The following is a 55,910-nucleotide window of genomic DNA, read 5'->3' as shown; positions in this document are numbered from 1 at the left end:
ACGACCTGACGCTCGCTGCACGTCCGCGCTGGCCGCTGGACACAACATCCGCCCCGATGCTGGGTGCGGGCAAGAAAGGAGCCAAGGCATGAGCGTGGCAATCTTGGGCGCGGGCGCGTTCGGCACCGCACTGGCCTGCGCTCTGGGTCATGCACAGCTCTGGGCGCGCGATGCCGACCACGCCGCCGACATGACCCGTACCGGCCAGAACGCGCGGCGCTTGCCCGGCGTGGACCTGCCCGATACCGTGGCCATCACGGGCGATCTGGCAGAGATTGACGCCGACACGCTGCTGCTGGCGATGCCCATGCAGCAGATGCGCGGATTTTTGCAAGAGCACGCGGCCTGGCTGGCCCCGCGGATTTTGGTTGCCTGCTCCAAGGGCGTCGATCTGGACCTATTGATCGGGCCGGTCGGTGTGATCGAGCAAGCCCTTCCCGGCGCACGCGGCGCGCTGCTGACCGGCCCCAGCTTTGCCGCCGATATCGCGCGCGGGCTGCCAACCGCGCTCACGCTGGCGGCGCGCGACGACGCCTTGGGCACCGATCTGCAAGCACGGCTGTCGACCGAGAACCTGCGCCTGTACCGCAATACCGACGTGACCGGCGCAGAGCTGGGCGGGGCGCTGAAAAACGTCATCGCCATCGCGGCGGGCATGGTCATTGGCGCGGGGCTTGGCGAATCTGCGCGCGCGGCACTGATGGCGCGCGGCTATGCCGAAATGCAGCGTTTGGCGCTGGCTTTGGGCGCAGAGTCGGAAACCCTTGCAGGCCTGTCCGGTCTGGGCGATCTGGTGCTGACCTGCGGTTCGGAGAAGTCGCGCAACTTTCGGTATGGCATGGCCTTGGGCGCGCAAACCGGCTTTGATGCGGCGACGACCGTCGAGGGCGCGGCAACCGCCCGCGCCGTGACCCGCCTGGCCAGAGAGCATGATATAGACATGCCGATCACCCGCATGGTCGCCGCCGTCATCGACGGCGTTCTGACCCCGACCGAAGCCAAGGGCGCGCTGCTCGCCCGCCCCCTGACACTGGAGTAAGACATGCCGCTTTTCATGATGGTCTGCACCGACAAACCCGGTGCGCTGGAGACCCGCAAAGCCAACCGCGCCGCGCATCTGGACTATATCCGCGACACCGGCTGTGTGGTTCAGGCAGGGCCGTTGCTGGATAATGCGGGCGACATGGCCGGATCGCTGATCGTGCTGGACCTGCCGGACATGGCCGCCGCCACCGCTTGGGGCATGAATGATCCTTACGCCATGGCCGGGCTGTTCGCGGATGTGCGTTTGCAGGAATGGAAAAAGGTTGTCGGCTGATGCGCTACTGGCTGATGAAATCCGAACCTGACGCGTTTTCATGGGACGACCTTGTCGCGAAAGGTGATGCGGGCGAAGAGTGGGACGGCGTACGCAACTACCAAGCCCGCAACATGATGCGCGACATGGCGCTTGGTGATCGCGCCTTTGTCTATCATTCGCAAAGCGACAAGGCCGTGATCGGAATAGCCGAGGTGATCGCCACCGCCCACCCCGACAGCACGACCGACGACCCACGTTGGGAATGTGTCGATATTCGCGCAGTTTCAAAGCTGAAACAGCCAGTCACATTGGAAATGTGCAAGAATGACCCACGCCTGTCAGAGATGGCGTTGCTGAAACAGGCACGCCTTTCGGTGCAGCCGGTGCGCGCCGACGAATGGGCGGTAATTTGCGAACTCGGCGGTGGTGTCTAGGTTCCGCAAAAGGTAACGACAGAGGGCGCGTCCTGCGGTGCGGGGCTGGCGAATGCCGCGCCGTCCGCGCGCGGGGTAAACGGTGTCTGAACATGTTGCAGAAGTGACAGGAACGGGTCCATGTCACCCAAGTCGCTCGCAGCCTCCAAAGCGTGTTCGACCAAGTGGTTGCGCGGAATATAGATCGGATTGACCGCGCGCATACGGGCGGCAGCGGTATCGGGATTGTCCAATCCGGCGCGCAACCGGTCAAGCCAAGGGGACAGGCCCGACGGGTCGTTGAATTCCGCTGCAAGCGTCGCGGTGTCCCCCGTCAAAGCGTCGGGCAACATCCGGAAGAAATTTGTAAAATCAACCCCCTGCCCCTCTAGCAGGCGATGCAGGTCATCGACCAGAACCTCGGGGCAGGCCCGCTCGAACCCCAGTTTGCGCGCAAAGACCGCCAGCCATTCGGCGCGATACTGGTCCTGAACCGCCTCGACCGCGGCCGTCGCAAGCGAGACCGCGCGGTCCTCATCCGGGTCGATCAGCGGCAACATGGCCTCTGCCAGACGTGCCATGTTCCACATGATAATTCCCGGTTGGTTGCCATAGGCATAGCGCCCGCCATGGTCGATCGAGCTGAAGACAGTGGCGGGATCGTAGCGCTCCATGAAGGCGCAAGGGCCATAGTCGATGGTTTCGCCCGACAAGGTGCAATTGTCGGTATTCATGACGCCATGCACAAACCCGACCCCCATCCATTGCGCCACCAACCGCGCCTGCCGTGCACCCACGCGGGACAGGAAGGCGAGATACCGCCCCTCTGTGCCCGCCAGATCGGGATCATGCCGCGCAATAGCATAGTCGGCAACCCGCGCGACCATGTCGGGCTGGCCCCGCGCGGCAAAAAATTGCAGCGTGCCGACGCGCAAATGGCTGGCGCCTGTGCGCGCCAGCACCGCACCCGGCTCCAGCCCGTTTTGGCGCAGCACCCGGTCGCCTGTGGTGCACGCCGCCAGCGCGCGCGTGGTCGGGATGCCCAAGCCCGCCATCGCCTCTGACACCAGATATTCGCGCAGGACAGGCCCCAGCACCGCGCGCCCGTCGCCGCCGCGCGCGAAAGGCGTGCGCCCCGCGCCCTTCAGGTGGATGTCATGGCGCGCGCCATCGGGGGCCAGAACCTCGCCCAGCAAATAGGCGCGCCCGTCGCCAAGTTGCGGGTTGAACCCACCGAACTGGTGGCCAGCGTAAGCTTGGGCAATGGGTTGCGCCGCTTCAGGGGCCGCATGACCCGACAGCATCGCCACACCATCCGGGGTTTGCAAAAACCCCGTGTCCAGACCAAGCGTTTCGGCCCAAGCGGTGTTCAAAAGCGCCAGTTGCGGGTCGGGCCAGCCCTGCGGCATGGCGGCCACATAAGCGCCGGTCAGGTCGCGGGCATAGCTGTTGTCGAAGGCGATAGACATGGATGATCCTTGGCTGCTTTAACGGACAGGTAAGCCGCCTGTGGCATAACGGCCAGAGTGGGACCGGCCATTACGGAGGATCAGACGCCCAGACAATAGCGCATCACCGCTTTTTGTGCATGCAGCCGGTTCTCGGCCTCGTCAAACACCACGGATTGCGGACCGTCCATGACGGCATTCGTCACCTCTTCCTCGCGGTGTGCAGGCAGGCAATGCATGAACAGCGCATCGGGCTTGGCATGCGCCATCAGCGCGTCATTGACCTGATAGGGGCGCAGCAGGTTGTGCCGGCGTTCGCGGTTCGACTGGCTGTCATGCATGCTGACCCATGTGTCGGTCACGACCAGATCGGCACCGGCCACGGCGCGGGCCGCATCGCGCATGATCTCGACATGCACGCCACGATCACGGGCGAACGCCACCGCCTGCGGATCGGGGTCAAGCGCATCAGGACCGGCAAATACCATGTCAAAGCCGAATTGCCCCGCAGCGTGCAGGAATGACGCGCAGACGTTGTTGCCATCGCCAAGCCAGACCACGCGGCGGCCGCGAATGGGGCCGCGATGTTCCTCGTAGGTCTGGATATCGGCCATGATCTGGCAAGGATGGGTCGCATTGGTCAGCCCGTTGATGACCGGCACTGACGCATATTCGGCCAGTTCGTGCAGCACCGTTTCCTCATAGGTGCGGATCATGATCATGTCGACATAGCGCGACAGCACGCGGGCGGTGTCGGCAATGGTTTCGCCATGGCCAAGCTGCATTTCAGAGCCGGACAGCACCATGCTCTGACCGCCCATCTGGCGCACTCCCATGTCGAAACTGACGCGTGTGCGGGTCGAGGGCTTCTCGAAAATCAGCGCAACCATGCGGCCCTGAAGCGGTTTGTCGTCATCGGGCATACCCTTGGGGCGGCCGGCACGGGCATCTTTCATTTTGCAGGCACTATCAATCATGGCGCGCAAAGCCGCCTTGTCAGTGCTGTGGATGTCCAGAAAATGTGGCATGGTGTCGAGCCTTTTGGCTAAGAGAGGATGCGAGGGCGCTGCCCTCGCGCTCCCGGGATATTTGGGCAAGGATGAAATCAGGCAAGGGTCCGGGCAGCAGCGTCCAGGCGGACGACGGCCTCTGCCAATTCCTCCTCGGTGATGGTCAGCGGCGGCAGCAGACGCACGACATTATCGGCTGCAGGCACCGTCAGAAGGTGCTGGGCTTGCGCTGCTTTGACCAGATCGATGGCCGGGGCGCGGCATTTCAGTCCAAGCATGAGGCCCTGCCCGCGCACGCCCTCGAATATTTCGGGATGGGCGGCGACAAGCCCCTCAAGGCTCTGGCGGAAATTGGCGGATTTGCGACGGACGTCTTCCAGAAAACCCGGCGCGGTGATGATCTCGACAACCTTGGCACCCACGGCGCAGGCCAGAGGGTTGCCCCCGTAGGTAGAGCCGTGCGTACCCGCTGTCATGCCGCTTGCCGCGCGGGCATTCGCCAGCACCGCACCGAGCGGAAAGCCGCCGCCGATACCCTTGGCGACCATCATGATATCGGGCGCAATACCTGCCCACTCATGCGCAAACAGGCGTCCGGTGCGCCCCATGCCGCACTGCACCTCGTCCAGCACCAGCAGCGCCCCGGTCCGGTCGCAGGCGTCGCGCAGACCCTTCAGACAGGCATCCGGCAGGGGCCGGATCCCGCCTTCGCCCTGTACGGGTTCGAGCATGACGGCGGCGACACTATCATCCAGCGCCGCTGTCAGGGCGTCGTGATCGCCCCATGGCAACACCTTGAAACCGGGCATGAGTGGCCCGAACCCCTTGGTCATCTTGTCCGACCCGGCGGCGGCGATGGCGCCGGTGGAGCGGCCGTGAAACGCGCCCTCGAAGGTCAGGATGGTGGGGCGCTCTTCACCCGCCTCATACCAGTATTTGCGCACCATTTTCAGCGCCAGTTCCGCAGCCTCTGTCCCCGAATTGGTGAAAAAGACGGTATCGGCGAAGGTTGCGTCCACCAGCGCCTGCGCAAGCTGTTCCTGTGCCGGGATGGTGTAGAGGTTCGAGACATGCCACAAAGCCTGCGCCTGCCGGGTCAGCACCGCCACAAGTTCCGGGTGCGCATGGCCCAGAGCATTCACGGCGATCCCCGATGTCAGGTCCAGATATCGCGCGCCCGACGCCTCCGTCAGCCACGCGCCTTCGCCCGCGACAAAGGACAGGGACGTGCGGTTATAGGTCGGCAGTACCGGCGGAAAGGGGGCGTTCATGGGCAATATCCCGTCAAAAGAAGCCCTTGACCTGCCAAAGCGGCGCGGCCAAGTCAACATAGGTTATGGTGTAAAGGGCGCGCAGGCCTGCGCAGGACAGATCACGCGCCGGGGCGGCGTCGCACTGCAATAGCGAAAGAGACATGCACGGTCATGCAGATCGCGATACTCTAGGTCGCTCGCGCTGTAAACGGTCAGTCCACCACGCGCAGCGATTTGCGCTCGATAACCCTGAGCACCTGCGCCAGATCATGCCCGCGTTTCAGGATCTGGCCATCCATGTTGATCACCATATACATGCCTTGGCGATTTCGCAGCGCGGGATGTTTTTCGATCCGGTAGAGCGGATGCTCGGCGGTGCGGCGGAACACCGAAAACACCGCACATTGGCTCAGGCAGGAAATCCCGTAATCGCGCCATTCGCCGGCCGCGACCATGCGCCCGTATAACGACAGGATAACGCCAAGTTCGCGCCGGTCAAAACTGACCTGAGACACCATTGACCGGGACGAGGCTTGCATGTTCATGAATTGAGAGTGTGACGCTTGCTGCCGGAAATCAACCCCCGATACCTGCGCAGGCCCACCCGCTGGAACATGGGGCGCATTTCAGCAGCAAACTGGCGCGGACAGACTTGCACGCGACCCGGCGGCTGGGCCATGCTGCGCGCCAAGACAAATTCACAGGAAGGATTCCCCATGCGCACGCGCGCCGCAGTTGCCCTAGAGGCCGGAAAGCCGTTGGAAATCATGGAGGTGAACCTTGACGGGCCCAAGGCCGGCGAGGTGTTGGTCGAGATCAAGGCCACGGGCATTTGTCACACGGATGAGTTCGCGCGCTCTGGCGCGGACCCCGAGGGGCTGTTTCCAAGCATTCTGGGCCATGAGGGGGCGGGCATTGTGTTGGAGGTGGGCGCCGGTGTGACCACGCTGAAACCGGGCGACCATGTCATCCCGCTTTACACGCCCGAATGCCGCGAGTGCTATTCCTGCCGGTCGGGAAAGACGAACCTGTGCACTGCCATTCGCGGCACCCAGGGCAAGGGGCTGATGCCCGATGGCACGACGCGGTTTTCCATGCTCGATGGCACGCCGATTTACCATTACATGGGCTGCTCGACCTTTGCCAACCACACGGTCCTGCCCGAAATCGCGCTGGCGAAAGTTCGCGACGACGCGCCCTTCGACAAGATTTGCTACATTGGCTGCGGCGTGACCACGGGGATCGGCGCGGTCATCAACACGGCAGGCGTGGAAATCGGGTCGACGGCGGCGGTGTTCGGGCTGGGCGGCATTGGCCTGAACGTCATTCAGGGGCTGCGCATGGCGGGCGCGGACATGATCATCGGGGTCGACCTGAACGACGGCAAGGAAGAAATGGCGCGCAAATTCGGGATGACGCATTTCGTCAACCCGTCCAAGGTCGAGAGCGTGACCGCCGAGATCACGCGGCTGACGCAGCGCGGCGACGACGCGATCGGCGGCGTGGATTACAGCTTCGACGCGACTGGCAATGTCGGTGTGATGCGCGACGCGCTGGAATGTTCGCACCGCGGCTGGGGCGTGTCGGTCATCATCGGGGTGGCCCCCGCGGGCGCCGAAATCAGCACCCGCCCCTTCCAGCTTGTCACGGGCCGCGTCTGGAAAGGCACGGCGTTCGGCGGGGCCAAGGGGCGATCGGATGTGCCGAAATTCGTCGACTGGTACATGTCGGGCAAGATTGAGATTGACCCGATGATCACGCATAAACTGAGCCTCGACCAGATCAACGAGGGGTTCGAGCTGATGCACCAAGGCAAATCCATCCGCGCGGTGGTGGAGTTTTGAGCGCAAAAGGCCGGGTCCACATACGACCCGCCACCGAAGCTGACAGCATCGCGGTGTGGGCGATGCTTGAGCCGGTCTTTCGCAGCGGCGAGACTTACGCGGTGGACCCGGCCATCACCCGCAAGGAGGCGCTAGCGCTCTGGTGCAGTGGCACCCATAGCGCGTTTCTGGCGACATCGGATGGCGTTGCGGTTGGCAGCTATTACCTGTGCCCGAACCAGCAGGGCGGCGGCGCGCATGTAGCCAATTGCGGGTTTGTGACAGCACCGGATGCGCAGGGCAAAGGCGTCGCCCGCGCCATGCTGGAAGATGCGCTGGACCGCGCCCGGGCCGCCGGATTTCGGGCGATGCAGTTCAATTTCGTGATCGAAACCAACATCCGGGCCGTAGCACTCTGGCAGCAATACGGCTTCGACGTGGTGGGACGCCTGCCGGGCGCATTCCGGCACCCGAAAGAGGGTTACGTCGACGCGCTGGTCATGTATCGGGGGCTGTGACGGGGCTTCGCCCCCGCCGCGCGATGCCGCGCGGCTCCCCCAGAGTATTTGGGGCAAGATGAAGGGACAAGCATATGGCACGCGCGGGAATACCGCTTCTGGCGGTTCTGATTGACGCCGACAATTCTTCGCCCAAATGGGTCGAGGCGATTTTCGAGGAAATCGCGGCCTTGGGCGAAGCGAGCGTGCGGCGGATTTACGGCGATTTCTCGCGCAGCCAGATGTCGGGCTGGCAGGACAAGTTGCCGAGCCTGGCACTGGTGCCGCACCATCAGCCCGCCAATACCGTGGGTAAAAATTCCTCTGACATTGCGCTGGTGATCGACGCGATGGACCTGTTGCATTCAGGGCGGTTCGACGGGTTCGTGCTGGTCAGCTCCGACAGCGATTTCACGCGGCTGGCTTCGCGCATTCGCGAACAGGGGCTGGATGTGTACGGCATCGGCCAGCAGAAAACGCCGGAAGCGTTTCGCAAGGCGTGCAAGCGTTTCATATTCGTCGAGAATATCCTGCCAGAGGCCGCGCCCGATGCTGCGAAATCCACTGGGAAGGCGCAGCCCGCGCAAGCGATTCCGCTGATCAAGGCGGCGATGCAGGCGATCGACAAGGATGAAGAGTGGTTCTCGCTTGGCCCGCTGGGACAATTTATCGTCGCTGCAAATCCCGATTTCGACAGCCGCAACTATGGCTGTGCGAAACTGAGCGAATTGGTGCAACGCGCGGGCGTGTTCGAGCTGCGTAAAACCACCGGCAACGCGATGCAGGTGCGGCTGAAGCCCTAGACATGGCGGGGTTGCGGCCTTATCTGCGGTCGCATGGCCAAGATATCCGACCCGAATTACAAGATCATCGCCGAGAACCGCCGCGCGCGGTATGATTACGCGATCGAGGAAGACCTGGAATGCGGGATCATGCTGACAGGCTCTGAGGTGAAATCGCTGCGCAGTGGCAAGGCCAATATTGCCGAAAGTTATGCGGCAGTGGAAGACGGCGAACTATGGTTGGTGAACAGCTACATTGCCCCCTATCTGCAAGCCAAGACCTTTGGCCATGACGAGCGGCGGCGGCGCAAGATGCTGGCATCGCGCAAGGAGCTGGCCAAACTATGGGCCGCCACCGCCAAGCAGGGCATGACGCTCGTGCCCTTGGTGATGTATTTCAACCATCGCGGGTTGGTGAAGATCAAGATTGCCGTCGGCAAGGGCAAGAAAGTTGCGGACAAGCGCGCGACAGAGGCCAAGCGCGACTGGGACAAGCAAAAACGCCGTCTGCTGAAAGAGCACGGCTAGAGGAACAGCGCCAGCAACCACGGGGCAAGCAGCGCCGTGACGATCGCGTTCAGCGCCATGCCAATGCCCGCGAACGCGCCGGCCTGCGGGTTGACCTGAAGCGCCCGCGCCGTGCCGATCCCATGCGCGGCGACCCCCACGGCCAGCCCGCGCGCCCGCCAATCGGTGATACGCAGCGCATTCATCATCGGCGTGATCACCACGGCGCCGACCATGCCAGTCAACACCACCAGCACCGCCGTCAGCGTCGGCGAGCCGCCGAGCGACTGGCTGATCCCCAGCGCGACGGGCGCAGTGGTGCTTTTGGGCGCAAGCGTTGCCAGCATCTCGGGCGACAGTCCGAATGCCCGGCCCAAGGCCAACGCCACGGCAACGGCGGTCAACGACCCGGCCAAGAGCGCTGCGACAATTGGAAGGGCGGCGCGGCGCACGGTGGCACGATGCGCCCAAAGCGGCACGGCAAGGCAGACCGTTGCCGGACCGAGCAGAAAATGGACAAATTGCGCGCCCTCGAAATACGTGTCGTAGCTGGTGCCGGTGGCCCATAGCAGCAAGGCCAGCAACACCACCGCTCCCGCCACGGGGTTTGCCACCGGCGCGCGGCCCAGACGGGCGGCAAGCGCATCTGCCAGCAGATAGGCGACCAGAGTGGCGGTGAGCCAAACCAGCGGACCCGCTGCCAGATAGGACCAGATTTCGGTGAAATCACGCATCGGGCTTGGCTTCGGTCAGTCGCGCCACGGCCCGAAACACCAGCGCACCGACTGCAATTGCCAGCACGGTAGAGGCGATAAGCGCCACGCCGATTGCCAAAGCGTTTTCGCCCAAAAGACGCAAGTGACCGACGATGCCCACGCCAGCAGGCACGAACAACAAGGACAAGTGGCGCAATATCCCGTCGCCCACGGGGCGCACGGCCTGCGCCACGCGCGGGCTGGCCAGCATAAGGACGAACAGGCCCGCCATCCCCAGAACCGGGCCGGGCACGGGCAAGGCCAGACTGCGCGCCGCGGCCTCACCCGCCAGTTGGCAGCACAGGATCAGGGCAAAGACCCGGATCATGTCAGATTACTTCGGCGGCCAAAGAGTTCGTGACACTCTCGGTCACACGCACCCGCGCAATCTGGCCGATCTGGTCGGCAGGCGCGCGCACATGCACCGCGTGCAGGTATTCAGATTTCCCGATCAACTGCCCTGGCAGACGGCCGGGTTTTTCGAACAGAACCGACAGTTCGCGCCCGACCATGCCGGTTTGCGTGGCGCGTTGTTGCTCTGTCAAAAGCGATTGCAGCCGGTGCAGCCGGTCGGTCGCCACATCGTCAGCGACGGTTTCGCGTTCCGCCGCAGGCGTGCCGGGTCGCGCGGAATATTTGAAACTGTAGGCCTGACCGTAATGCACCGCGCGCACCAGCGCCATCGTATCCTCGAAATCGGCCTCGGTTTCGCCCGGAAAGCCGACGATGAAATCGCCCGACAGCAGAAGGTCGGGGCGCGCCGCGCGCAAACGCTCGATCAGCCGCAGGTAGCTTTCGGCGGTGTGTTTGCGGTTCATCGCCTTGAGGATGCGGTCGCTGCCCGATTGCACGGGCAGGTGCAGATAGGGCATGAGCTTCGGCTCATCGCCATGCGCGGCGATCAGGTCATCCTCCATGTCATTGGGGTGCGAGGTGGTGAAGCGGATGCGCTCCAACCCGTCAACCTTGGCCAGGGCGCGGATCAGGCGCGCCAATGTCCAGTCGCCCCCGTCGCCCTGCCCGTGATAGGCGTTCACATTCTGGCCCAACAAGGTAATCTCGCGCACGCCGCGCGCGACCAGGTCGCGCGCCTCGGTCATGATGCGGTCGACCGGGCGCGACACTTCCGCCCCGCGCGTATAGGGCACGACGCAAAAGGCACAGAATTTGTCGCAGCCTTCCTGCACGGTCAGAAACGCGGTCGGGCCACGGGTGGCACGCGGGCCACGGGGCAGGTGGTCGAATTTATCCTCTTCGGGAAAATCGGTATCGACCGCGCGCGCCCCGTTTTGCACCGCCGCCTCCATCGCGGGTAGGCGGTGATAAGTTTGCGGGCCGACAACCAGATCAACCAGCGGCTGGCGGCGCATGATCTCTTCTCCCTCGGCCTGCGCCACGCAGCCCGCGACGCCAATTTTCAACGCCGGGTTGGCCGCCTTCAAGGGTTTGAACCGGCCCAGTTCGGAATACACCTTCTCCGCCGCCTTTTCGCGGATATGGCAGGTGTTCAGCAGGATCATATCGGCATCTTCGGCGCGCTCTGTTGTGACATAGCCGGATGTGCCGAGCGCCTCGGCCATGCGCTCGCTGTCATAGACATTCATCTGGCAGCCATAGGTCTTGATGAAGAGCTTCTTCGCCTCGGCCATGCCCGGCCCCTTTTTGCTGTCGTGGTTGCTGGCCGGTCACATAACCGCGCTTTGGGTCCGGGGCAAGCGAAGCACCGCGCGCAAGGGCAAATGGTCAGACGCACGGCGCGCAAGCGGGCTGTTATGCGCGCGCAGGTCATGCAGGTCCAGTTGCGGGCTGGCCATGATCCGGTCCAACGGCAAAACTGGCATCCGCGCGGGAAAGCTGGGCCGCGTGTTGGCAGATCGTTTGACCGTGCGCAATTCACGGCGCAACGGCATCAACCCGCAATCCGCGCCAAGACGCCACTCGTTGAAATCGCCCATCACCAGCGTCGGTCGTCCATCCGGTGCGCCGACATGGCGGGCCAGAAACCGTGCCTGCACCAGGCGCGACTGCCGCAACAGGCCCAGATGGGCCGCAATCAGCCGCAAGGGTTGGCCGTGCAAAAGGATATCTGCCACGATGGCACCGCGCGGCTCTAGCCCCGGCAGCGTCACTGCCTCGGCCTGTTCCACATCTGCCCCGCGCAACAGCAGCAGGTTGCCATGCCAACCATGCGCTGCCCTTCCCAGCCGGTGGGTCAGGACCACCGGCGTCAGCCCTGTTTCTTGCGCCAAGCGGGAAGGGTCCAGCACCCCGCGCCGGTCGCCAAAGCGCCGATCAACCTCTTGCAAAGCGACAATATCGGCCCCAAGTTCCGCGATTACCTGTACCACGCGGCCCGGATCACGCCGCATATCGGCCCCGACCGCTTTATGTATGTTGTAAGAACCGACAATCGTCATGGATGCAGCCTTGGCACTCTCCTTCTTCCAGACTATGCGAGGTTGTGCACAATCCCACAATAGCGCGCGCAGGTGAAAAAACCGTTACCAAGAGGCAGTCCGTGACGCAGTCAGACACATGCGATGCGCTGGTCATCGGCGCCGGGCCGGCTGGTCTGATGGCGGCAGAGGTTTTGGCCCGCGCAGGCCGCCGCGTCACGATATGCGAGGCCAAGCCGTCGCCGGCGCGCAAATTCCTGATGGCCGGAAAAACAGGGCTGAACCTGCTCAACGCCGCCCCCCTGCCCGACCAGATCGCGACCTTCGCGGATGCAGGCGACTGGCTTGCCCCCATGCTCCACGCCTTTGGTCCCGATGATATCCGTCGCTGGGCAGAGAGTTTGGGCCAGCCAGTGTTCACCGGCTCGTCCGGGCGGATATTTCCGCGTGCGATGAAGGCCTCGCCACTGCTGCGGGCGTGGCTGGCGCGGCTCGAAGCCCATGGCGTCACTCTGCGGCGCGGCTGGCGCTGGACCGGCGGTGACTTCGATTTCGCCACGCCGGAAGGGCCGCGCCAACTTGCCCCACGCGTGGCCGTGCTCGCGCTCGGCGGCGCAAGCTGGCCGCGTCTTGGATCGGACGGCGGCTGGCGCCCCCATCTCGCGGCGCGCGGCATCATCTGCACGCCGTTCCAGCCCGCAAATATGGGCTTTTCGGTCGCATGGTCCGACTATATGCACCCTCATTTCGGCCAGCCGGTCAAGGGTGTGGGGCTCAGCGCGGGGGACCAGAGCCTGCGCGCAGAATTCGTGCTCAGCGCGCGCGGGGTCGAAGGCGGCGGCATATACGCCCTCTCGCGCCGCTTGCGGGAGGGGGCGCCCCTCGTGCTCGACCTCTTCCCCGATCTTGACGCTGCGACGCTCGACACCCGTCTGGCCCGCCGTCCCGCCAAGGAATCGCGCGGCAACCGCCTGCGCAAAGCGCTTGGCTTGACCGGCGCGCGACTGGCGCTTGTCAACGAATGCACCCGCACGCCGGACGGCGCCGCGCTCAAGGCATTGCCATTGCCCCTTGGTGCGCCCCACCCGATTGCAGAGGCGATTTCGACTGCGGGCGGCATCGCCCGCCCCGAACTTGACCATGGCCTGATGCTGCACAAATGGCCCGGCACCTTTGCGGCGGGTGAAATGCTCGACTGGGAGGCTCCGACAGGCGGTTACTTGCTCACCGCATGCCTTGCGACCGGACATTGGGCGGGCATCCACGCCGCGCAAATCTAGCCCATTCATCCTTGCAAAAATATCCTGGGGGAATCGCCCGAAGGGCGATGGGGGCAACGCCCCCTAAATTGGCCGCGCGTTCAACGCCCGCTCGCGCACGGGCAAATGCACGATGGCTGAAAACAGCCCCACGCCCACGCCGATCCACCATACCAAAGTGTAGTCGCCATACAGGTCATACAATTCTCCGCCCAGCCAAACGCCCATAAAGCTGCCAAGCTGATGGCTGAAAAACACGATCCCGTATAGCGTGCCCATGTAGCGCAACCCGTAGATATGCGCGATCAGTCCCGATGTCAGCGGCACGGTTGCCAGCCACAGCGCCCCCATGATCAGCGAGAAGAGCAACACCGATCCCGGCGTGATGGGCGACAGGATAAACGCCGCCGCAACCACGGTGCGCGCCATGTAGATGCTCGCCAAAAGGTATTTCTTGGAATACCGGTTGCCCAGCCATGCCGCGAAAATCGTGCCTGCGATATTCGCCAGCCCGATCAACGAAATCGCCACCGCGCCCAAGGCGGATGTGGTGGTTATGCCAAACCCCGCCAGCATGCCGTTCGGGTCGATAGGTCCGCACATCTCTGTCACCATGGCGGGGAAATGCGCCGTCACGAAGGCCAGTTGGTAACCGCAGGAAAAAAAGCCCAGAAAGATCAGCGCAAAACTCGGGTCGCGCGCGGCTTGCCGCAGTGCAGCCCCCATGCTTTGCTCCAGTTCTGCACGGCTGGCCGGGGTGGGCGCGCGCATCATCGGCAGTGCCAGAAGGACCAGCAAAATGGCCGCCGCGAAAATCACGAACACCATTTGCCAGCTGTAAAAGCCCAGCAATATCTCGGCCACAGGCGCGCCGAAAACCTGTCCCGCGCTGCCCGCGGCGGTCGCAATGCCCAGCGCCACGCTGCGGTTTTCATCCGACGCGGCGCGCCCGACAACGGCAAGGATAACCCCGAACCCGGTGCCGGCTACGCCAAAGCCGACCAGTATTTCCAACATCTGATGCGCGCCCGGCGTGACCGCGAAAGACGACAGCACCAGTCCCAACGCATAGACGAGGGCCCCAAGGACAATGGCGCGACGGTCGCCGAAGCGTTCGGCCAGTGCCCCGAACAACGGCTGGCCCACACCCCAAGCCAGATTCTGGACCGCAATCGCGAGCGAGAATTCGGCACGCAGCCAGCCGAATTCTTCTGCAATCGGGATCTGGAACACCCCAAAGCTTGCCCGGATGGCAAAGCTGATCATGATGATGATGCAACCGCCAATCAGGACCGGCGTTATCAGCGGCGCATGAGAGCGGTCTTGCATGGCGGCACCTTGCGAAAAGATGCGCTTAACATGTTCAAAACAAACACGGTGGTCAAGCGACCATATCCTCGGCCTGTGTCAGATCCACGCTGACCAACTGGCTGACGCCGCGTTCGCCCATCGTCACACCGAACAACCGGTCCATACGCGCCATCGAAATGGCATTGTGGGTGATGACCAGATACCTTGTGTCGGCGCGGCGCGTCATCTCGTCCAGCAGGTCGCAAAAGCGCGCGACATTGGCATCGTCCAAAGGCGCATCCACTTCGTCAAGCACGCAGATTGGCGCGGGGTTGGCCAGAAACACCGCGAAGATCAGCGCGAGCGCGGTCAGCGTCTGCTCTCCGCCGGACAAAAGCGACAGCGTCGAGAGTTTCTTGCCCGGCGGCTGGCACATGATCTCCAGCCCCGCGTCCAACGGGTCATCGGATTCGACCAGTACCAGCCGCGCCTCCCCGCCTGTGAACAGATGCTGGAACAGGTTGGAGAAATTGGCATTCACCTTGTCAAACGCGTCGAGCAGGCGCTCGCGCCCCTCGCGGTTCAGGGCGGCGATCCCGGCGCGCAGTTTTGCAATGGCCGCCTCTAGGTCCGCGCTTTCCTGCACCAATTTGTCATGTTCCTGCTGCACCTCGCGCGCGTCCTCTTCGGCGCGCAGGTTCACCGCGCCCAGCGCGTCGCGCGCGCGCCGCAATCGGGTCAAGCTGTCTTCCAGCCCACGCGGGTCAGGCAAATCGTCGGGGTCAATCGCCAGATCGTCCAACAACGCTTGCGGGGTGCTTTCCAGTTCCTCTGCAATACGGGTCGCAGCCCGCGCGGCAGCCTCTTGTGCGGCCTCATGGCGGGCTTCTGCCGTGGCACGGCCTTCGCGCGCGTCGGCGGCGGCACGTTCGGCGGCGCGCTCTGTGTCAGCCGCGGCGCGCGCGGCACCCTCGCCCGCCTTTAGCGCATCCTCGGCAGCGGCGGCGCGCGCCTCGGCGCGGGACATTTCATGATGCAGCGCGGCACGCTTTTCGGCCAGTTCGGCAGGCGCTTGGCGGGCATCTGCCAAGCGGCGCTCGGCGTCGGCGCGCCGCGCGCTCAGATCGGCAACACGATCACTGGCCGTTTCCAAGCGCGCGCGCCATCCTGACAATGATGTGGCGACCTCTTGCGCGCGCCGGGCACGCGATGCACTGTCGCGGCGCAACCTGTCAGCCTCGCTCTGTGCAGCAAGTGAGGCGCGGCGCGCTTCTGCCATGCGGGCGGCAAGTGCATCTACACCCGCGCGGGCGTCAGTCAAATCCGGCAAGGCCGCGTGCGCTTCGCGCAGCCCGTCCAGACGGTCGCTCACTTCGGCCAGTTCCAAGCGCGCGCGCTCGGACTGGGCATGCGCCGAATCGCGCCGCGACTGCGCCATATCCCGCGCTGCCGCCGCTTTCGAGCGCGCGCGCATGGCCTCTGCCTGCCGGGCTTCGGCGGATTTGCGGGCCTCTCTGGCCTGACGCTCGGCGGCAACCAGCGCATCCAGCCGCGCCTTGCGGGCGGCGTGGTCATCGCGCAATTCTTGCGCGGACTGCTCCGCAACCGCCAACTCGGGGCGCAACGCGTCCAGACGGTTGCGCTGTTCCAGCCGCAACGCAGTGGTACTCGTGGCATCCCGTTCGGCAACATGCAGCCCATCCCAGCGCCACAGATCGCCCGCCCGCGTGACAAGTCGCTGACCCGGCGCAAGCGCCGCCTGAAGCGTGGCCCCCTGTTCCGGTGACACGATGCCCACCTGCGACAGTCGGCGCAGCAGCACATCGCTGCCGGTAACATGTGGGGCCAACGGGTCGGCCAGTGCCGGCAAAGGCGCTGGCGCGGGATACGCGGGCAAGGCGGCCCAACCGGACCCGCCATCCGCAACCGGAGCACGCAGATCGTCGGCCAGCGCCGCGCCCAGCGCCTGCTCATACCCCGGTGCCACCCGCAGCCGGTCGATAAGCTGCGCTGTCCCATCCGTGTCACGCGCGACCAGCTTGGCAAGCGCGGCCTCTTCAGAACGCAGGCTGCGGGCGGTGCCCTCTGCCTCTGAGAGTGCGGCACGCGCCTCTGATTCTGTCGTTTGGGCCGCAGCGCGAGCGGCTTCGGTCTGGCCAAGCGCCGCATCGGCGCGGGTGGCAAGGTCTTCGCCTGCGGTCGCCTCATCCTCGGCATGCGCGAGCGCGGCGACCGCGCGCTCTAGCTCTGTCACAGCTTCATCCTGCGCGGTCTGTGCCGTTGCCGCCTGATCCTGTGCGCGGGCGGCCTGACGTTCGGCCTCTTCCAGCGCGCGGGCGACGCTTTGCGCTTCGGCCACAAGTCCTGCAACCTGTTGGGTTGCAGCGCTATGCGCGGCCTCTGCTTCGGCCAGACGGGCCGCGCAGGCCTCCATATCCGCGTCGGCGGCGTGCTGGCGGGCCTCTTCGCCGCTGGCGGCCTCTTCCAGTGCCGACGCCTCTGCCTCTAGCTGTGCGAGCGTGTCATGGGCGTCGGTGTTCAGCGCCTCTTCGCGGGTGATGTCTTGGTCCAACTGGGCAATGCGCGCGCGCAGGCTGCGCAGCCGCGCATCGGCGCGTTCGGTGTCGGCATCCAGCGTCTGCCGCTCGACCGCCAACCGTTGCAGCACCGCGCCCGCAACTGCCGATTCCTCGCGCAACGGGTCCAGCTTGCCATCGGCCTCTGTCCGGGCAAGCGCGGCCTGTCGCGCGGCGGTCTCTGCCTGAGCCAATGTTGTGAGTGCCGCGCGCAGTGTCGCGTCGGCCTCTGTGCGGGCATGGTCGGCTTCGCGCCAGCGCGCATACAGCAAAAGCCCTTCAATGTGGCGCAACTCCGCCCCGATCTTGCGGTAGCGCTCGGCCTGTTTTGCCTGCCGTGCAAGGCCGGCAAGCTGCCCCGCCAGTTGCTCGACCACGTCGCCGATGCGCTCCAGATTGGTTTCGGTCGCCCGCAGCCGCAATTCGGCTTCGTGACGGCGCTGATACAGGCCGGAAATGCCCGCCGCTTCTTCCAGAATGCGGCGGCGGGCCTTGGGTTTGGCGGAAATCAGTTCGGATATTTGCCCCTGCCGCACCAGCGCCGGGCTATGCGCGCCGGTCGAGGCATCGGCGAACAGCATTTGAACATCGCGCGCGCGCACCTCTTTGCCGTTGATGCGATAGGCGCTGCCCGCGTCGCGGGTGATGCGGCGGACCACCTCCAACGTGTCGGCATGGTTAAACGCCGCCGGGGCAAGACGCGCGGAATTGTCGAGCTGAAGCGTGACTTCGGCGAAATGACGTGCGCCGCGACTGTCGGTCCCCGCGAAGATCACATCTTCCATGCCCGCGCCACGCACCGCGCTGGCGCGATTTTCGCCCATGACCCAGCGCAGGGCTTCCAGCAGGTTGGATTTTCCGCAGCCGTTCGGCCCGACCACGCCGGTCAGGCCCGGATGGATTATCAAATCCGTCGGGTCGACAAAACTCTTGAAACCGTTCAGGCGCAGGCGGGTGAATTGCATGGGCGACCACGTTGTAACAGCGGTTAGCTTGGCAAGGGACGAAGCGCAGAGTCAAGCAACTTGACTGCATGCTGTGCATAAATATAACTTATCCACAACATATGGTCCAATACGCGCCGCCCGACAACGCCAGTCGGCCGGGTGTCACGCCAACGCGATCCAGTCGCGCGCGGCGTCGAGGTCTTCCATTCCGAAAAACCGCACCTGCGAGTGGATAACCGCGCCTGCGGCTTTTGACATCGGGCCGATCCAGCCAAGATCCGACACAACCGCGACATGGCTGATCTTTGGAATGTTCTGCCAGTCGAACTTGATGCCGGGCCACAACATGGACGGATCGAAACCCTGAAAGCTTTCGATCACCTCGATGAACTTGACCTTGCCGTGCCGGTCAATGAAGGCCTGCATCGGCTCTACGGCTGCGGTGTAGTCATCCATCGTGATTTTGCCATGCACGATGATTTCGGCCACGCGGGTTGCGTCATCTTCTCGATATTCGATCGTCATGTGCCACACTCCTTTCGCTGAAAGAAGAGTGTAGCATTGCCCCGTGCATCCGGAATTGACCCAGATCAGCGCGCGCGCTTAGGTTTGCGGTTCGGCCTGCGGGTCCGGCCCGCGCCATTCGCCCTGCTCTTTCAGCGCTTCCATCACTTCGCGTGGCATATAGGTCTCGTCATGCTTGGCGAGGATTTCGCTGGCCACGAACACACCGTCGACCAGCCGCCCGGTGCCAACCATGCCTTCGTTTTCCGAAAACAGGTCCGGCAAGATCCCTCGGAAATGCACTTCGACAGATGCAGGGCCGTCAGTCACGCGGAAGATGACTGTATCGGACTGGCCGCGCACGATGGACCCCGGTTCTACCAGGCCACCGATGCGGAAAACTTCGGTCGGTTCGGGCGGGGTTTCGACCACCTGGCTGGGTGAGCGGAAGAAATTGATCCCGTCGCGCATCGCATACCCGATCAGCGCGGTCGATAGGGCCAGCGCTACCGCCGCAACGGCGATAATCTGGATACGGCGGGTTTTCTTCAGGCTTTTCATCTCATCCTCACGTTATGGAAAGACGGGCGCACCCATCAAGCCAGTCGTCTCGGGCAGACCGAGCATAAGGTTTGCGTTCTGCACCGCCTGCCCGCTGGACCCTTTGCACAGGTTGTCCAGCACAGCCACCACCAGAGCGCGCCCCGGTATACGGTCGCCCACAATGCCAATATGCACGAAATTCGATCCCCGCACATCATGAGTTGACGGGGTTGTGCCAAAAGGTAGCACTTTCACGAAAGGTTCATCGGCGTAGCGCGCTTGCAAGACGTTGTGAATGCGGTCGGCATCGCCATCCAGCCACGCGGTCGCAAGGATACCACGGTTCATTGGCAGCAGATGCGGTGTGAACTGGATCCGGACCTCGCGCCCGGCAATGGCCGAGAATTCCTGATCGAATTCGCCCAAATGCCGGTGTGTGCCGCCCACGGCATAAGCCGCTGTGCCCTCGGACAATTCGGCATGCAGCAGGTTTTCCTTGAGCGCGCGTCCCGCGCCCGAAACCCCGCATTTCAGATCCATAATGATTCGGTCCAGATCAATACACCCCGCCTCTATCAGCGGGCGCAGGATATACTGGCCGGTGGCCGCGTTGCAGCCCGTGCCCGCGACCAGACGCGCGCCGCTGATCTGCGCGCGGTAGAATTCGGTCAGACCGTAGACGGCCTCTGCCTGCAACTCGGGCGCGGCATGGTGCTGGCCATACCACTTTTCATAGGCCGCAGGGTCGCGCAGACGGAAATCAGCGGACAGGTCCACCACGCGCAGATCACCGGGCAACGCCTTTATGACCGCTTGGCTGGTCGCATGGGGCAACGCGCAGAAGGCAAGATCAATCTTGGCGAAATCCACCTCGTCGATGCGGCACAGGTCGGGCAGATCCAGATGGCGCAGAAACGGAAACACCGAAGCCATGGGCTGGCCCGCCTTGCGCTCGCCGGTCAGCGCCGCGATCCGCAGGTCGGGATGGGTGGAGATCAGGCGCACAAGCTCTGCGCCGGTATAGCCCGACGCGCCAAGGATTGCGATGTTTTTGGTCATGGTGCGGTCCCCTGTCGGATGCGCGGGCAGGCCAGCGGCGTGCCGTGAGTATTTGGGGCAAGATGAAGATCAGGCCGGTTGAAAGGTAATCTGGCGACGCAGGAATTGCGTGGCCTTGCGCGAGACGTTGGCCGGATCGCCCGTGGTCAGGAAGACGGATGCCTGCCCCGGCCCGATCATTTCGGGGCGGCGGGCAAGATAGTCCGACAAGCTGTCGGCCACCAGGTCGGGCTGGGAATAGACGGCAACATCTGGGCCGAGCGCGGCGCGGAACGCCTCTTCGAGAAGCGGATAGTGCGTGCAGCCCAGAACGGCGGCTTGGGGATGGGGCATCCGGCGCTTGAGCGATTCGACATGGCTGTGCACGAGCGCCTCGGCGAGGATCATGTCGCCCAACTCGATCGCATCGACCACGCCACCGCAGGGCTGTGCCTCTACGTCGACGCCGATGGCGCGGAACGCCAGTTCGCGCTGGAACGCGCGGCTGGAGACGGTCGCGGGCGTGGCAAAGAGCGCAACATGCCCGACACCCACCTCACGCGGGGGGGAGTTGTCGCCCCACTGGCGTTCGGTCAACGCTTCGATCAGCGGCACGAACACGCCCAGCACGCGCTTGTCGGCGGGCACCCATGTTTCCTGCATCCGTTTCAGCGCCGCCGCAGAGGCGGTGTTGCACGCAAGAATGACCAGATCGCACCCCTCGGCCCAGAGCCGTTCGACCCCCGCGCAGGTCAGATCGAAAATCTCTTGCGGATTGCGGGTGCCATAAGGGGTGTGCGCGTTGTCACCGTAATAAACGAACGGCACGTCCGGCAGCTTGTCCACCAGAGCGCCCAGCACCGTCAAACCGCCCAAGCCCGAATCGAACACGCCGACTGCCATCTGCCTAATCCTTGGTCGTTGCGCCCCGCACGGCAATACCGTTGCGGGCAATCGTTGCATGATTAGGCCGCATGGGCGCGAAAATCCATCCTGTTCTTTGTCCCATCTGCGCCGTCGCGGCCCACGCCTTTCGCACAGCGAACGCGCAACGGGCAGCCTTTTGGCACGCAATGCGCCTGAAAACATGTTATTGAGCAGGTCGCGCTTTCCTGAGCCGACGTTTGGGCATAAGACGCGGCAGAGTGATTGCGGAAACAGAGCAAAGACATTGACGCGATGGATTGGGACAAGCTGAGAATTTTTCACGCCGTTGCCGATGCCGGCAGCCTGACGCATGCCGGAGACGCGCTGCAATTGTCGCAATCCGCCGTCAGCCGCCAGATCCGTGCGTTGGAAGAGGCCTTGGATGCCAGCCTGTTTCACCGACACGCGCGCGGACTGATCCTGACCGAGCAGGGCGAACTGCTGTTCAACGCCACCAAGTCGATGTCGCGCGATCTGGAAACCGCCTCTGCGCGCATCCGCGACAGCGAGGACGAGGTGTTCGGCGAGTTGCGTGTGACGACGACCACGGGTTTCGGGACGCTGTTTCTAGCGCCGCGCCTGCCCGCGCTTTACGCGCAATATCCGGAGCTGAAGATCGACCTGATGCTGGAAGAGCGCGTGCTCGACCTGCCGATGCGCGAAGCCGATGTCGCGATCCGCATGAAAGAACCAAGCCAGGCTGACCTGATCCGCAAACGCCTGATGAATGTGAACATGCGACTATTCGCGACCTCTGAATACCTGCGCGCGAACGGGACACCTGCGATTGTCGACGACCTGTCGGATTATCGCCTGATCTCGCAGAACGTGACCTCTGCGCAGGTCAGTGTCGGCTCGCAACTTATCCGAGAGTTGAATGCCCGCCCGCTGCGGTCGACCTTTACGGTCAATAACTACTTCGGGGTGTTGCAGGCGGTGCTGAACCATCTGGGAATCGGGGTTCTGCCCGATTACGTCGCAGAAGATTTCCCGGAACTGGTGCATGTCCTGCCAGAGGTCTCGAGCGGCGATATTCCTGTCTTTCTGGCCTTCCCAGAGGAATTGCGCCATTCGCGACGGATCGGGGCTTTTCGCGATTTCGTCGTGCAGGAAATTCAAGCGTATAGGCGTGCGCGCCAGCTTCAACCCTAGCGGGTTTTTTGGGCGCGCCTGAGGCATGTGTGCAACGCATATCGGAGTTGTTTGCGTCGCAGGGGAATTTAACTTGCGTAGCAAGTAGATGGTCATTTAATAGGCAAGTAAGACGTGATTGAGGATCTTTCATGTCTTAACCTCCCTGTTGGACTTCGGCCGAGCATTGCGCTCGGCCTTTTTTTTACGCTAGGCGCTCTGTGAAGTGGCCAGTCGCAAAACGCCAGCCAGCGCTGCTTTCGCCCCATCGGAGTGTGCGTATCAGATGCGTCGACGATGACCCGCGCGCGACCATGTGCCTTATGTTGGGAACACCCTATGCCGCAAACCTCTGCCAATACAGATTTCTTAGGGCGCGGTGAGGCTGCATTTCCAATGCCGCAGCGGGAACTGGATCGCCTTTCACAGCGCCGATGGATTTTACGATATGCACGCAAAGGCGGTGTTGGCGCGGAAATCGGAGTTTTTCGCGGGCATTTCAGTGAAATCATCTGCCAGACAATCGCGCCGCGCAAGCTATACCTGATAGATCCTTGGACCAAGTTGGGCGCAACCTTTGGCTGGGGCAAGGCCTATACCGCCGACGACACTTTGCCCACGGCACAGGCCCGCGATGAGGCCCGCGCGCGCGTCACGGCTTTTGATGAGGTCGAGGCAGTTCTGCTCGAAGACCGCTTTCCCGCTTGCCGCGACAGCCTGGCGGACATGCTTGACTTCGCCTATCTGGATGCCTCGCATGATTACGCAGCGACCTTGACCGAGCTTCTGGCGTTGTCAGACCATATTGCTACGGATGGAGTCATTCTGGGTGATGACTGGCAGATCAATCCCGCCCATCAACACCACGGCGTGTTCCGCGCAGTGCAAGAGTTTACGCGCATGCAGCCGTGGCAGATTGCGGCCGCCGGTCCCGGTGGCCAATGGGCCTTGGCCCGAGGTTGACGGGGCAAGATCGGCGTTTGCCCCCTTTTTCTTGGACACATGATGCCCTAAGAGGCTGGAAGCCTGCCTGAGAGGATGCCGCCGATGACCGACCCTGCCCTGACCCCGGAACTGATCGCAGCGCATGGCCTGTCGCCCGACGAATACGACCGGGTGTTGGAAATCATCGGTCGCACGCCAAGTTTCACCGAACTTGGAATCTTCTCGGCCATGTGGAACGAGCATTGTTCCTATAAGTCTTCGAAGAAATGGCTGCGCACCCTGCCGACCACCGGAGCGCAGGTGATATGCGGGCCGGGCGAGAATGCGGGCGTGGTCGATATCGGTGACGGGCAGGCCGTGATCTTCAAGATGGAAAGCCACAACCACCCCAGCTACATCGAACCCTATCAGGGGGCTGCGACAGGCGTGGGCGGCATTCTGCGCGACGTGTTCACAATGGGCGCGCGGCCGATTGCGGCCATGAATGCGCTCAGCTTCGGGGAACCCGGCCATCCAAAAACCCCGCATCTGGTATCGGGCGTGGTGCAGGGCGTGGGCGGTTATGGCAACTGTTTCGGCGTGCCAACCGTGGGCGGCGAAGTCCGCTTCCATCCGGCCTATAACGGCAATTGCCTTGTAAATGCCTTTGCAGCCGGTCTGGCAGATGCGGACAAGATTTTCTATTCCGCCGCCAGCGGTGTCGGCATGCCCGTGGTTTACCTTGGGGCCAAAACAGGTCGCGACGGTGTGGGCGGCGCAACCATGGCCAGCGCTGAATTCGACGAAACGATAGAAGAAAAACGCCCCACCGTGCAGGTGGGCGACCCGTTTACCGAAAAGCGCCTGCTGGAAGCGTGTCTGGAACTGATGGCATCGGGTGCCGTGATTTCCATTCAGGATATGGGGGCCGCGGGCCTGACATGCTCGGCCGTGGAAATGGGCGACAAGGGCGGTTTGGGTGTGAAGCTGCAACTCGATGACGTGCCGCAACGCGAAGCGGCGATGACGGCCTACGAGATGATGCTGTCCGAATCTCAGGAACGCATGCTCATGGTTCTGAAGCCTGAGATGGAGGCAGAGGCCCGCGCGATTTTCGTCAAATGGGACCTGGATTTCGCCATCGTCGGCGAGACGATTGCAGAGGATCGCTTTCTCATTGTGCATGGCAATGACGTGGTGGCCGATCTGCCACTGTCGCAACTGTCGTCAAGCGCGCCGGAATATGACCGCCCGTGGGTGGAGACACCCGTCGCGGACGACCTGACCGACCTGCCCGCGATAGCCCCGATGGACGGGCTGCGCGCGCTCATCTCCTCGCCCAATTACGCCCATAAAGCGTGGGTGTGGGAGCAGTATGACAGTCAGGTCATGGGCGACACCATCCGCACCCCCGGTCTTGGCGCGGGTGTTGTGCGCGTGCACGGGACTAACAAAGCGCTGGCCTTTACCAGCGATGTGACCCCGCGCTATGTGCGGGCCAACCCGTTCGAGGGCGGCAAACAGGCCGTGGCCGAAGCTTACCGCAACCTGACCGCCGTGGGAGCGACCCCATTGGCGAGCACCGACAACATGAATTTCGGCAACCCCGAAAAACCCGAGATCATGGGCCAGTTCGTGGGTGCTATTCAAGGCATCGGGGCGGCCTGCACAGCATTGGATATGCCCATCGTGTCGGGCAATGTGAGCCTGTATAACGAAACCGATGGCGCACCCATCCTGCCCACACCCACCATTGGCGCGGTCGGTCTGATCGCGGACATGGGCGATATGATTGCGGGCCTGCCTGCCGAGGGTGATCTGGCGATTGTCATCGGTGAGACGACGGGGCATCTGGGCCAATCCGCTCTTCTGGCCGAAGCCGCTGGGATAGAGGCGGGCGACGCCCCTTATGTCGATCTGGACGCCGAGCGCCGGAACGGCGAGTTCCTACGCGCGAACCGGATTTGCGCGCGGGCCGCGACCGACCTGTCGGATGGCGGGCTTGCACTCGCCGCGTTTGAAATGGCCGAAGCCGCAGGGATCGGCGTTGCGCTCGACATCCGCAATATCGGCCAGCTGTTCGGCGAGGATCAGGCACGCTACCTTGTCGCCGCCAGCTTCGATCAGGCAGAGGCGCTGATGGTGGCGGCAGGTCAGGCCGGTGTGACCGTGGCCATGGTTGGCCGCTTCGGTGGCGATACCGTCAAACTGGGCCGCGACAGCGCGCCCCTGGCCGAATTGTCCGCACTTTATCGGGGCAGTTTCGCCAAAGCCATCGGCGCGGCTTGATTCACCAAAACGCTGGGATTACCTATCTTCGCGTGACCAGACAGGGACCAAAGCATGGCCATAAGTGTCGTAGAACTCGAAACACTGCTGAAACAGAGCTTTCCCGATGGGCAAGTGACCATCACAGACCTCGCAGGCGATGGAAATCACTATGCGGCAGAGGTGATTGACGAGAGCTTTCGCGGGTTGAACCGCGTGCAGCAACAACGCGCCGTCTATGCAGCTTTGAAAGGCAAAATGGACGGGAGCCACGGCGAATTGCATGCGCTCGCCCTGACCACCAAAGCCCCGGAGTAGACCGCTGGGTCCGGCCCTCGCAAGTTTGGAGCGGTATCGCGAAACCGCTTTCACCCGTTGGCTGGAAAGCACTTTCGGCGAGATGACCGGGATTATGATTCTTGGCGCGGGGCTTGCCCTATACGCATTCGTTTATTACCTCCATACCAAAGCTATCGCCTCAAAACCGGCCTCAGAGGAAGCGGAAAATGACCGACGCAAAGACCCAGATTGACACGACCGTGAAAAGTAACGACGTGGTGCTGTTCATGAAAGGCACCAAGACCATGCCGCAATGCGGTTTCTCCAGCCGCGTGGCCGGGGTGCTGAACTTCATGGGTGTGGACTACGCCGATGTGAACGTGTTGGCCGATGAAGATGTCCGTCATAGCATCAAGGAATACTCCGACTGGCCAACCATTCCGCAACTCTACGTCAAAGGCGAATTCGTCGGCGGTTGCGATATCGTGACAGAGATGACCCTGTCGGGCGAGCTGGATCAGCTCTTCGCGACCAAAGGTGTCAGCTTTGATAAGGATGCTGCCGAAAAGATCCGCGAAGCCAACGCGTAAACGGACTAACGCCCGGTCCATGGCCGTGCGCCTTCGGTATCACGCACGCTGCGTTGCGTGATACCGTTTGTGGTCTGATACAGTGCCAGCGCGCCGCTGTCGCGCAGGTCGCTTGGTGTCAGCACACGACACTGCCCGACGGTGTCACGCTCGGGCTCGATGTTTGTCACCAGAATGCGCCCGCGCAGGCACAATGCATCGACCACCTCTAGCGCGCGTTTGCCCGACAGGTGAACCACATCCACCCCCCGCCCTTTCAGCAAGACAATCGCATCGCTTGGCCCGTGCGGCCCGCGCCTTTGCGCCTGTTCCTGGCTCGCCAGATCGCCATCGGCCTGTAACCAGCTTTCGGCTGCATATGCGCCAGAGCGCGCGCGGCTCAGAATGCGGCCCTGCGGCCCCATCAGTCCGACGACCGCGCCATCCCCGGCCACCAGAAGAACTGGGCGGTCCGCAAGCGCCCAGCCCAACACCGCCAAAGCAGCGACCGGCACGCCCAGCCAGCGCGCGGGCGCGGCCCACAGGATGAGCCACAAGCATGCAAGCGCCATGACCGGCAAGACCCATGCCGGGGGCTGCACAACGCCGGTAACACTGCCGTCGATCGCCGCGACGAAACGCGCCACAAGCAGAATCCAGTCTATCGCGGGCCCCATCACCGCAAGCGCAAGCCCTTCCAATCCAAAAGGGGCAAGCAATGCGGCAACCACACCGGCTGGCATGATGACCAAGCCCATCAGCGGCACCGCCAGCAGGTTGGCAAGCAGTCCGTATTCAACCAATCGGTTGAAACTCGCCGCCGCGATTGGCGCGGTCGCGACCCCCGCCACAACCGAACACAGGATGATCGAAACAAGCGGCATCGCCCAGCGCGGCACGCGCCCTCGCCATGTCCCATCATCGTTGAGGGCGCGAAAAATGGCGACCAGCGCCACGGTGGCGGCAAAACTCATCTGGAAGCCAGCCTGCACCAGCGCCTCTGGTCGCAGCAACAGGACGATCAACGCCGCAATCGCCACGCTTCGCAGCGATATCGCGCGCCGGTCCAACAGGACCGCGACAAACATCACTGCCACCATGATGTAAGCGCGCTGTGTGGCGACATTGCCGCCAGACAGTGCAAGGTAAAGCGCACCCGCAGCCAGCGCCCCAAGGGCCGCCAGCTTGCGCGTGGGCGCTCGCAAGGCAAAGGCAGGCCACAGGGCCATCAAGACGCGCAGAGCGGCAAACACAAACCCGGTCAGCAGCCCCATATGCAGCCCGGATATGGCCAGCAGATGCGCAAGGTTGGAGCGGCGTAAATCCTCCAGATACGCCATATCGACGCCAGAGCGGTCGCCGGTCAGGATGGCCGCTGCAAACCCCCCGGCGGCACCCGGCATTCTATCCTGAATCGCGTTTGACAGTTCGGTGCGCAGCGCCCCCAATGGCAGACCGCCTTCGTCGCGCAGCCCCAGCACAGGCGCGCGCGTGTAGCCGACGGCACCCAACCCCTCAAACCACGCATGGCGGCGAAAATCGAAGCCACCGGGTTCGGATGGCGCAGGCGGCGGCGAAAGATGTCCGGTGGTCATAACCCGCAGGCCGGGGCGCGGGGTTATATATCCCTGCTGCCCGTGTAGTGAAACCCGAACCCGCGCAGGGGTGCGCGCGGGCGCCATGCCCGACAAAACGGGCCGGTCGAGCGTGAGCCGTAGCGCACCGGTGCTGGAGCGGTCGATCTCGACAACCCTGCCCGCGATGGGGCCATAATACCGATACTCCAGCACTGGCGCGGCGACGGCATATGTGCGGATACCGGCCAAGGCCGCACCGGCACCGACCAGAAGGCCGGCATAGGCCAAGGGGCGCAGCATGGCGGGAAGCAGGGCCCCCAAAGCGCCGACAAACACCATCGCCCCCCCAAGCCAGACCCATTCCGCGCGCGCAGGTTCCTGCGGCGACATGAAATATAGCCCGATCCCGATGCCAAGGCAGACCGGCACAAACAGGAACAAGCGCCCGTATTGCGCGGCCAGCGCCATGGCGACCGGACCTTCACCGATACGCGCGGCCGCGCCATCCATGCCGGTGACAGCCACCCTTGCCCTATCCCCTGTGCTTGCCTAGAACCTGCCTCAACAATGCCCCGCAGATGGTTTCCAAAAGGTTAAGAACCCCATGTCCGATACGCCCGTCGTCACTCGTTTCGCGCCCTCTCCCACCGGGTTCCTGCATATCGGCGGGGCGCGGACCGCGTTGTTCAACTGGCTTTATGCCCGTGGACGCGGGGGCAAGTTCCTGCTCCGGATAGAAGATACCGACCGCGAGCGGTCCACTCCCGAAGCGACCGAGGCGATCCTGAAGGGCTTGACTTGGCTGGGGCTGGATTGGGATGGTGAGCCGGTCAGCCAGTTCGCGCGCGCTGACCGCCATATGCAGGTCGTGCAGCAAATGCTGGACGCGGGCAGCGCCTATAAGTGTTTCGCTACACAAGATGAGATCGAAGCGTTCCGCGAGGCCGCCCGCGCCGAAGGGCGCTCGACCCTCTACCGCTCGCCGTGGCGGGACTCGGGCGTCGCCAGCCACCCCGATGCGCCCTATGTCGTGCGGGTGAAAGCCCCGCTGGAGGGTGATACCATCATCCACGACCAGGTGCAGGGCGACGTGCGCATCCGCAACGACCAGTTGGACGACATGGTGCTGCTGCGCTCTGATGGGTCGCCGACCTACATGCTGGCCGTGGTGGTCGATGACCATGACATGGGCGTCACCCATGTCATTCGCGGCGATGATCACCTGAACAATGCCGCCCGCCAGATGCTGGTCTATACCGCCATGGGCTGGGATGTGCCGGTGTGGGCTCATATCCCGCTCATCCACGGCCCCGATGGCAAGAAGCTGTCCAAGCGGCACGGTGCGCTGGGTGTCGAGGAATACCAGCTTATGGGCTATCCCGCTGCTGCGATGCGCAACTATCTGGCCCGACTGGGCTGGAGCCATGGCGACGACGAGTTCTTTAACGATTCGCAGGCACAAGAGTGGTTCGATCTGACAGGGATCGGCAAATCGCCCGCGCGGCTTGATTTCAAGAAGCTGGACCATCTGACGGGCCAGCATATGAGCGCGGCCGATAATGCTGCACTGCTGCATGAATTGCAGGCGTATCGTGCTGCCAAAGGCTTTGAACCCATGTCAGGCACCCGCAGCGCGGCACTTTTGCAGGCCATGCCACTGGTAAAAGAAAAGGCTAAAGGGTTCGATCAACTACTTGATAAAGCATATTTTATCTTGTCTGATCGGCCACTCGTCCTCGACGAAAAAGCGGCCAAGGCGCTGGATGATGCATCCCGCGGTATACTGAAAGAATTGACGCCGCGCTTGCAAACTGCTACGTGGTCGCGGATTGAGCTGGAGGAGATTGTCGGCGCGCTGGCGCAAGAGCATGGCCTTGGTCTTGGCAAGCTGGCGCAACCTTTGCGCGCTGCACTTGCCGGCCGTATGGCCAGCCCCAGCGTATTCGATATGATGGTTGTGCTTGGCCGCGAGGAAACCCTTGCGCGGATTGCCGACGCGACGACATAACAAGGCGCGCTTGCGCCGTGACCGTAGCCCATCTGCGCGGCCATCGTGCCGGCAGGCAGACATGAAGGAAGCGCAATGGCGGATACTGATACGGCAAAGCTGACAATCGGCGGCAAGGAAATCGACCTGCCGATCATGAAACCATCGGTCGGGCCCAATGTGGTCGATATCCGCAAGCTATACGCCCAAGGCGATATTTTCACTTACGACCCCGGCTTCACCTCTACCGCCGCCTGTTCATCGACCATCACGTATATTGACGGCGACAAGGGCGAATTGCTGTATCGCGGCTATCCGATCGAGGGACTGGCCGACAAATCCCACTTTCTGGAATGCTGCTACTTGTTGCTCTACGGCGAACTCCCCAGCGCGGGCGAGCTGGAGGATTTCGAGAGCCGGGTCACACGGCACACGATGATCCACGAGCAGATGCACAACTTCTTCCGCGGCTTCCGCCGCGACGCGCATCCGATGGCGATTATGGTGGGCGTGGTCGGCGCGATGTCGGCATTCTACCACGATTCGACCGATATTGGTGATCCTTGGCAGCGCGAGGTCGCGTCGATCCGGATGATCGCGAAAATGCCGACCATCGCGGCCATGGCCTATAAGTATTCCATCGGTCAGCCCTTCGTCTATCCCAAGAACAGCCATGATTATGCAGGTAATTTCCTGCATATGTGCTTCTCTGTCCCGGCAGAGGAATATGTGGTCGACCCGATCCTGAGCCGCGCGATGGACCGGATCATGATGCTGCACGCAGATCACGAGCAAAACGCCTCGACCTCGACCGTGCGTCTGGCATCAAGCTCTGGCGCGAACCCGTTTGCATCCATCGCAGCAGGTATCGCCTGCCTGTGGGGACCGGCGCATGGCGGTGCGAACCAAGCCTGCCTTGAAATGTTGCAGCAAATCGGCACTGTCGACCGCATTCCGGAATACATCGCCCGCGCCAAGGACAAGGATGATCCCTTCCGCCTGATGGGCTTTGGCCACCGCGTGTACAAGAATTTCGACCCGCGCGCGAAAGTCATGAAACAGTCGGCGGATGAAGTTCTGGGGCTGCTTGGCATCGAGAATAACGAAACGCTGAAAGTCGCCAAGGAACTGGAGCGCATCGCGCTGGAAGATCCTTATTTCGTCGACAAGAAGCTGTATCCGAACGTAGATTTCTACTCTGGGATCATTCTGGAAGCGATGGGCTTCCCGACGTCCATGTTCACGCCCATTTTCGCGCTGTCGCGCACTGTGGGCTGGATCAGTCAGTGGAAAGAGATGATCGCCGACCCAGAGCAAAAGATCGGTCGCCCGCGTCAGCGCTACATGGGCGCGCCGCGCCGCGAGTATATCGAGATCGAGGATCGTTGATCCGCCACGCCGCCCTTCGGGGCGGCGTTTTTCATGGGCTTGGCTCTTGGCATGCCGGCTACGCCTGCTATCAAGGCCGCATGATACAAATCTATCTTCTTGCAGTCGCCACTCTGGCCTTCCTGCTGTCGCCCTCTTTGACAGAGCCTTTCACCGGCTACGCGCCGGGCAGTTTCCCAGTGGAACAGGTCGACCCGCCGGTCCAGCCTGCGGGATACGCCTTTGCCATCTGGGGCATCATTTACATTTGGTTGGGCGCGATGGCCGCTTTTGGCGTGCTGCGCCGCAAGGCCGACGCCGCGTGGCAGCGCGTGGCCGTTCCGCTCACACTCAGCCTTGGGCCGGGCGCCGCGTGGCTGTGGGTTGCAGGTTTCGCGCCGATCACGGCGACGGTCCTGATCTTCTGGATGATGGGCTGTGCCATCTGGGCGCTCACACGCGCTCCGATCGCGGACCGCTGGTGGCTGCAAGCGCCCGTCGCGCTCTATTCGGGCTGGCTGACGGCGGCGGCGCATGTCTCTCTTGGGGTGGTGCTGGGCGGCTATGGCTGGCTTGGTGCAACCGGGGCGGCGGTGCTGTGCATCCTGCTGGCGCTTGGCGTGGCGCTGGCGGTGCTATGGCGCAAGCCAGACGCGCCCGAATACGGTGCCGCCGTAGGATGGGCGCTGATCGGCATTGCCGTGGACAATTCCGGCACAAATGGCACCGTAATGGCACTGGCCTTGGCCGGGCTGGCCGTGATCGGCGCCATGGCGGCACGCGGGATTGTGAAAGCACGTCCCCATGGCGCATGACCCGCTGATATTTGCGCCCGATGGCAGCACCGCGCGGCTGCGCGCGATCATGGCCGCGCTCCGCGATCCAAGCACCGGCTGCCCTTGGGACATAGAGCAGGATTTCGCCAGCATCGCACCCTACACAATCGAAGAGGCTTACGAGGTCGCCGACGCGATTGAGAAACAGGACTGGCCCGCGCTGCAGGGCGAATTGGGCGATCTGCTGTTGCAGGTGGTCTATCACGCGCAACTGGCCGAAGAGGCGGGGCATTTCACCTTTGCCAATGTGGCAAAGTCGATCAGCGACAAGATGGTCGCGCGCCACCCGCATGTGTTTGGCGACGAAGATCGCGAGAAATCCGCCGCGCAGCAAGTGCAGGATTGGGAAACCGTCAAGGCCGCGGAGCGCGCGGCGCGTGCGCAAAGCGGCGTGCTGGACGACGTAGCGCTTGGTCTGCCCGCGCTGATGCGTGCGGTCAAACTGCAAAAGCGGGCAGCCCGCGTGGGGTTCGACTGGCCCGACACAGCGCAGGTTCTGGATAAGATCGCCGAAGAAAGCGCCGAATTGGTCGAGGCGCGCGACACCCTGACCCCGGCAGAGGTGGCAGAGGAGATGGGCGATCTGCTGTTCGTCATGGCCAATCTGGCGCGACACCTAGAGGTGGACCCGGAAGAGGCCCTGCGCGCCGCCAATGCCAAGTTTACCCGCCGCTTTCGCGCCATCGAAGCGGCGCTTGCAGACCAGAACCGTCGCCCGCAGGACAGCAACCTGACCGAGATGGACGCACTCTGGAACGCGGCAAAGGCAGCGGAGAAGGGCAATGCGGCTGGATGACGGGATTCTGACCGAACAGGGGCTACCCGCACGCGGACAGGGCCGCATTTTGCTACTGGCCTGCGGTGCATTGGCGCGCGAAATTCTGGCGCTGAAAGCCGCGAATGGCTGGGACCATATGGACCTGCACTGCCTGCCTGCGAACCTGCATCTGTGGCCCGACCGCATTCCAGATGCGGTCGAGCGGGCCGTGCACGAAAACCGCGCCCGCTATGACCGGATATTCGTCGTCTATGCCGATTGCGGCACCGGCGGGTTATTGCAGGCACGCTGCGAACGCCTGGGCGTCGAGATGGTCGCAGGGCCGCATTGCTACGCGTTTTTCGAAGGCGTCGACACGTTCGCGGCCAACGCCGAGGACGAGATCACAGCGTTTTACCTGACAGATTTTCTTGTCCGGCAATTCGATGCCTTCGTATGGCAGCCCATGGGGTTTGACCGCCATCCAGAGTTGATCGCGATGATGTTCGGGAACTACACCAAGCTGATCTACCAAGCGCAAACCGATGACCCGGCGCTGGACACCAAAGCGCGCGACTGCGCGGCACGGCTTGGACTGACATATGAACGGCGGTTTACCGGCTATGGCGATCTGGGACGCGCCTTGGCGGCGCAAGCCTGATCGGCTTGGCACCGGACAACCCGAGAGTAAGGGGCTTTGCCCCTCTTGGGCCTTTGGCCCAATTCACCCCAGGATATTTAAGCAAGGATGAAATCAGGGGCGTTTTCGACGGCCCGAGCGCTTGGGCGCTGAATGCTCCAGCCCTTCACGCAACAGCGCGGTCATTGGATGATCCGGGCTGTCGGCGCCGCGGGTCGCCAGTTGCTCGGCAAGCGCAGCTTTTTGGTCTTGGCCGTCGGGCAGGCTGAGGGCCCAGTCAACGAGGATGGAACGGCATTCGGCATCGGTGATCCCGTCGATGCGGTAGCTTTCACGAATCAGGCCTTTGGGGTCGGTCATGTCTGGGTTTCCTGCTGTGCGAGGAGGGTTTCAAAACGCGCGGCAGCAGCATCGCTACACGCACGCAATTTTTCGGTAAGGTCAGTGACGGTGGCCGCCCCGGCGGCGGACAGAACCAGATGTTGCCCTGTTTCGCCTAGCTCCGCCAGATCCGGGATCGTATCGGCCAAAAGCCGCCCCGTCGCCTGCATGTTCCAGCACAGGCGATAGGCCGCGAGCAGGTCTTCGAGGCAGGGTTTGTCGAGGATACCCGCGCGCAGACCGGCTTGGAACTGCGCTTCGACACGGCGAGCATGATGGCCACTGGCCAGCGCGCAGAATTGCGCGGCCAGTTCGATATCCATCAACCGCCCCGGCCCGGATTTGGCATCCCACAAGCCATGTGCGGGCTTGGCCTGCGCCAGCCGTGCGCGCATATCGGCGACGTCCTGACGGATGGTCGCGCCTTGGGCCTTGTCGGTCAGCACCTTGCGGCGCACGTCTTCGACAGCGCGCGCCAGCTCCGCGCTGCCAGCGACATGCCGCGCACGCGTGAGTGCGAGGTGTTCCCATGTCCAGGCTTCGGTCTGCTGATAGGTCTGGAAGGCGGGCAGGCTGGTCGCGACCGGACCCTGGCGCCCCGACGGACGCAGGCGCATATCGACCTCGTATAGACGCCCTTCGGCCGTCGGGGCGCTGATCGCGGTCAGAAAGGCCTTGGTCAGGCGGGCGTAATAGGTGCGCGCATCCAGCGGGCGGCGGCCATCCGAGTGCGCATCCGCTGCGGCATCGTAGATCACGATCAGATCAAGGTCAGAGGCCGCGTTGAGACGCCCCGCTCCGAGCGAGCCCATGCCCAGCACAACCGCACCATCACCGGCCACCACCCCGTGTTTGCGCGCAAATTCTGCATGAACCACAGGCCAGAGTGCGCCCAGAACGGCTTCGGCCAGCGAAGCATATTCCGCCCCCGCTTCGAACGCGTCGATCAGCCCACGCAGGTGATGCACGCCGACGCGGAAATGCCATTCGCGCGCCCAGACGCGCGCGGCATCCAACTGGCGCTCGTAATCGTCCAGCTCTGAGAGCCGCGCCACCAGATCGGCGCGCAGCGCTGCAGTTTCGGGCCAAGGTGCGAAAAAATCACCGCCGATGACCGCGTCGAACACCGCAGCATTGCGTGACAGATAGCCCGCAAGGCGCGGCGCGGTGGTGCAGATGTCGACGATCAGGTCGATGAGTTGCGGATTGGCCTCGAACAGAGAAAATACCTGCACACCGGCGGGCAACCCGCCCAGAAAGCGGTCGAACTGGACCAGAGCGGCCTCTGGATCGGCCGCTTTGTAAAGCTTGCACAAAAGCTTGGGGCGCATCCGCTGGAAAATTTGTTTTGCCCGGTCGGAGCGCAGCGCGGGAAAGGCATACCAGCCCGCGACGATGTCTTGGGCTTGATCAGACAGGTCGGGTTCGGCATCGGTGCCGGACTCGGGCGCGAAGAACCCTTCGGTCAGGCCCGACACATCTTGCAGCCGCGCCATAAGCCGGTCGCGGAACGCCGCTGTTTCGGCCATACCGCAGAACCGCGCAATGCGGTCCATTTCCTCGGACCGTGTGGGCATCGTCTGGGTTTGTGCATCCTGCACCATCTGCAAACGGTGCTCGATCTCTCGGTGTTCGGTGTAATGGGCCGTCAGTTTCCGGGAGACATCTTGCGGAATCCATCCCTTATCCGCCAGCGCGGACAGCCCTTCGACCGTGCGCGGGCTGCGCAGGTCGGGGTCGCGCCCGCCCGCGATAAGCTGGCGGGTCTGTGTGAAAAACTCGATCTCACGAATGCCGCCCTGCCCCAGCTTCAGGTCATGCCCGTCCAGACACAGGGCACTGCCAAGGCCCTTATGCGACTTGATCCGCAGGCGCATGTCATGGGCATCCTGAATAGCCGCGAAATCCAGATGACGGCGCCAGACAAAGGGGCGCAAGCGGTCCAGAAACCGCGCGCCCGCCACAAGATCACCCGCGCAGGGGCGGGCCTTGATATAGGCCGCGCGTTCCCATGTCCGCCCAAGACTTTCATAGTAGCGTTCGGCTGCATCCATCGACAGGCAAACCGGCGTAACCGAAGGGTCGGGGCGCAGCCGAAGATCGGTGCGGAAGACATAGCCTTCGGCGGTCAGATCGGACAGCAACCCGCACATCTTGCGGGTGACACGGATGAACGCTGCCCGCGCGTCGTGAAACTCATCCGGGTTGAACGCGTCCTCGTCGAACAGGCAGATCAGGTCGATATCGGAGGAATAATTCAACTCGCGCGCGCCCATCTTGCCCATGGCCAGCACGACCATTCCCGCACCGGTGGCAGCATCTTCCTCGGCTTTACCCGGAAGTTTGCGGCGGCGGATTTCGTCCGCGACAAGGGCGGTCAGTGCAGTATGGGTGGCGCGGTCCGCCAGATCGGTCAACGCGCCGGTCACTTGGTCCAAGGACCAGACACCTCCCAGATCGGCCAGCGCGGCCAGCAGGGCGATGCGTCGTTTGGCACGGCGCAGGCGCGACGACAGGTCGGGCAAGCCGCACTCAGCGAGGCTATCCAACTCTTCGGCACAGGCCGCATCGGGTGTGATGGTCAGCGCCGTATCCAACCAGTCGCGCTCTCGCAGCATCAGGGCTTTCAGGTAGGGGCTGCACCCCGCCGCGCCCTCGATCAGCGCGGCCACGTCATCAGGCTGACCGGGAAAAGCCATCCGCGCCTCATGACCTGATTCGCGGTCATAAGGGATGGGGCGGCGGATGATAGGTCCGAAATTCATGAGCGGACCATGCCGCGCGGGTGTTGCCGCGTCAATTCATCCAAGCTGTTCGCAAGGATCAATATTCCTGCGTTCGCGCGCGCAAACATGGACGCGACATGCCGCCGCATGGATTTTTTTCTTGCGCAAATTGGTAAATTCATTTTACCAAGGCGGCGAGGGAGGCCGGGTGAGGCACATGATTGTGGTTTTTTGCGCAAGAATATTGCGCGCCATGGCACTCTCTGCTTGACCTCAGGCGTTGTCCAAGACTGGATGGCGATACAAAATATCAACGGTGGAGGAGAACCGACATGAAAACCTTTTTGACCACGACCGCGCTTTGCGCCGGCCTGATCGCGGGAACCGCACAGGCGGAAACTTGGAATCTGCAATCGACCTATCCGGGTTCGTTGCCGCAGCTTGGCACGCTGGGCAAGCGGATCGCAGAGCAGGTGACCAAAATCACGGATGGCGAGATCGAACTGGTCTTCCAAGAGCCCGGCGCGATTGTGCCTGCGCTGGAAGTGTTCGACGCAGTTGCGACCGGCGCGGTCGAAGCCGGCTGGTCCACCCCCGGTTACTGGGCTGGCCGCGTGCCCGCGCTTCAGCTTCTTGCCGCTGTTCCCTTCGGCCCGCAGGCTGGCGAATACATGGCATGGATGAAGTTCGGCGGCGGTCAGGATTTCCTGGACGAACTGTATGAGCCCAACAACATCAAGTCGCTGCCCTGCGCCGTCATCGCGCCGGAAGCCGCTGGCTGGTTCCGCAACCCGGTCAACAGCCCCGAAGACCTGCAAGGTCTGACCATGCGCTTCTTCGGTCTGGGCGCGAAAGTCATGGAAAAGATGGGCGTGTCCACGCAGCTTCTGGCCGGTGGCGACATTTTCCCGGCGCTGGAACTGGGCACCATCGACGCGACTGAGTTCTCGATGCCCGCGATTGACCTTAACCTGGGCTTCTACCAGGTCGCCAGCGAGTATTATTTCCCCGGCTGGCACCAGCAATCGACCTTCTTTGACCTGATGATCAACCTTGATCTGTGGGAGAGCCTGGACGAAAGCACCCAGTTCAAGCTGGAAACCGTGTGCGATGCGAACCTTGCATTCGGTCTTGCCGAAGGCGAAGCGCTGCAATTCTCGGCCCTGCAAGAGCTGGAAGCGAACGGCGTGAACATCAACACCCTGTCCGATGAGATGCTCGACGCGTTGCAAGCCGCTTGGGAAGAAGTGGCCGCAGAAGAAGCTGCAAATGACGCCGACTTCGCCCGCGTCTACGAAAGCTACACCCAGTTCCGCGAAAACTACGCGGTTTGGGGCGAGCTTGGCTACCTGAAGTAAGTCGGGATCGGGCTGGCCGCACAAGGCCAGCCCAGCGCCGCGCACCCCCGTCGAGGGGTGCGCGGTTTTTTCACAGAATTGACGGAGACATCCGATGGCAATCAGGGAACTGACCGGAACCGCGTTGGCGGTGCTGGCATTGGCCGCAGCGTTCTGGCTGAGCGTTCTGCCCGCAAGCTCCAACGAGATCCTGCCCACGCTGGCGGTTCTGATCGGCTCGCTCATTGGCGCAGCGGTGTTGCAAGGCAACCCCGGCACCATTGCCGCCGCGACCGTGCTGGGCTGGTTCGGGATCATGTTCGCGCAGCCCTTCTCGCTTAGCACGCGTGAATTCAACGGGTTGCGCCGCCAAGCTGGCCGAGATGACCAAGAGGCCGCAGATTTGCTGGCCTATTACGAGGCGCTCTCGCCCTTCGCGATCTATCTGATGTTTGCCCTGACAGCCCTGCTGCTGGCCATTCTGATCTTCGGCATGGCGCGCGGGCGGCTTTTGTTTTTCCAAAACATGCTGGCGGCCAGCGATGGTCTGGCCAAGTTTCTGAACCGTGTCGGCGTCACCTCTGCGGTGGTGTTGTTCAGCGTGCTGATTTTCGCCATCATGTATGACGTCACGCAGCGGCAGTATCTCGGGTTCAACTCTGAATGGACGAATACAGAATGGTATAAGTTCTTCAGCTCTACCCGCGTTCAGGAAATGGAATGGCACCTGCATGCCGCGTTGTTCCTGATGGTGCTGGGTTATGGCTATATTCAGGATGCGCATGTCCGTATCGAACTGGTGCGCGATACCATGAAACCCCGCACGCGGGTCTGGATCGAGTTTTTCGGGGCGATCCTTTTCATGGTGCCCTACTGCTACGTCGTCATGAATTACGGCATTGAAAATGCCATGCGGTCCTGGACGATCGGCGAAAGCTCTGCTGCCACAACCGGTTTGCCCAACCGTTTCATCATCAAGGCTATGCTGCCCTTCGGCTTTGCCCTGATCGCGCTTGCAGGCATGTCGGTGGCCTTGAAATGCGTGGTCTACTTGTTCGGTCCGCCAAGTCTGCGCGGGAAGAGCAACTACTACGCCCATAGCCATCAAAACCCGGCCCCAGCAGAGGATGATACCCCTGCCGATACGAAACACGCCTGAGCGGAGAGACAGAGATAATGGAATTCCTGATCGAATACTTGCCGCTCGTAATGTTCGCCGTGTTGGCGTTCCTCTTGTTCAGCGGCTACCCCGTAGCCTTTATTCTTGGCGGCGTTGCACTGCTATTCGCCGTCTTGGGCGATCTGGCAGGCACCTTCCGGCTACAACAACTGACCCTTATTCCGCTGCGCATTTATGGCGGGACTATGGAAAGTCTGGTGCTTGTGGCCATACCCATGTTCACCTTCATGGGCACCATGCTGGAAAAATCCGGCGCCGCGCGTGACTTGCTGTTTGCCTTGCAGGTCATGCTGCGGCGTGTGCCGGGCGGTCTGGCGCTGTCGGTCACGCTCATGGGCACGATCATGGCTGCGACGACCGGGATTATCGGCGCGTCGGTTGTGATGATTACGCTGATGGCGCTGCCCGTCATGATGAAAGCGGGCTATTCGATGCCGCTGGCCACGGGGACAATCGCGTCCTCTGGCACGCTTGGCATTCTGATCCCGCCGTCGATCATGCTGGTCATCATGTCCGACCTGTTGTCGGTTCCCGTAGGTACCGTGTTCATCGCGGCGCTGATGCCGGGGCTGTTGCTGGCCGCGCTCTATTTCATCTACCTACTGGTGATCTGCAGGTTCAATCCGAAGCTGGCACCGCCCATGGATGATGATGTTGGGCCGTCAACGCGGACAGAGTTCTGGGCCATGGTCTTCCGCAGCTTCCTGCCACCGATCTTCTTGATCTTGTGTGTGCTCGGCTCGATCTTCCTTGGCTTCGCCACACCGACAGAGGCCGCAGGCGTTGGCGCATTCGGGTCCATCCTGTTGGCCGCGTTCAACCGCCAACTGACGTGGGAGAACTTTGTCGAAGTGTGCAAACGCTCCGCGCTGACGGTCGCGATGCTGTTCGGCATCTTCGTCGGTGCAACAGCCTTTGCCTTCGTGTTCAAATCCATCGGGGGTGAGCATCTGATCGTAGACTTCATCAATGCAAGCAGCGCCGGACCCTGGTCCATCATGATCGTGCTGTTGCTGATGGTGTTCTTCCTGGGCTTCTTCTTCGACTGGATCGAGATCACGCTGATCGTGCTGCCGATCTTTGCCCCCATCGTCGGCCTGCTGGATTTCGGTGGCCATGTCGGTGCTTGGGATGGGATCAGCCAGCCGATTATCATCTGGTTCCTGATATTGGTGGCCGTGAACCTGCAAACCAGCTTCCTGACACCGCCTTTCGGCTTTGCGTTGTTCTACATGAAAGGCGTCGCGCCACCCGAAGTGCGTATTCAGGACATCTACAAGGGGATCATTCCCTTCGTGGGCCTGCAGGCTTTCGGGTTGATGCTGTGCGTGATCTTCCCGTCCATCGTGTTGTGGTTCCCAAGCTACATGCTTGGCGGGGGCTAGCGGGCCGAAACTTAACGGATTAAAGACGAACCCCGGCATGTCTGTGCCGGGGTTTTTCGTGGCAAGGAATCACAGATGTTTTTCGACCCGCTGCTTTACAGCTTCATGTTTCTGGGCCTGTTCTCTCCCGGGCCGAATGTCATCATGCTGACCGCCTCCGGCGCACGCTTCGGGTTCCAGCGCACCCTGCCGCATCTGTTCGGCGTGGTGCTGGGGGTGGGCGTCATCGGCGCGGTCACGGGGTTGGGCGTGGGCGCGCTGATTCTTGCCAACCCGGCGCTGGGGCTGGTGCTACGCTCGCTTGCGGCGGCATGGATCCTGTATATGGCGTGGAACTATTTCAACGCCACCCGCCGCCCCGCTGCACAGGCCAAGGATGACGGCGCGCCCATGACACTTTGGCAAGCCATGCTGTTCCAATGGATAAACCCCAAGGTCTGGGCGGTCGCCTTCGCGGCCTCTGCGGGCTATGGCGCGGGCATGGGACCGGTGATGGAATCGGCCCGCCTGGCAACCGCGTTCAGCGGGGTGAACCTGTTTGTTTGCCTGTTCTGGACCGGCGCGGGCGCGGTTCTGACAACGCTTTTGTCATCACCCGTCCGGTGGAAAATCTTCATGCGGATCATGGCGGCACTGCTGGCACTATCGGCGTTGATGGTGTTTCGATAGGGCACATCTTTCCTTTCTGTCCGGCGCATGGCACCACATGGAAAAACCGGACAAGAGGTCACAGCCATGCAAACCCCCGCCACCTACCCAGCTGCCCGTATGCGCCGCTTGCGCCGCACCCGCGCTATGCGCGAGATGGTTCAGGAAAACGGGCTGTCAGCGGGCGACCTGATCTGGCCGGTTTTTATCCGTGACGGCAACGGGGTCGAAGAGCCTATTGCCTCGCTTCCCGGCGTGAACCGCCTGTCGCTGGACCGCCTGCTGCCAGCCGCCGAGCGCGCGCTGGCCCTTGGCATCCCCGCGATTTGCCTGTTTCCCTATACCGCGCCGGACCTGCGGACCGAAGATTGCGCAGAGGCGTGGAACCCCGAGAACCTGACCAATCGCGCGATCCGAATGTTGAAGGCAGAATTGCCAGAGTTGATGGTGATGACCGACATCGCGCTCGACCCCTACAACGCCAACGGCCATGACGGCTTCGTCGTCGATGGGCAGATCTTGAATGACGAAACAGTCGACGCACTGGTCAAGATGGGTCTGGCGCAGGCCGAAGCGGGGGCCGATATTCTGGGGCCGTCCGACATGATGGACGGGCGCATCGGCGCGCTGCGCGCGGCTATGGAAAGCGCAGGCCACCGCGACGTGGCGATCCTGTCTTATGCCGCCAAATTCGCATCCGGCTTTTACGGCCCGTTCCGCGATGCGGTGGGGGCGGGCACGCGGCTGGTGGGTGACAAGGCGACCTACCAGATCAACCCCGCGAACCGCGAAGAGGCTTTGGCCTGCGTCGCCCGCGATCTGGCCGAGGGCGCAGATATGGTCATGATCAAACCGGGCATGCCCTATCTGGACATCTGCCGCGCGGTCAAGGACCGCTTCCAGCGCCCGACCTTCGCCTATCAGGTCTCTGGCGAATACGCGATGCTGATGGCGGCGGCGCAAAACGGCTGGCTGGATGGCGACAAGGTCATGCTGGAAAGCCTGATGGCCTTCAAACGGGCGGGCTGCGACGGTGTCCTGACCTATTTCGCGCCGCGCGTGGCGGAAATCTTGCGCAAGTAACTGCCAAGCGTACAGCGGTGTAGGTGACAAGCTCGCGCGTTCGCGGTATCTTTGACCAAAGCCGCAATATAGCGGCATATCAAACCAGAGGCAGAGCAATGACACAGATAAACAGACGAGCCTTCACGCTCGCGGGATTGGCGGGCATTACCACTGGTTTGGCCGCGTGCGGCAACCCGATCGGCGGCGGCGGTGCTGACCGTCTGGATGCGCGCGTCGATGCAGCTCGCGACTATTTGCGCAACAACTATCCCAGCCTTGGAGAGCTGTTCCAGAATTCACGCGGCATTTTGTATATCCCCGTCGTTACCGAAGCAGGACTGTTCGTCGGTGGTTCTTATGGGCGTGGCGCGCTGCGCATCAACGATGCGACAGTCGATTATTATCAGGCCACCCGCGCCAGCCTTGGTCTGCAAATCGGCGCCCAGCAATATGCCCATGCGCTGTTCTTCATGACAGAGCAAGCACTGTCGGATTTCCGCTATTCCGAAGGCTGGGCCGCAAGCGCCGATCTGCGCTATGCGACACCCTCGCAAGGTGGGTCGCTTGGGGCCGAAACCACGACGCAATTCGCGCCCGTCATCGCCGTGGTCTTCGGGCAGTCGGGCATTCTGGCGGGTGCATCGCTGGCAGGCGTCAAGTACGCGCGTATCATCCCCTGAACCGCGCGCCCCGGCCCCCGAGCCGGGGCCTTGCGCCCCATCCCACCGTCGCGCCCCGGCCCCGAGCCGGGGCCTCTTGGTCAATGCGCCAAGGCGGCCAATTCCTCTGGTGTACCAATGGTACGGGTCTCGGACCCTTTGGCGATACGCTTGACCATCCCCGACAACGCCTTGCCCGCACCGATTTCCCAAAACTCGGTCACGCCCTGATCGGCCATGTAGCCGACAGACTCGCGCCAGCGCACCGACCCTGTCACCTGCTCGACCAACAGCGTGCGGATGGTAGCGGGGTCGCTGACCGCGTCGGCGCGCACATTGGCAACCAGTGGCACGGCAGGCGCATTCAGGGAAACACCCGCCAGCGCCTCTGCCATGGCATCGGCGGCTGGCTGCATCAGCGCGCAATGGAAAGGGGCCGAGACAGGCAACAACATCGCGCGGCGCGCGCCACGGGTTTTGGCAATCTCGACCGCGCGCTCCACGGCAGCCTTGTGGCCCGACACAACCACCTGCGCAGGGTCATTGTCATTCGCGGCCTGACACACATCGCCCTGCGCGGCCTCTGCCGCGACCTCGGACGCGGTGGCGAAATCCAGCCCCAAAAGCGCCGCCATCGCGCCTTCGCCCACTGGCACCGCCTGTTGCATCGCGCGCCCGCGGATGCGCAGCAGTTTGGCCGCATCGGAAATGCTCAGGCTGCCCGCCGCTGCCAGCGCCGAATATTCCCCCAGCGAATGACCCGCAACAAAAGCCGCATCGCTGATCGCCACGCCTTCGACTTGCATTGCGCGGAACGCGGCCAGAGATGTCGCCATCAGCGCCGGTTGGGCATTCGCCGTCAGGGTCAGATCGGCAATGTCGCCGTCCCAGATCAGGGCTGACAATGGCTCGCCCAGCGCGTCATCCACTTCCTGAAAGACAGCTTTCGCCGCCGGGTAGCTATCGGCCAGCGCGCGGCCCATGCCGATGGTTTGTGCCCCTTGACCGGGAAATACGAATGCGCGGCTCATGTCTGTCTCCAACCCTTGTTTACCTTATAGGAAATGCCCCAAAGCGCGGGCCGGTTCAAGCGTCCGTCGGGCTTGCGCGGATGCGCTATTGTGGTAGCGTTCCCGCAATCTTTCAATCGGAGCGCCCCATGCTTGACCGTCCTACGCCCAATGACCTGCGCGCCTTCTGGATGCCGTTCACCGCGAACCGCCAGTTCAAATCCGCACCGCGCATGTTGGTCGCGGCCAATGGCATGCATTACACCACCTCGGACGGACGGCAGGTGCTGGACGGCACAGCGGGGCTTTGGTGCTGCAACGCAGGCCATGCGCGCCCGCTGATTACAGAAGCAATCCAGAAGCAGGTGACGGAACTGGATTACGCGCCCGCCTTCCAGATGGGGCACCCCAAGGCGTTTGAGTTGGCGAACCGGCTGGTGGACCTTGCGCCTGACGGTATGGACCATGCGTTCTTCACCAATTCCGGGTCGGAAAGCGTGGAAACGGCGCTGAAAATCGCCATCGCTTACCACCGCGCACTTGGCAACGGCACCCGCACCCGCCTGATCGGGCGCGAGCGGGGCTATCACGGGGTGAATTTCGGTGGCATTTCGGTGGGCGGCATCGTCAACAACCGCCGCCATTTCGGGGCGATGTTGGCCGGGGTCGACCACCTGCCCCACACGCATCTGCCAGAAAACCAATGGTCGCGCGGGCAGCCGGAGCATGGCATGCATCTCGCCGATGATCTGGAACGCATGGTCGCGCTGCACGGCGCTGACACGATTGCCGCTGTGATCGTCGAGCCTGTGGCCGGGTCCACCGGCGTTCTGATCCCGCCCAAGGGCTATTTGCAGCGCTTGCGCGAACTGACCCGCAAGCACGGTATATTGCTGATATTTGACGAGGTCATCACCGGGTTTGGCCGCCTTGGCAGTGCCTTTGCCGCGCAACATTTCGACGTGACGCCCGATATGATCACCTGCGCCAAGGGCTTGACCAATGGCGTGATCCCGATGGGCGCGGTGCTGACAACGGCCGATATTCATGATGCCTTCATGCAAGGGCCAGAGAACCTGATCGAACTGTTCCACGGCTACACCTACTCCGGAAGCCCGATTGCCTCGGCCGCCGGGCTTGCCACGTTGGAGACTTATAAACAGGACGACCTGTTCGCCCGCGCACATGACATTGCGCCTTATTGGGAGGATGCGGTGCATTCGCTGAAAGGTCACCGCCACGTCATCGACACGCGCAATATGGGGCTGATCGGCGCGGTGGAACTGGAACCCATCGCGGGCAAGCCGACCGAGCGGGCCTTCAATGCGTTCCTGCGCGCCTATGAAAAGGGCATCCTGATCCGCACCACGGGCGATATCATCGCCATGTCGCCACCACTGATCATAGAGAAATCGCATATCGACCAGTTGATCGGCACATTGGCAGAGGTGCTTGATACCCTTGAGTAAATCCGTTGCCCGCGTGGCGCGCGCGCTGGACGGCGCGGGCCTGCCCAACACGATATCGGAACCCGGAGAGGCGCGCACCGCAGAGATGGCAGCGCAGGCCTGTGGGTGCGTATTGGACCAGATTGTAAAGTCGATCCTGTTTACAGGCACAGCCAGTGGCGCGCTGTATTTGTTCCTGACCGCGGGCGGCAACCGAATCTGCGCGGCCAAAGCCAGCGCCTTGGCCGACGAGGATTTGGGGCGCGCCGATGCGACACAGGTGCGGGCCGTGACGGGTTTTGCCATTGGCGGCGTGGCCCCTATCGGCCATCTGAGTGCGCCTGCGACATGGGCCGACCCAAGGCTTCTGGCCTTCGACACGGTGTTTGCCGCCGCCGGAACGCCGCGCCATGTCTTTTCAATTGACCCGCGCGTTCTTATGTCAATTGCCCAAGCCACAATTGCGGATTTCACCGAATGACCTTGCCCGACCCGGCGCTCCAGCCAGATTTCTACACCGATGTCCCGTTCAAACGCGCAGGCGCTTGGGCGATCGACCTTGTGGTCACACTTGCGCTGACACTGGTCGGGCTGGTCCTGACTTTGTTCATAAGCGCCTTTTTCTTGCCGCTTCTGTTCGCGGCAGTCTCGGTGGCGTACCGCACGGTCATGCTGTCACGCTACGGGGCAACCTTGGGCATGATGGTCATGGCGCTGAAATGGCGCCACCTGAACGGACGCACGCCAGATGCCACCACCGCGCTGATCTATAGCAGCGCGCATGCAGTGATGTGGACAGTGTTCCCGCTTCAGATTGTTTCCATTGCGTTAATATTAATGTCCTCTTACCGGCAAGGGTTGCACGATCACCTGCTATCGACCACCATGTTGCACAAGATTGCACCCGATTGACCCTAGTTCTGCCCGATTGCAGGCTTGGCGAATGGTGAAACGCTTGCTAGTCTTTTCGTGTTTTCAATGATCATGAGTGTCTGATGCGCCATTCCTTGCCGACCGTGCCGCAGTTTTATGTGACCGCACCCCAGCCCTGCCCCTATTTGCCCGGCCGGATGGAGCGCAAACTGTTCACGGCCCTGCAAGGCGACCATTCAGAGGCAATGAATGACAAGCTATCGCAGCAAGGATTTCGTCGGTCGCAGAATGTGCTGTATCGTCCCTCCTGCGCAGATTGTGCGGCATGCCTGTCGGCCCGTATTCGCGTGGCCGACTTTACGCCGTCGCGGTCGCAACGCCGCGTAATAAAGCGCAACGCGTATCTGCAACGCGATGTTGCCAGCGCATGGGCGACCGAGGATCAATACGCCCTGTTCCGCCGCTATCTGGACCACCGCCACACTCATGGTGGCATGGCCGATATGGATGTGTTCGAGTTTTCAGCCATGGTCGAGGAAACACCGGTGCGCACGCGGGTTCTGGAATATCGCGACGCGGCGCTTGGGCCAAACGGTCCGCTTGTGGCGGCGTGTCTCAGCGATGTGCTCGACGACGGGCTGAGCCTTGTCTATTCATTCTTTGATCCGGAGTTGTCCGACCAGTCGCTGGGCAGCTACATGATCCTTGACCAGATCGAGCTTGCACGCCGCGTGGGCCTGCCCTTTGTGTATCTGGGCTACTGGGTGCCGGGCAGCCCCAAGATGGACTACAAGGCGCGCTTCTCTGCTCTCGAAGTATATCATCAAGGTGAGTGGCAGGTGCTCGACTCTCCCGAGCGGTTTTCCGGCACACGCCACCCGCTTTCGGTGCAGCCTATTGCCGAACAGGTCGCGCAACTTGCCTTGCCCAGCGATGTCGGCGGCCCTGTCAGCATACCGCCCGGCAAAGCCAAGCTATAGCCACAGCTACCCCCGAAACACGCGCGCTGCCAGCAATACACGGGCAGTTGTTGTCACGGCACACAAGGCCGCGAACACATAGGCCATGGGCGCGAACCATTGCGACCACAGGCAAATTGCAACGAAAAAGGCGATGGTTTCCGCCCCTTCTAGTAATCCGCCGGTGAAATAGAGCGATTTCACCCCGTGGCTGTCGCTGCGCATCTGCTTCTTTTCCGCCAAGATCGCGTATCCCAGAAACGATGCGCCGTTGATGTAGAAACTGGCCAGCAGCACCGCACCCGCCACGCCATTGGCTGCCGGATCATGCAACACGAAAGCCAAGGGTATGGCGGCATAGAAGACGAAATCACAGGTTATATCCAGATACCCGCCAAAATCGGTCACGCCTTGCGCGCGGGCAACCGCGCCGTCCAGCCCGTCCGCCACGCGCGATGCCAGGATAAGCGCCACCGCCAACAGAAAATGCCCGGCAACGATGGCCCCCGCGCCCGCCAGCCCGAACGCCAGCCCGATCAGCGTGACCATATTCGCGGTCAGGCCAACCCGCGCGATTTGTCCGCCGATCAGGTTGAGCGGCGGGTCGATCAGCGGGCGCAAATGTCGGTCAAGCATGGGCAGGCGGCCTTCCGGAGTCGGGTCTTTGTCATCAATATACGGCCCAAGGCCGCAATGTGTTTCACGACACCGTGTCGCAAAAGCGAAAAACATTGGAACCTTTGACAAACTCGTAACGTAAAGGCACTGAGACGCAAACCACGATGGAGTAAAAACATGCGATTTCAGACTTGCGCCGCGGCTTGCGCGCTGGCGCTTGCGATGCCTGCATTCGCACAGACGCCGGACACCTCCGATTGGCCCGCTGTGCTGGAAGAGGCGCGCGGCCAGACCGTGTATTGGCACGCTTGGGGCGGCGATCCCCGGATCAACAGCTTTATCGCGCAGGTCGGGGCCGAGCTGTCCGAGCGCCACGATGTCACGTTGGAACATGTCCGCTTGGCCGATACCGCCGATGCTGTGACCCGCGTGGTGTCAGAACGCGCGGCGGGCCGTGACGACGGCGGCGCGGTCGATGTGATCTGGATCAACGGGGCGAATTTCGCCTCTATGAAGGACCAAGACCTGCTGTTCGGCCCCTTTGCCGAGGATTTGCCCAACTGGTCGCTTGTCGATACCGACGCCAACCCGGCCATCCTGATCGACTTCACCCTGCCGGTAGAGGGCTATGGCAGCCCGTGGGCGATGTTCCAGATGGTGTTCGAATATGACAGCGCGACGGTGCCGCAACCGCCCCGTTCGCTGGACGCGTTGCGCGCGTGGATTGCCGCGAACCCCGGTCGCTTCACATATCCGCAGCCCCCCGATTTTCTGGGCACATCTTTTCTGAAACAAGCGCTATATGGCGTGCTGGACGACCCGTCGATCCTGCTAAAGCCGACCGACGACGTGGATTACGACGCCGTGACCGCACCGCTTTGGGCCTTTCTGGATGAGATCACGCCGAACCTGTGGCGCTCGGGCCGCGCCTATCCCGCCAACGAGCCCGCGCTGGGGCAGCTTCTGGCGGATGGAGAGGTTGATATCGGCTTTTCGTTCAACCCCGGTCGGGCCTCTGCCGCGATCGCCGATGGCGAATTGCAAGATACCGTCCGCACCATGGTGTTCGACGAGGGCACGCTTGCGAATTCGTCTTATCTGTCCATCCCCTACAACGCCGCCAACAAAGCCGGCGCATTGGTGCTGGCCAACCTGATCCTTGATCCTGAAATCCAGGCGCTTGCGCAAGACCCCGCCGTGCTTGGGTTTCAGACAGTGCTGGGCATGGACAGGCTGACGCCAGAAAACCGCGCGCGGTTTGACGCGCTGGATCTGGGCATCGCCACGCTTTCCCCCGACGAGATGGGCACCGGCCTGCTGGAGCCGCACCCAAGCTGGATGACCCGCGTGGCCGAGGATTGGGCCGCGCGCTACGGCACCGCCGAATGATCCGTGCCGCGCCGGGATTGGTGGTCGCCCTGATGGCGCTGCCGGTCGCGGCGGGGCTGGCGGGCGCTGTTCTGCCCGCCTTCGGCTACTTTCCCGCCCTTGGAGGCGCGGATTTCAGCCTTGCCCCTTGGCGCGACTTGGCGGCATGGCCCGGCCTTGGCTCTGCCGTGCGGTTGTCGATTGTCACTGGGCTTGGGGCCACGGTTATATCGCTTGCCATCACGCTGCTGATTGTCGCCGCATGGCAGGGTACGCGTAGCTTTCGCGTGGTCACAAGCCTGCTTGCGCCGCTTTTGTCCTTGCCACACGCGGCAGCGGCGTTCGGGCTGGCATTTCTTATTGCGCCCTCTGGCTGGGTGGCGCGCGCGCTCTCGCCCTGGGCCACCGGCTGGGACCGCCCCCCCGACCTGCTGATCGTGAACGACCAAGCTGGACTGGCGCTGATCGCAGGGCTGGTGCTGAAGGAAGTGCCGTTCCTGATGCTGATGACCCTTGCCGCGCTTGGCCAGACCGACAGCGCCCGTCGCATGGCGGTGGCGCGCAGCTTGGGTTACGGGCGCGTTATGGGATGGGCCAAGACCGTGCTGCCTGCTGTCTACCGCCAGATACGCTTGCCGGTTTTTGCCGTGCTGGCCTATTCAATGTCGGTGGTGGATGTCGCGCTCATCCTTGGGCCAACCCGCCCCAACACGCTGGCCGTGCAAGTTCTGGACTGGATGACAGCGCCCGACCTGACCTTGCGGTTTACCGCCAGCGCGGGTGCGGTGCTGCAACTGCTGTTGGTGCTGGGCGCTCTGGCAGTCTGGATACTGGCAGAGCGGATAGTCGCCGCCAGAGGGCGCCTGTGGGCCGGGCGCGGGGCGCGTGGCCAGATGCTTGACACCCCGTTGCGGACGCTCGTGGCACTGCCCATGGCCTTTATCGGTCTGGGCGTGGGCTTGGGGCTGACGGGTTTGGCACTCTGGTCCGTCGCCGGGCTGTGGCGTTTTCCCGACCTGCTGCCACAAAGCTACGGCCTGCGTGTCTGGACGGATCAGTCGGCGCAGCTTGTCGGGCTTGGGCGCACCACTGCGCTGCTGGCGGGTCTGTCGGCGCTGATCGCGCTGGTGCTGACAATCGCGCATCTGCAAGCAGGCGCATCGCGCTTGGTCAAGGTCATCTACATCCCGCTTCTGGTGCCGCAAATCGCCTTCCTTCCGGGGTTGTCAGCCCTGGGCCTTTGGCTGGGGCTGGACGGCACCTTGGGCGCGGTGCTGGCGGTGCATCTGGTCTTTGTGCTGCCCTATGTCGCGCTGTCGCTGTCGGACCCGTGGCAGGCATGGGACCACCGTGCTGGGCTGGCGGCATCGGCGCTTGGTGCGGGACCATGGCGCGTGCTGGTCGCTGTCCGGCTGCCCATGATTCTTCGCGCACTGTGCATTGCCTTTGCCGTAGGTTTCGCGACATCGGTTGCGCAATATTTGCCAACCCTACTGATCGGCGCGGGCCGTGTTGGCACATTGACCACAGAGGCGGTGGCGCTCGCGGCCTCCGGCAACCGGCGGCTGATCGGGGTTTGGGCGGTGATGCAAATGGCGCTGCCGATGGTGGTCTTCGCACTTGCGCTGGCCCTGCCCGCGCTGATTGCGCGGCGCAGACGGGGGCTGAAAGTGGCATGAGCCTGCAACTGGACAAGCTGCGCATAACGCAAGACGGGCGCGAGATGGTATCACTGGACCTGACCGTCGCGGCAGGCGAGGTGCTGACCCTGATGGGACCGTCGGGTTGTGGAAAATCCACGGCTTTGGCGGCGATTATCGGCGCCCTGCCACCTGCGTTCAAGATGACCGGCCACATCCATCTGGGCGGGAAAGACGTGACCAACGTGCCGACATTCAAGCGCCGCATGGGGTTGCTGTTCCAAGACGACGTGCTGTTTCCGCATTTGTCCGTCGGCGGCAATCTGGGATTTGGCCTGCCGCGCGGCACACCCGACCGCGACGCGCGCATTGCCGAAGCACTTTCGGCGGCGGGACTGGACGGGATGGGCAAGCGCGATCCGGCGACCTTGTCCGGCGGGCAGCGCGCCCGAGTCGCACTGATGCGCACGCTGCTCAGCGCACCGCATGCACTTTTGCTGGATGAGCCCTTCTCGAAGCTGGACGCCGGTCTGCGCGATCAGATGCGGGCCTTCACCTTTGCGCAGGCCCGCGATCTGCCGACAATCCTCGTGACACATGACATCGAAGATGCAAGAGCCGCCGGAGGGCGCGTGCTCTCTGTAACCGGCACCTCGATCAGCTAAGCTCGCGCTCGGCAAAAAACTCCAGCAAGGTGGTGTGTAGCCGTTCCAGCTTCAGCGGCTTGGTCAGGCACGCGTCGAACCCCGCTTGCAGGTAGCTGTCCACCTGATGAGACATCGCATTCGCGGTAAACGCAAAGGCGGGGGTTTGCGGACGACCGGCGTTCCGGTCCTCGGAACGGATGGTATTCAACAATGTGACCCCGTCCATACCCGGCATCGAAATATCGAGGATCATCAAATCGAAACGCTCAGTGCGCGCCTTTTCCAACGCGTCGAGCCCGTCATTCGCCAGCGTCACACGCGCACCCAACTGCCCCAGCATGATGCTTAGTATCATCTGGTTCGTGCGGTTATCATCCGCCGCAAGAATAGACATTTCGGGCAACCGCTGAGATCTGACCGGCGCAGGCTTGCTGGCCGGCAACGCGGTATCCGCCGATTGCGGGGCAACCGGAATGGGCAACCGTATGGCAATCGTCGTGCCGACATCCGGCGCCGATTTGGTTTCGATGGTTCCCCCCATCAACTCAACCAGATTTCGCACGATCGACATGCCCAATCCCGTTCCCCCGAAGCGGCGCGAAATGGTACTGTCGGCTTGCAAGAACGCATCAAACATGCGGGCGTGTTGCGCCTGTGTCATGCCAATCCCGCTGTCTTCGACCGTCATGATGACGGTGTTGTCATCGGGTGCGGAAATCGAAACCGACACATGCCCGCGCTCGGTGAATTTGATCGCGTTCGAGATCATGTTGTGCAGAATCTGCGTCAGGCGTTGCGGGTCGCCCAGCCGGTCCCGCCCCGTGGGATCGTCAATTTTCACGGCAAATGACAGCCGTTTTTCAGAGGCGCGCAATGTGTGCACCTCTTCCGTGCGGCGGGCCAGATCGGCCAAAGAAAAGGCCGTGGCCTCCAGCTCCAGCGCGTCGGCCTCTATCTTGGACATGTCCAGAAGGTCGTTGATGATCCCCATCAGCAACCCGCCGCTGTCGCGCAAGATATCAAGCATGCGCACCTGAGCGGGATCTTCAATCATTTCTTCGAGAATGTCGGAAATGCCAAGTATGCCGTTCAGCGGCGTGCGGATTTCGTGGCTCATCTTGGCAAGAAAATTCGACTTGGCCACATTGGCGCGGTGCGCTTCCTGCAACGCGATTTCGCGCGCCTGTTCTGCCCGCACCAATCCGGTCACATCCGTCACCGAATACACCACAGACGCAGCCTCGACCTCGCCATGGGCAATGGGGGCTGCGTTGATGGACGCATAGCGCAAATCATCTGGGCAATGCAGCGCAATCCGGTGGTTCTCCACCATATGCCCCGTGCGCTTTACAATGGTAAAGGGTTCCTGCTCATCTGGTATGGGCCGCCCGGAAATATCCGTGATCCGCCAGTCTGGGGAATTATATGGTTGCCCTTGCATTTCTGCGACGGTGACGCCCAGGACACGCTCTGCCTCGTCATTGGCATAGACAATCTCGCCGTTGCCCGAAAGCACCACGAACCCAGCCGCATTCGTGCTGACAATGCCCTGCAAGAACGCGCGCTCCTTAGCCAGTTCCTCTTGTGCAACGCGCATTTCGAAGGTGGCTTTGCGCCGCATCAGCACAGAGCGGACCACATCGGCAAAAGATCGCAGCAAGTAGATTTCGCCGGGCAGGAACATACCCGAATTGCGCACGCTATCGAAGCCGACGAACCCGACCAGCGTCTGCTCGTCGATCATCGGCACAATCAGAAGCGACCTGATTCCCTGATGCGACAGGAATTCATACTCTTCCGAATCAGGTGGGAGTTCGGCGATTTCGGGCAAATGAAACGCCCCACCACCGCGGATCGGCGCCAACATCCACTCGAACGCGGCGACCGGCAGGTTCTGCAACTCGTCAATCATCGGCTCGGTATGAGTGCTGCACCATTCGTGGGTGTTGCTGCCGGTGTCCCCCTCTATCATGAAAACATAAACGCGATCACGGCCGGTGAAGCTGCCGATCTGGGCTAGCCCGTCGTCAACGGCGCAATCCACGTCTTCCACCGGCGCAGAGAGAAGGCGGTTTATCAACTGCACCACCAGCGCCTGAGTCTCTGTCAGGCGCTGCTCATTGCCTCCATCCGGCGGCATTCCATTTTGCTCTGGGTCTGTCACAGACAACCCTCGCCATCGGCGCCGGATAAGATCGGCCTCGCTCATGTTAAACGACTTTCAAAGAATTGTCTTCTATCGGCAACGCACTGCTTTTGGTAGTATATGAAAGGTTAAATTTCAATTTAAACGCGCAAGCCCGTAGAGTGATTTCCGGCCATCGCGAATGGGGTTGCACTGGCCCGGTCATTGCCTATAACCCGCCTCAATTTGCGCGGGCCCCGCACGGGGCGCGGGCCTGCGCGTGCAAGGGGGTCAGCCATGCCGAAAAGAACCGATATCCAATCCATCATGATCATCGGGGCGGGGCCAATCGTTATCGGTCAGGCATGCGAATTCGACTATTCCGGCGCACAGGCCTGCAAGGCACTGCGCGAGGAAGGGTATCGGGTTATCCTTGTCAATTCCAACCCGGCCACGATCATGACCGATCCGGGGCTGGCGGATGCAACCTATATCGAACCCATCACCCCCGAGATTGTCGCCAAGATCATCGAGAAAGAGCGCCCCGACGCGCTGCTGCCAACGATGGGCGGACAGACGGGCCTGAACACGTCGCTGGCGCTGGCCGATATGGGCGTGCTCGAAAAGTTCGGGGTAGAGTTGATCGGCGCGAACCGCGACGCCATCGAAATGGCCGAGGACCGCAAGCTGTTCCGCGAGGCGATGGACCGCATCGGGCTGGAAAACCCGCGCGCCACCATTATCGCCGCGCCGAAACAGGATGACGGAAAGTACGATATCAACGCTGGCGTGGCAGAGGCGATTGATGCCATTGAATTCGTCGGTCTGCCCGCGATCATCCGCCCCGCCTACACGCTGGGCGGCACCGGCGGCGGCGTGGCTTATAACCGTGACGATTACGAGCGCATTTGCCGCTCGGGGCTGGATGCGTCGCCCGTCGCGCAGATCTTGGTCGATGAATCGCTGCTGGGCTGGAAAGAGTACGAGATGGAGGTCGTGCGCGATCGCGCCGACAACGCCATCATCGTCTGTTCCATCGAAAACGTGGACCCGATGGGCGTGCACACGGGCGACTCTGTCACCGTTGCGCCCGCGCTGACGCTGACCGACAAGGAATACCAGATCATGCGAAACGGCTCTATTGCCGTGCTGCGCGAGATCGGGGTCGAAACCGGCGGATCGAACGTGCAATGGGCGATCAACCCCGCCGACGGACGCATGGTTGTGATCGAGATGAACCCCCGCGTGTCGCGCTCGTCCGCGCTGGCGTCCAAGGCCACGGGCTTTCCGATCGCCAAGATCGCGGCCAAGCTGGCCGTGGGTTACACGCTGGACGAACTGGACAACGATATCACGAAAGTGACACCGGCCTCGTTCGAGCCGACCATAGATTACGTTGTCACCAAAATCCCAAGGTTCGCTTTTGAAAAGTTCGCAGGCTCCGAAGCGGAGCTGACCACCGCTATGAAATCTGTGGGCGAAGCAATGGCGATTGGCCGGACCTTCCACGAATCCATGCAAAAGGCGCTGGCCAGCATGGAAACCGGCCTGAGCGGGTTTGATGAGATCGCCATTCCAGGCGCGCCTGATCGCGCGGCCATTATCAAGGCCATCAGCGCCCAGACGCCCGACAGGCTGCGCCTGATCGCGCAGGCCATGCGTGAGGGCATGAATGATGACGATATTCAGGCCGCAACCGCGTTTGACCCGTGGTTTCTGGCCCGCATCCGCGAAATTATCGACATGGAAGCGCGCATCCGTGCCGATGGCCTGCCCGTCACCGCCGACGGCCTGCGCGAGTTGAAAATGATGGGGTTTACCGATGCCCGTCTTGCCACATTGACCGGCCGCGAAGAGGATCAGGTCCGTCGCGCGCGCCGCAATCTGGGTGTGAACGCGGTGTTCAAGCGGATCGACACTTGCGCCGCAGAGTTCGAAGCGCAGACACCCTACATGTATTCGACCTATGAAACCCCGGTCATGGGCGATGCCGAATGCGAAGCGCGCCCTTCTGACCGCAAGAAAGTGGTTATTCTGGGTGGCGGTCCGAACCGGATCGGCCAAGGGATCGAGTTTGACTATTGCTGCTGCCATGCCTGTTTCGCGTTGACCGATGTTGGCTACGAGACGATCATGATCAACTGCAACCCCGAAACCGTGTCGACCGATTACGACACGTCGGACCGCTTGTATTTCGAGCCGCTGACACTGGAGCATGTGCTGGAAATTCTGCGGGT

The 55,910-nt window shown here is 62.5% G+C and carries 54 protein-coding genes (2 of these 54 running past the window's edge); 33 read left to right on the top strand and 21 right to left on the bottom strand.

From position 1 onward, the window contains the following. The 4 genes in view from tsaD to ROE7235_RS00545 are tightly spaced (at most 3 nt apart) and all read left to right on the top strand, a layout consistent with a single transcriptional unit that may run on beyond the window. A protein-coding gene (gene tsaD, locus ROE7235_RS20490; protein WP_121092798.1) for a tRNA (adenosine(37)-N6)-threonylcarbamoyltransferase complex transferase subunit TsaD crosses the window boundary here: on the top strand, positions 1-92 show its 3' end. The gene continues 1,015 nt to the left of window position 1, outside the view; only the last 92 of its 1,107 coding nucleotides appear in the window; its start codon lies beyond the left edge, outside the window; the stop codon is at positions 90-92. Further along, complete coding sequence (locus ROE7235_RS00555) at positions 89-1,039, top strand: NAD(P)H-dependent glycerol-3-phosphate dehydrogenase (RefSeq protein ID WP_121092706.1); 951 nt, start codon at positions 89-91, stop codon at positions 1,037-1,039. Before tsaD ends, ROE7235_RS00555 begins: the two co-directional genes overlap by 4 nt. A gap of 3 nt (positions 1,040-1,042) precedes the next feature. Then, positions 1,043-1,318, top strand: coding sequence for a YciI family protein (locus ROE7235_RS00550; protein ID WP_121092705.1), 276 nt, complete (start codon positions 1,043-1,045; stop codon positions 1,316-1,318). Next, positions 1,318-1,734 (top strand): EVE domain-containing protein, encoded by a 417-nt coding sequence (locus tag ROE7235_RS00545; protein ID WP_121092704.1) that lies wholly within the window; start codon positions 1,318-1,320, stop codon positions 1,732-1,734. Before ROE7235_RS00550 ends, ROE7235_RS00545 begins: the two co-directional genes overlap by 1 nt. Here ROE7235_RS00545 and ROE7235_RS00540 read toward each other — a convergent pair. The 5 genes from ROE7235_RS00540 to ROE7235_RS00525 all read right to left on the bottom strand — a co-directional run bounded on the left by ROE7235_RS00540 (position 1,731) and on the right by ROE7235_RS00525 (position 5,969). Then, positions 1,731-3,182, bottom strand: a complete 1,452-nt coding sequence (locus ROE7235_RS00540; RefSeq protein ID WP_121092703.1) for a protein adenylyltransferase SelO — start codon at positions 3,180-3,182, stop codon at positions 1,731-1,733. The two genes, ROE7235_RS00545 and ROE7235_RS00540, sit on opposite strands and share 4 nt — an antisense overlap. An 80-nt stretch (positions 3,183-3,262) precedes the next feature. Next, a complete protein-coding gene (gene argF / locus ROE7235_RS00535; protein ID WP_121092702.1) occupies positions 3,263-4,189 on the bottom strand; it encodes an ornithine carbamoyltransferase in 927 nt (308 codons plus the stop codon). Between the two features lie 77 nt (positions 4,190-4,266). Then, on the bottom strand, positions 4,267-5,442 hold the full coding sequence (locus ROE7235_RS00530) for an aspartate aminotransferase family protein (protein WP_121092701.1): 1,176 nt from the start codon (positions 5,440-5,442) through the stop codon (positions 4,267-4,269). Between the two features lie 13 nt (positions 5,443-5,455). Beyond that, positions 5,456-5,587: a hypothetical protein gene (locus tag ROE7235_RS20775; protein ID WP_281272822.1), complete on the bottom strand. Its 132-nt coding sequence runs from the start codon at positions 5,585-5,587 to the stop codon at positions 5,456-5,458. A 49-nt stretch (positions 5,588-5,636) separates the two neighbouring features. Next, positions 5,637-5,969, bottom strand: a complete 333-nt coding sequence (locus ROE7235_RS00525; RefSeq protein WP_121092700.1) for a DUF2794 domain-containing protein — start codon at positions 5,967-5,969, stop codon at positions 5,637-5,639. Positions 5,970-6,140: 171 nt separating this feature from the next. Between ROE7235_RS00525 and ROE7235_RS00520 the strand changes: the two genes are divergently transcribed. The 4 genes from ROE7235_RS00520 (at position 6,141) to smpB (ending at position 9,054) form a co-directional block, all read left to right on the top strand. Further along, complete coding sequence (locus tag ROE7235_RS00520; RefSeq protein ID WP_121092797.1) at positions 6,141-7,268, top strand: S-(hydroxymethyl)glutathione dehydrogenase/class III alcohol dehydrogenase; 1,128 nt, start codon at positions 6,141-6,143, stop codon at positions 7,266-7,268. Positions 7,269-7,330: 62 nt separating this feature from the next. Then, complete coding sequence (locus tag ROE7235_RS00515; RefSeq protein ID WP_121092796.1) at positions 7,331-7,765, top strand: GNAT family N-acetyltransferase; 435 nt, start codon at positions 7,331-7,333, stop codon at positions 7,763-7,765. Positions 7,766-7,839: 74 nt separating this feature from the next. Beyond that, positions 7,840-8,547 (top strand): NYN domain-containing protein, encoded by a 708-nt coding sequence (locus tag ROE7235_RS00510; protein ID WP_121092699.1) that lies wholly within the window; start codon positions 7,840-7,842, stop codon positions 8,545-8,547. A 33-nt stretch (positions 8,548-8,580) separates the two neighbouring features. Then, complete coding sequence (gene smpB, locus ROE7235_RS00505; protein WP_121092698.1) at positions 8,581-9,054, top strand: SsrA-binding protein SmpB; 474 nt, start codon at positions 8,581-8,583, stop codon at positions 9,052-9,054. On the opposite strand, the gene ROE7235_RS00500 is transcribed toward smpB, so the two are convergent. Genes ROE7235_RS00500 through ROE7235_RS00485 form a run of 4 tightly spaced genes read right to left on the bottom strand, consistent with a single transcriptional unit; the run spans position 9,051 to position 12,205 of the window. Further along, on the bottom strand, positions 9,051-9,767 hold the full coding sequence (locus tag ROE7235_RS00500) for an LrgB family protein (RefSeq protein WP_121092697.1): 717 nt from the start codon (positions 9,765-9,767) through the stop codon (positions 9,051-9,053). The genes smpB and ROE7235_RS00500 overlap by 4 nt on opposite strands. Continuing rightward, positions 9,760-10,116, bottom strand: coding sequence for a CidA/LrgA family protein (locus tag ROE7235_RS00495; protein ID WP_121092696.1), 357 nt, complete (start codon positions 10,114-10,116; stop codon positions 9,760-9,762). Before ROE7235_RS00495 ends, ROE7235_RS00500 begins: the two co-directional genes overlap by 8 nt. Position 10,117: 1 nt before the next feature. Beyond that, positions 10,118-11,437 carry a tRNA (N6-isopentenyl adenosine(37)-C2)-methylthiotransferase MiaB gene (gene miaB / locus ROE7235_RS00490; protein ID WP_121092695.1) on the bottom strand — a complete coding sequence of 440 codons (1,320 nt, stop codon included), beginning with the start codon at positions 11,435-11,437 and terminating at the stop codon, positions 10,118-10,120. Between the two features lie 36 nt (positions 11,438-11,473). Beyond that, entirely contained in the window at positions 11,474-12,205 is a 732-nt protein-coding gene (locus tag ROE7235_RS00485; RefSeq protein ID WP_121092694.1) for an endonuclease/exonuclease/phosphatase family protein, read from the bottom strand. 101 nt (positions 12,206-12,306) lie between these two features. Between ROE7235_RS00485 and ROE7235_RS00480 the strand changes: the two genes are divergently transcribed. Further along, positions 12,307-13,464, top strand: coding sequence for a BaiN/RdsA family NAD(P)/FAD-dependent oxidoreductase (locus tag ROE7235_RS00480; RefSeq protein ID WP_281272821.1), 1,158 nt, complete (start codon positions 12,307-12,309; stop codon positions 13,462-13,464). A gap of 63 nt (positions 13,465-13,527) precedes the next feature. Here ROE7235_RS00480 and ROE7235_RS00475 read toward each other — a convergent pair whose 3' ends face one another. The 6 genes from ROE7235_RS00475 to ROE7235_RS00450 form a co-directional block, all read right to left on the bottom strand. Continuing rightward, entirely contained in the window at positions 13,528-14,772 is a 1,245-nt protein-coding gene (locus tag ROE7235_RS00475; RefSeq protein ID WP_121092692.1) for an MFS transporter, read from the bottom strand. A 52-nt stretch (positions 14,773-14,824) separates the two neighbouring features. Beyond that, on the bottom strand, positions 14,825-18,274 hold the full coding sequence (locus ROE7235_RS00470; protein ID WP_121092691.1) for a chromosome segregation SMC family protein: 3,450 nt from the start codon (positions 18,272-18,274) through the stop codon (positions 14,825-14,827). 144 nt (positions 18,275-18,418) lie between these two features. Beyond that, positions 18,419-18,781 carry a SpoIIAA family protein gene (locus ROE7235_RS00465; protein WP_121092690.1) on the bottom strand — a complete coding sequence of 121 codons (363 nt, stop codon included), beginning with the start codon at positions 18,779-18,781 and terminating at the stop codon, positions 18,419-18,421. A gap of 78 nt (positions 18,782-18,859) precedes the next feature. After that, on the bottom strand, positions 18,860-19,321 hold the full coding sequence (gene ccmE / locus ROE7235_RS00460; protein ID WP_121092689.1) for a cytochrome c maturation protein CcmE: 462 nt from the start codon (positions 19,319-19,321) through the stop codon (positions 18,860-18,862). Between the two features lie 12 nt (positions 19,322-19,333). Continuing rightward, on the bottom strand, positions 19,334-20,362 hold the full coding sequence (gene argC, locus ROE7235_RS00455) for an N-acetyl-gamma-glutamyl-phosphate reductase (RefSeq protein WP_121092688.1): 1,029 nt from the start codon (positions 20,360-20,362) through the stop codon (positions 19,334-19,336). Positions 20,363-20,431: 69 nt separating this feature from the next. Further along, entirely contained in the window at positions 20,432-21,244 is an 813-nt protein-coding gene (locus ROE7235_RS00450; protein WP_121092687.1) for a glutamate racemase, read from the bottom strand. A 276-nt stretch (positions 21,245-21,520) separates the two neighbouring features. On the opposite strand from ROE7235_RS00450, the gene ROE7235_RS00445 reads away from it, so the two are divergent. The 5 genes from ROE7235_RS00445 to grxD all read left to right on the top strand — a co-directional run bounded on the left by ROE7235_RS00445 (position 21,521) and on the right by grxD (position 26,460). After that, positions 21,521-22,420, top strand: a complete 900-nt coding sequence (locus tag ROE7235_RS00445; protein ID WP_121092686.1) for a LysR family transcriptional regulator — start codon at positions 21,521-21,523, stop codon at positions 22,418-22,420. A 375-nt stretch (positions 22,421-22,795) separates the two neighbouring features. After that, on the top strand, positions 22,796-23,362 hold the full coding sequence (locus ROE7235_RS00440) for a class I SAM-dependent methyltransferase (RefSeq protein ID WP_183073227.1): 567 nt from the start codon (positions 22,796-22,798) through the stop codon (positions 23,360-23,362). Between the two features lie 84 nt (positions 23,363-23,446). Beyond that, positions 23,447-25,612 carry a phosphoribosylformylglycinamidine synthase subunit PurL gene (purL, locus tag ROE7235_RS00435; protein ID WP_121092795.1) on the top strand — a complete coding sequence of 722 codons (2,166 nt, stop codon included), beginning with the start codon at positions 23,447-23,449 and terminating at the stop codon, positions 25,610-25,612. Positions 25,613-25,666: 54 nt separating this feature from the next. Beyond that, complete coding sequence (locus ROE7235_RS00430; protein WP_121092684.1) at positions 25,667-25,909, top strand: BolA/IbaG family iron-sulfur metabolism protein; 243 nt, start codon at positions 25,667-25,669, stop codon at positions 25,907-25,909. A 188-nt stretch (positions 25,910-26,097) separates the two neighbouring features. After that, positions 26,098-26,460 (top strand): Grx4 family monothiol glutaredoxin, encoded by a 363-nt coding sequence (grxD, locus tag ROE7235_RS00425; protein ID WP_121092683.1) that lies wholly within the window; start codon positions 26,098-26,100, stop codon positions 26,458-26,460. A gap of 5 nt (positions 26,461-26,465) precedes the next feature. On the opposite strand, the gene ROE7235_RS00420 is transcribed toward grxD, so the two are convergent. Continuing rightward, on the bottom strand, positions 26,466-28,541 hold the full coding sequence (locus ROE7235_RS00420) for a ComEC/Rec2 family competence protein (RefSeq protein WP_245963835.1): 2,076 nt from the start codon (positions 28,539-28,541) through the stop codon (positions 26,466-26,468). A 79-nt stretch (positions 28,542-28,620) separates the two neighbouring features. Here ROE7235_RS00420 and gltX point away from each other — a divergent pair, with 79 nt between their 5' ends. The 5 genes from gltX (at position 28,621) to ROE7235_RS00395 (ending at position 33,625) form a co-directional block, all read left to right on the top strand. Further along, the gene (gene gltX / locus ROE7235_RS00415; protein ID WP_121092681.1) at positions 28,621-30,024 is read left to right on the top strand and encodes a glutamate--tRNA ligase; all 1,404 of its coding nucleotides are present in this window, start codon (positions 28,621-28,623) and stop codon (positions 30,022-30,024) included. A 75-nt stretch (positions 30,025-30,099) separates the two neighbouring features. Then, positions 30,100-31,392 (top strand): citrate synthase, encoded by a 1,293-nt coding sequence (locus ROE7235_RS00410; RefSeq protein ID WP_121092680.1) that lies wholly within the window; start codon positions 30,100-30,102, stop codon positions 31,390-31,392. Between the two features lie 80 nt (positions 31,393-31,472). Next, entirely contained in the window at positions 31,473-32,186 is a 714-nt protein-coding gene (locus ROE7235_RS00405) for a TspO-related membrane protein (RefSeq protein WP_121092794.1), read from the top strand. Continuing rightward, positions 32,176-33,003 (top strand): nucleoside triphosphate pyrophosphohydrolase, encoded by an 828-nt coding sequence (gene mazG / locus ROE7235_RS00400; protein ID WP_121092679.1) that lies wholly within the window; start codon positions 32,176-32,178, stop codon positions 33,001-33,003. Before ROE7235_RS00405 ends, mazG begins: the two co-directional genes overlap by 11 nt. After that, positions 32,990-33,625 (top strand): DUF1638 domain-containing protein, encoded by a 636-nt coding sequence (locus tag ROE7235_RS00395; RefSeq protein ID WP_121092678.1) that lies wholly within the window; start codon positions 32,990-32,992, stop codon positions 33,623-33,625. The genes mazG and ROE7235_RS00395 overlap by 14 nt, the downstream gene beginning before the upstream one ends. Positions 33,626-33,718: 93 nt before the next feature. Here ROE7235_RS00395 and ROE7235_RS00390 read toward each other — a convergent pair whose 3' ends face one another. Beyond that, on the bottom strand, positions 33,719-33,964 hold the full coding sequence (locus tag ROE7235_RS00390) for a hypothetical protein (protein WP_121092677.1): 246 nt from the start codon (positions 33,962-33,964) through the stop codon (positions 33,719-33,721). Continuing rightward, complete coding sequence (glnE, locus tag ROE7235_RS00385) at positions 33,961-36,750, bottom strand: bifunctional [glutamate--ammonia ligase]-adenylyl-L-tyrosine phosphorylase/[glutamate--ammonia-ligase] adenylyltransferase (RefSeq protein WP_121092676.1); 2,790 nt, start codon at positions 36,748-36,750, stop codon at positions 33,961-33,963. The genes ROE7235_RS00390 and glnE overlap by 4 nt, the downstream gene beginning before the upstream one ends. A gap of 293 nt (positions 36,751-37,043) precedes the next feature. Between glnE and ROE7235_RS00380 the strand changes: the two genes are divergently transcribed. From ROE7235_RS00380 to ROE7235_RS00355, 6 genes are all read left to right on the top strand, one after another. Continuing rightward, positions 37,044-38,069: a TRAP transporter substrate-binding protein gene (locus ROE7235_RS00380; RefSeq protein ID WP_121092675.1), complete on the top strand. Its 1,026-nt coding sequence runs from the start codon at positions 37,044-37,046 to the stop codon at positions 38,067-38,069. A 94-nt stretch (positions 38,070-38,163) separates the two neighbouring features. Then, positions 38,164-39,207, top strand: coding sequence for a TRAP transporter small permease subunit (locus ROE7235_RS00375; protein WP_121092674.1), 1,044 nt, complete (start codon positions 38,164-38,166; stop codon positions 39,205-39,207). Between the two features lie 17 nt (positions 39,208-39,224). After that, a complete protein-coding gene (locus ROE7235_RS00370) occupies positions 39,225-40,613 on the top strand; it encodes a TRAP transporter large permease (RefSeq protein WP_121092673.1) in 1,389 nt (462 codons plus the stop codon). A gap of 75 nt (positions 40,614-40,688) precedes the next feature. Continuing rightward, entirely contained in the window at positions 40,689-41,282 is a 594-nt protein-coding gene (locus ROE7235_RS00365; RefSeq protein WP_121092672.1) for a LysE family translocator, read from the top strand. A 66-nt stretch (positions 41,283-41,348) separates the two neighbouring features. After that, entirely contained in the window at positions 41,349-42,344 is a 996-nt protein-coding gene (gene hemB, locus ROE7235_RS00360; protein ID WP_121092793.1) for a porphobilinogen synthase, read from the top strand. A 98-nt stretch (positions 42,345-42,442) separates the two neighbouring features. Continuing rightward, positions 42,443-43,006: a lipid-binding SYLF domain-containing protein gene (locus ROE7235_RS00355; protein WP_121092671.1), complete on the top strand. Its 564-nt coding sequence runs from the start codon at positions 42,443-42,445 to the stop codon at positions 43,004-43,006. Positions 43,007-43,086: 80 nt separating this feature from the next. Here the strand turns inward: ROE7235_RS00355 and fabD are convergent, their stop codons facing one another. Further along, complete coding sequence (fabD, locus tag ROE7235_RS00350) at positions 43,087-44,016, bottom strand: ACP S-malonyltransferase (RefSeq protein WP_121092670.1); 930 nt, start codon at positions 44,014-44,016, stop codon at positions 43,087-43,089. A 128-nt stretch (positions 44,017-44,144) separates the two neighbouring features. Here fabD and aptA point away from each other — a divergent pair, with 128 nt between their 5' ends. The 4 genes from aptA to ROE7235_RS00330 all read left to right on the top strand — a co-directional run bounded on the left by aptA (position 44,145) and on the right by ROE7235_RS00330 (position 47,296). Next, a complete protein-coding gene (gene aptA, locus ROE7235_RS00345) occupies positions 44,145-45,464 on the top strand; it encodes an omega-aminotransferase AptA (RefSeq protein WP_121092669.1) in 1,320 nt (439 codons plus the stop codon). After that, a complete protein-coding gene (locus tag ROE7235_RS00340) occupies positions 45,457-45,924 on the top strand; it encodes a YbaK/EbsC family protein (protein ID WP_121092668.1) in 468 nt (155 codons plus the stop codon). The genes aptA and ROE7235_RS00340 overlap by 8 nt, the downstream gene beginning before the upstream one ends. Continuing rightward, positions 45,921-46,355: an RDD family protein gene (locus ROE7235_RS00335; protein WP_121092667.1), complete on the top strand. Its 435-nt coding sequence runs from the start codon at positions 45,921-45,923 to the stop codon at positions 46,353-46,355. Before ROE7235_RS00340 ends, ROE7235_RS00335 begins: the two co-directional genes overlap by 4 nt. 83 nt (positions 46,356-46,438) lie before the next feature. Beyond that, positions 46,439-47,296, top strand: a complete 858-nt coding sequence (locus tag ROE7235_RS00330) for an arginyltransferase (RefSeq protein ID WP_121092666.1) — start codon at positions 46,439-46,441, stop codon at positions 47,294-47,296. 6 nt (positions 47,297-47,302) lie between these two features. On the opposite strand, the gene ROE7235_RS00325 is transcribed toward ROE7235_RS00330, so the two are convergent. Beyond that, the gene (locus ROE7235_RS00325) at positions 47,303-47,911 is read right to left on the bottom strand and encodes a CDP-alcohol phosphatidyltransferase family protein (RefSeq protein ID WP_121092792.1); all 609 of its coding nucleotides are present in this window, start codon (positions 47,909-47,911) and stop codon (positions 47,303-47,305) included. A 159-nt stretch (positions 47,912-48,070) separates the two neighbouring features. On the opposite strand from ROE7235_RS00325, the gene ROE7235_RS00320 reads away from it, so the two are divergent. From ROE7235_RS00320 to ROE7235_RS00310, 3 genes are read left to right on the top strand one after another with little or no spacing between them, the layout of a single operon-like run. Next, positions 48,071-49,282 carry an ABC transporter substrate-binding protein gene (locus tag ROE7235_RS00320; protein WP_121092665.1) on the top strand — a complete coding sequence of 404 codons (1,212 nt, stop codon included), beginning with the start codon at positions 48,071-48,073 and terminating at the stop codon, positions 49,280-49,282. Continuing rightward, the gene (locus ROE7235_RS00315; RefSeq protein ID WP_121092664.1) at positions 49,279-50,940 is read left to right on the top strand and encodes an ABC transporter permease; all 1,662 of its coding nucleotides are present in this window, start codon (positions 49,279-49,281) and stop codon (positions 50,938-50,940) included. Before ROE7235_RS00320 ends, ROE7235_RS00315 begins: the two co-directional genes overlap by 4 nt. Beyond that, entirely contained in the window at positions 50,937-51,566 is a 630-nt protein-coding gene (locus tag ROE7235_RS00310) for an ATP-binding cassette domain-containing protein (protein ID WP_121092663.1), read from the top strand. The genes ROE7235_RS00315 and ROE7235_RS00310 overlap by 4 nt, the downstream gene beginning before the upstream one ends. Here the strand turns inward: ROE7235_RS00310 and ROE7235_RS00305 are convergent. Then, positions 51,559-53,688 carry a hybrid sensor histidine kinase/response regulator gene (locus ROE7235_RS00305; protein WP_183073225.1) on the bottom strand — a complete coding sequence of 710 codons (2,130 nt, stop codon included), beginning with the start codon at positions 53,686-53,688 and terminating at the stop codon, positions 51,559-51,561. The genes ROE7235_RS00310 and ROE7235_RS00305 overlap by 8 nt on opposite strands. Before the next feature lie 282 nt (positions 53,689-53,970). Here ROE7235_RS00305 and carB point away from each other — a divergent pair, with 282 nt between their 5' ends. Next, positions 53,971-55,910, top strand: the 5' portion of a protein-coding gene (gene carB / locus ROE7235_RS00300) for a carbamoyl-phosphate synthase large subunit (protein ID WP_121092661.1). It continues 1,405 nt past the right edge of the window; the window shows 1,940 of its 3,345 coding nt (coding positions 1-1,940); it begins with the start codon at positions 53,971-53,973; its stop codon lies off the right edge, out of view.

Origin of the sequence: Roseinatronobacter ekhonensis, from assembly GCF_900499075.1 — a bacterium.
Classification (GTDB): domain Bacteria; phylum Pseudomonadota; class Alphaproteobacteria; order Rhodobacterales; family Rhodobacteraceae; genus Roseinatronobacter; species Roseinatronobacter ekhonensis.
The sequence above is the reverse complement of the archived record's forward strand: the minus strand, read 5'-3'. Positions and strand labels throughout refer to the sequence as shown.

Bases quoted from the DNA above. Each gene is read 5' to 3' on its own strand.
- ROE7235_RS00495 (WP_121092696.1), bottom strand. From the start codon at position 10,116: ATGATCCGGGTCTTTGCCCTGATCCTGTGCTGCCAACTGGCGGGTGAG.
- ROE7235_RS00470 (WP_121092691.1), bottom strand. From the start codon at position 18,274: ATGCAATTCACCCGCCTGCGCCTGAACGGTTTCAAGAGTTTTGTCGAC.
- ROE7235_RS00365 (WP_121092672.1), top strand. From the start codon at position 40,689: ATGTTTTTCGACCCGCTGCTTTACAGCTTCATGTTTCTGGGCCTGTTC.
- ROE7235_RS00355 (WP_121092671.1), top strand. From the start codon at position 42,443: ATGACACAGATAAACAGACGAGCCTTCACGCTCGCGGGATTGGCGGGC.
- ROE7235_RS00310 (WP_121092663.1), top strand. From the start codon at position 50,937: ATGAGCCTGCAACTGGACAAGCTGCGCATAACGCAAGACGGGCGCGAG.
- ROE7235_RS00395 (WP_121092678.1), top strand. From the start codon at position 32,990: ATGCGGCTGGATGACGGGATTCTGACCGAACAGGGGCTACCCGCACGC.
- ROE7235_RS00390 (WP_121092677.1), bottom strand. From the start codon at position 33,964: ATGACCGACCCCAAAGGCCTGATTCGTGAAAGCTACCGCATCGACGGG.
- ROE7235_RS00335 (WP_121092667.1), top strand. From the start codon at position 45,921: ATGACCTTGCCCGACCCGGCGCTCCAGCCAGATTTCTACACCGATGTC.
- ROE7235_RS00330 (WP_121092666.1), top strand. From the start codon at position 46,439: ATGCGCCATTCCTTGCCGACCGTGCCGCAGTTTTATGTGACCGCACCC.
- ROE7235_RS00405 (WP_121092794.1), top strand. From the start codon at position 31,473: ATGATACAAATCTATCTTCTTGCAGTCGCCACTCTGGCCTTCCTGCTG.
- mazG (WP_121092679.1), top strand. From the start codon at position 32,176: ATGGCGCATGACCCGCTGATATTTGCGCCCGATGGCAGCACCGCGCGG.
- ROE7235_RS00515 (WP_121092796.1), top strand. From the start codon at position 7,331: ATGCTTGAGCCGGTCTTTCGCAGCGGCGAGACTTACGCGGTGGACCCG.
- ROE7235_RS00540 (WP_121092703.1), bottom strand. From the start codon at position 3,182: ATGTCTATCGCCTTCGACAACAGCTATGCCCGCGACCTGACCGGCGCT.
- ROE7235_RS00545 (WP_121092704.1), top strand. From the start codon at position 1,318: ATGCGCTACTGGCTGATGAAATCCGAACCTGACGCGTTTTCATGGGAC.
- ROE7235_RS20775 (WP_281272822.1), bottom strand. From the start codon at position 5,587: ATGTCTCTTTCGCTATTGCAGTGCGACGCCGCCCCGGCGCGTGATCTG.
- ROE7235_RS00370 (WP_121092673.1), top strand. From the start codon at position 39,225: ATGGAATTCCTGATCGAATACTTGCCGCTCGTAATGTTCGCCGTGTTG.
- ROE7235_RS00475 (WP_121092692.1), bottom strand. From the start codon at position 14,772: ATGCAAGACCGCTCTCATGCGCCGCTGATAACGCCGGTCCTGATTGGC.
- ROE7235_RS00380 (WP_121092675.1), top strand. From the start codon at position 37,044: ATGAAAACCTTTTTGACCACGACCGCGCTTTGCGCCGGCCTGATCGCG.
- argF (WP_121092702.1), bottom strand. From the start codon at position 4,189: ATGCCACATTTTCTGGACATCCACAGCACTGACAAGGCGGCTTTGCGC.
- ROE7235_RS00410 (WP_121092680.1), top strand. From the start codon at position 30,100: ATGGCGGATACTGATACGGCAAAGCTGACAATCGGCGGCAAGGAAATC.
- ROE7235_RS00445 (WP_121092686.1), top strand. From the start codon at position 21,521: ATGGATTGGGACAAGCTGAGAATTTTTCACGCCGTTGCCGATGCCGGC.
- aptA (WP_121092669.1), top strand. From the start codon at position 44,145: ATGCTTGACCGTCCTACGCCCAATGACCTGCGCGCCTTCTGGATGCCG.
- ROE7235_RS00510 (WP_121092699.1), top strand. From the start codon at position 7,840: ATGGCACGCGCGGGAATACCGCTTCTGGCGGTTCTGATTGACGCCGAC.
- hemB (WP_121092793.1), top strand. From the start codon at position 41,349: ATGCAAACCCCCGCCACCTACCCAGCTGCCCGTATGCGCCGCTTGCGC.
- ccmE (WP_121092689.1), bottom strand. From the start codon at position 19,321: ATGAAAAGCCTGAAGAAAACCCGCCGTATCCAGATTATCGCCGTTGCG.
- ROE7235_RS00305 (WP_183073225.1), bottom strand. From the start codon at position 53,688: ATGCCGCCGGATGGAGGCAATGAGCAGCGCCTGACAGAGACTCAGGCG.
- argC (WP_121092688.1), bottom strand. From the start codon at position 20,362: ATGACCAAAAACATCGCAATCCTTGGCGCGTCGGGCTATACCGGCGCA.
- ROE7235_RS00450 (WP_121092687.1), bottom strand. From the start codon at position 21,244: ATGGCAGTCGGCGTGTTCGATTCGGGCTTGGGCGGTTTGACGGTGCTG.
- ROE7235_RS00500 (WP_121092697.1), bottom strand. From the start codon at position 9,767: ATGCGTGATTTCACCGAAATCTGGTCCTATCTGGCAGCGGGTCCGCTG.
- ROE7235_RS00525 (WP_121092700.1), bottom strand. From the start codon at position 5,969: ATGAACATGCAAGCCTCGTCCCGGTCAATGGTGTCTCAGGTCAGTTTT.
- ROE7235_RS00465 (WP_121092690.1), bottom strand. From the start codon at position 18,781: ATGACGATCGAATATCGAGAAGATGACGCAACCCGCGTGGCCGAAATC.
- smpB (WP_121092698.1), top strand. From the start codon at position 8,581: ATGGCCAAGATATCCGACCCGAATTACAAGATCATCGCCGAGAACCGC.
- ROE7235_RS00315 (WP_121092664.1), top strand. From the start codon at position 49,279: ATGATCCGTGCCGCGCCGGGATTGGTGGTCGCCCTGATGGCGCTGCCG.
- grxD (WP_121092683.1), top strand. From the start codon at position 26,098: ATGACCGACGCAAAGACCCAGATTGACACGACCGTGAAAAGTAACGAC.
- ROE7235_RS00325 (WP_121092792.1), bottom strand. From the start codon at position 47,911: ATGCTTGACCGACATTTGCGCCCGCTGATCGACCCGCCGCTCAACCTG.
- ROE7235_RS00320 (WP_121092665.1), top strand. From the start codon at position 48,071: ATGCGATTTCAGACTTGCGCCGCGGCTTGCGCGCTGGCGCTTGCGATG.
- ROE7235_RS00485 (WP_121092694.1), bottom strand. From the start codon at position 12,205: ATGACGATTGTCGGTTCTTACAACATACATAAAGCGGTCGGGGCCGAT.
- ROE7235_RS00375 (WP_121092674.1), top strand. From the start codon at position 38,164: ATGGCAATCAGGGAACTGACCGGAACCGCGTTGGCGGTGCTGGCATTG.
- ROE7235_RS00440 (WP_183073227.1), top strand. From the start codon at position 22,796: ATGCCGCAGCGGGAACTGGATCGCCTTTCACAGCGCCGATGGATTTTA.
- miaB (WP_121092695.1), bottom strand. From the start codon at position 11,437: ATGGCCGAGGCGAAGAAGCTCTTCATCAAGACCTATGGCTGCCAGATG.
- ROE7235_RS00430 (WP_121092684.1), top strand. From the start codon at position 25,667: ATGGCCATAAGTGTCGTAGAACTCGAAACACTGCTGAAACAGAGCTTT.
- fabD (WP_121092670.1), bottom strand. From the start codon at position 44,016: ATGAGCCGCGCATTCGTATTTCCCGGTCAAGGGGCACAAACCATCGGC.
- ROE7235_RS00530 (WP_121092701.1), bottom strand. From the start codon at position 5,442: ATGAACGCCCCCTTTCCGCCGGTACTGCCGACCTATAACCGCACGTCC.
- glnE (WP_121092676.1), bottom strand. From the start codon at position 36,750: ATGAATTTCGGACCTATCATCCGCCGCCCCATCCCTTATGACCGCGAA.
- ROE7235_RS00555 (WP_121092706.1), top strand. From the start codon at position 89: ATGAGCGTGGCAATCTTGGGCGCGGGCGCGTTCGGCACCGCACTGGCC.
- ROE7235_RS00520 (WP_121092797.1), top strand. From the start codon at position 6,141: ATGCGCACGCGCGCCGCAGTTGCCCTAGAGGCCGGAAAGCCGTTGGAA.
- gltX (WP_121092681.1), top strand. From the start codon at position 28,621: ATGTCCGATACGCCCGTCGTCACTCGTTTCGCGCCCTCTCCCACCGGG.
- ROE7235_RS00550 (WP_121092705.1), top strand. From the start codon at position 1,043: ATGCCGCTTTTCATGATGGTCTGCACCGACAAACCCGGTGCGCTGGAG.
- purL (WP_121092795.1), top strand. From the start codon at position 23,447: ATGACCGACCCTGCCCTGACCCCGGAACTGATCGCAGCGCATGGCCTG.